This is a genomic window from Colwellia sp. 20A7, from assembly GCF_009832865.1.
Classification (GTDB): Bacteria; Pseudomonadota; Gammaproteobacteria; order Enterobacterales; family Alteromonadaceae; genus Colwellia.
Genome location: NZ_CP047130.1, coordinates 4,440,707 through 4,498,377 on the forward strand (window position 1 = coordinate 4,440,707; position 57,671 = coordinate 4,498,377).

At 36.4% G+C, this 57,671-nt stretch carries 48 protein-coding genes (2 of these 48 running past the window's edge); 24 read left to right on the plus strand and 24 right to left on the minus strand.

Going from position 1 to position 57,671, the window contains the following annotated elements; genetic code table 11:
- The 3 genes from GQS55_RS19150 to GQS55_RS19160 form a co-directional block, all read left to right on the plus strand.
- Positions 1-535: the 3' portion of a DNA-3-methyladenine glycosylase I gene (locus tag GQS55_RS19150; RefSeq protein WP_236559701.1), read on the plus strand. It extends 239 nt beyond the left edge of the window; only the last 535 of its 774 coding nucleotides appear in the window; its start codon lies off the left edge, out of view; it ends in the stop codon at positions 533-535.
- Positions 535-1,335 carry a class I SAM-dependent methyltransferase gene (locus tag GQS55_RS19155; protein ID WP_159822215.1) on the plus strand — a complete coding sequence of 267 codons (801 nt, stop codon included), beginning with the start codon at positions 535-537 and terminating at the stop codon, positions 1,333-1,335. Before GQS55_RS19150 ends, GQS55_RS19155 begins: the two co-directional genes overlap by 1 nt.
- Before the next feature lie 601 nt (positions 1,336-1,936).
- Positions 1,937-2,200 (plus strand): hypothetical protein, encoded by a 264-nt coding sequence (locus tag GQS55_RS19160; RefSeq protein WP_159822217.1) that lies wholly within the window; start codon positions 1,937-1,939, stop codon positions 2,198-2,200.
- Positions 2,201-2,663: 463 nt separating this feature from the next.
- On the opposite strand, the gene GQS55_RS19165 is transcribed toward GQS55_RS19160, so the two are convergent.
- Positions 2,664-4,982: a winged helix-turn-helix domain-containing protein gene (locus tag GQS55_RS19165; protein ID WP_159822219.1), complete on the minus strand. Its 2,319-nt coding sequence runs from the start codon at positions 4,980-4,982 to the stop codon at positions 2,664-2,666.
- A 389-nt stretch (positions 4,983-5,371) separates the two neighbouring features.
- On the opposite strand from GQS55_RS19165, the gene GQS55_RS19170 reads away from it, so the two are divergent.
- Both GQS55_RS19170 and add read left to right on the plus strand, forming a co-directional pair.
- The gene (locus tag GQS55_RS19170) at positions 5,372-8,257 is read left to right on the plus strand and encodes an insulinase family protein (RefSeq protein ID WP_159822221.1); all 2,886 of its coding nucleotides are present in this window, start codon (positions 5,372-5,374) and stop codon (positions 8,255-8,257) included.
- Between the two features lie 576 nt (positions 8,258-8,833).
- Positions 8,834-9,856, plus strand: a complete 1,023-nt coding sequence (add, locus tag GQS55_RS19175) for an adenosine deaminase (protein ID WP_159822223.1) — start codon at positions 8,834-8,836, stop codon at positions 9,854-9,856.
- Between the two features lie 137 nt (positions 9,857-9,993).
- On the opposite strand, the gene GQS55_RS19180 is transcribed toward add, so the two are convergent.
- The 3 genes from GQS55_RS19180 to GQS55_RS19190 form a co-directional block, all read right to left on the minus strand.
- Complete coding sequence (locus tag GQS55_RS19180; RefSeq protein ID WP_159822225.1) at positions 9,994-10,890, minus strand: hypothetical protein; 897 nt, start codon at positions 10,888-10,890, stop codon at positions 9,994-9,996.
- 121 nt (positions 10,891-11,011) lie between these two features.
- Positions 11,012-11,887 (minus strand): tetratricopeptide repeat protein, encoded by an 876-nt coding sequence (locus GQS55_RS19185; RefSeq protein ID WP_159822228.1) that lies wholly within the window; start codon positions 11,885-11,887, stop codon positions 11,012-11,014.
- A 227-nt stretch (positions 11,888-12,114) separates the two neighbouring features.
- Positions 12,115-13,014, minus strand: coding sequence for a LysR family transcriptional regulator (locus tag GQS55_RS19190; RefSeq protein ID WP_159822230.1), 900 nt, complete (start codon positions 13,012-13,014; stop codon positions 12,115-12,117).
- Between the two features lie 125 nt (positions 13,015-13,139).
- On the opposite strand from GQS55_RS19190, the gene GQS55_RS19195 reads away from it, so the two are divergent.
- Positions 13,140-13,625: a VOC family protein gene (locus GQS55_RS19195; RefSeq protein ID WP_159822232.1), complete on the plus strand. Its 486-nt coding sequence runs from the start codon at positions 13,140-13,142 to the stop codon at positions 13,623-13,625.
- A 720-nt stretch (positions 13,626-14,345) separates the two neighbouring features.
- Positions 14,346-17,414 (plus strand): ammonium transporter, encoded by a 3,069-nt coding sequence (gene amt / locus GQS55_RS19200; RefSeq protein ID WP_159822234.1) that lies wholly within the window; start codon positions 14,346-14,348, stop codon positions 17,412-17,414.
- An 84-nt stretch (positions 17,415-17,498) separates the two neighbouring features.
- Here the strand turns inward: amt and GQS55_RS19205 are convergent, their stop codons facing one another.
- From GQS55_RS19205 to GQS55_RS19215, 3 genes are all read right to left on the minus strand, one after another.
- Positions 17,499-18,065 (minus strand): UbiX family flavin prenyltransferase, encoded by a 567-nt coding sequence (locus GQS55_RS19205; RefSeq protein WP_159822236.1) that lies wholly within the window; start codon positions 18,063-18,065, stop codon positions 17,499-17,501.
- Positions 18,066-18,247: 182 nt separating this feature from the next.
- Positions 18,248-18,769 (minus strand): non-heme ferritin, encoded by a 522-nt coding sequence (gene ftnA / locus GQS55_RS19210; RefSeq protein ID WP_159822238.1) that lies wholly within the window; start codon positions 18,767-18,769, stop codon positions 18,248-18,250.
- 121 nt (positions 18,770-18,890) lie between these two features.
- Positions 18,891-20,288 carry a M28 family metallopeptidase gene (locus GQS55_RS19215; RefSeq protein ID WP_159822240.1) on the minus strand — a complete coding sequence of 466 codons (1,398 nt, stop codon included), beginning with the start codon at positions 20,286-20,288 and terminating at the stop codon, positions 18,891-18,893.
- Between the two features lie 215 nt (positions 20,289-20,503).
- Here GQS55_RS19215 and GQS55_RS19220 point away from each other — a divergent pair, with 215 nt between their 5' ends.
- A complete protein-coding gene (locus GQS55_RS19220) occupies positions 20,504-21,703 on the plus strand; it encodes an NAD(P)/FAD-dependent oxidoreductase (RefSeq protein ID WP_159823035.1) in 1,200 nt (399 codons plus the stop codon).
- A 697-nt stretch (positions 21,704-22,400) separates the two neighbouring features.
- Here GQS55_RS19220 and GQS55_RS19225 read toward each other — a convergent pair.
- Positions 22,401-23,375 carry a hypothetical protein gene (locus GQS55_RS19225; RefSeq protein WP_159822242.1) on the minus strand — a complete coding sequence of 325 codons (975 nt, stop codon included), beginning with the start codon at positions 23,373-23,375 and terminating at the stop codon, positions 22,401-22,403.
- 330 nt (positions 23,376-23,705) lie between these two features.
- On the opposite strand from GQS55_RS19225, the gene GQS55_RS19230 reads away from it, so the two are divergent.
- Positions 23,706-24,329 (plus strand): tyrosine-type recombinase/integrase, encoded by a 624-nt coding sequence (locus GQS55_RS19230; RefSeq protein WP_159822244.1) that lies wholly within the window; start codon positions 23,706-23,708, stop codon positions 24,327-24,329.
- Positions 24,330-24,573: 244 nt separating this feature from the next.
- On the opposite strand, the gene GQS55_RS19235 is transcribed toward GQS55_RS19230, so the two are convergent.
- The gene (locus GQS55_RS19235; protein ID WP_159822246.1) at positions 24,574-25,176 is read right to left on the minus strand and encodes a TetR/AcrR family transcriptional regulator; all 603 of its coding nucleotides are present in this window, start codon (positions 25,174-25,176) and stop codon (positions 24,574-24,576) included.
- Positions 25,177-25,351: 175 nt separating this feature from the next.
- Here GQS55_RS19235 and GQS55_RS19240 point away from each other — a divergent pair, with 175 nt between their 5' ends.
- Positions 25,352-25,732 (plus strand): hypothetical protein, encoded by a 381-nt coding sequence (locus GQS55_RS19240; protein ID WP_159822248.1) that lies wholly within the window; start codon positions 25,352-25,354, stop codon positions 25,730-25,732.
- A 91-nt stretch (positions 25,733-25,823) separates the two neighbouring features.
- The gene (locus GQS55_RS19245; RefSeq protein ID WP_159822250.1) at positions 25,824-26,735 is read left to right on the plus strand and encodes a haloalkane dehalogenase; all 912 of its coding nucleotides are present in this window, start codon (positions 25,824-25,826) and stop codon (positions 26,733-26,735) included.
- 434 nt (positions 26,736-27,169) lie between these two features.
- On the opposite strand, the gene GQS55_RS19250 is transcribed toward GQS55_RS19245, so the two are convergent.
- Positions 27,170-27,793: a tyrosine-type recombinase/integrase gene (locus tag GQS55_RS19250; protein WP_159822252.1), complete on the minus strand. Its 624-nt coding sequence runs from the start codon at positions 27,791-27,793 to the stop codon at positions 27,170-27,172.
- A 473-nt stretch (positions 27,794-28,266) separates the two neighbouring features.
- Here GQS55_RS19250 and GQS55_RS19255 point away from each other — a divergent pair, with 473 nt between their 5' ends.
- From GQS55_RS19255 to GQS55_RS19265, 3 genes are all read left to right on the plus strand, one after another.
- Positions 28,267-29,097: an endonuclease/exonuclease/phosphatase family protein gene (locus GQS55_RS19255; protein ID WP_159822254.1), complete on the plus strand. Its 831-nt coding sequence runs from the start codon at positions 28,267-28,269 to the stop codon at positions 29,095-29,097.
- Between the two features lie 298 nt (positions 29,098-29,395).
- Positions 29,396-29,830: a hypothetical protein gene (locus GQS55_RS19260; RefSeq protein WP_159822256.1), complete on the plus strand. Its 435-nt coding sequence runs from the start codon at positions 29,396-29,398 to the stop codon at positions 29,828-29,830.
- 12 nt (positions 29,831-29,842) lie between these two features.
- Complete coding sequence (locus tag GQS55_RS19265; RefSeq protein WP_159822258.1) at positions 29,843-30,508, plus strand: DUF2971 domain-containing protein; 666 nt, start codon at positions 29,843-29,845, stop codon at positions 30,506-30,508.
- A gap of 188 nt (positions 30,509-30,696) precedes the next feature.
- On the opposite strand, the gene GQS55_RS19270 is transcribed toward GQS55_RS19265, so the two are convergent.
- The 3 genes from GQS55_RS19270 to GQS55_RS19280 form a co-directional block, all read right to left on the minus strand.
- Positions 30,697-31,527 (minus strand): hypothetical protein, encoded by an 831-nt coding sequence (locus tag GQS55_RS19270; protein ID WP_159822260.1) that lies wholly within the window; start codon positions 31,525-31,527, stop codon positions 30,697-30,699.
- On the minus strand, positions 31,527-32,921 hold the full coding sequence (locus GQS55_RS19275) for a hypothetical protein (protein ID WP_159822262.1): 1,395 nt from the start codon (positions 32,919-32,921) through the stop codon (positions 31,527-31,529). Before GQS55_RS19275 ends, GQS55_RS19270 begins: the two co-directional genes overlap by 1 nt.
- 157 nt (positions 32,922-33,078) lie before the next feature.
- Positions 33,079-34,578 carry an OmpA family protein gene (locus GQS55_RS19280; RefSeq protein WP_159822264.1) on the minus strand — a complete coding sequence of 500 codons (1,500 nt, stop codon included), beginning with the start codon at positions 34,576-34,578 and terminating at the stop codon, positions 33,079-33,081.
- A 915-nt stretch (positions 34,579-35,493) separates the two neighbouring features.
- On the opposite strand from GQS55_RS19280, the gene GQS55_RS19285 reads away from it, so the two are divergent.
- From GQS55_RS19285 to GQS55_RS19295, 3 genes are all read left to right on the plus strand, one after another.
- Positions 35,494-35,859 carry an MliC family protein gene (locus GQS55_RS19285; RefSeq protein ID WP_159822266.1) on the plus strand — a complete coding sequence of 122 codons (366 nt, stop codon included), beginning with the start codon at positions 35,494-35,496 and terminating at the stop codon, positions 35,857-35,859.
- Positions 35,860-36,270: 411 nt separating this feature from the next.
- Positions 36,271-39,600 (plus strand): MHYT domain-containing protein, encoded by a 3,330-nt coding sequence (locus tag GQS55_RS19290; RefSeq protein ID WP_159822268.1) that lies wholly within the window; start codon positions 36,271-36,273, stop codon positions 39,598-39,600.
- A gap of 20 nt (positions 39,601-39,620) precedes the next feature.
- Positions 39,621-40,604: a response regulator gene (locus tag GQS55_RS19295; RefSeq protein WP_159822270.1), complete on the plus strand. Its 984-nt coding sequence runs from the start codon at positions 39,621-39,623 to the stop codon at positions 40,602-40,604.
- Between the two features lie 3 nt (positions 40,605-40,607).
- On the opposite strand, the gene GQS55_RS19300 is transcribed toward GQS55_RS19295, so the two are convergent.
- Positions 40,608-41,174 (minus strand): TetR/AcrR family transcriptional regulator, encoded by a 567-nt coding sequence (locus tag GQS55_RS19300; RefSeq protein ID WP_236559702.1) that lies wholly within the window; start codon positions 41,172-41,174, stop codon positions 40,608-40,610.
- Positions 41,175-41,382: 208 nt separating this feature from the next.
- Here GQS55_RS19300 and GQS55_RS19305 point away from each other — a divergent pair, with 208 nt between their 5' ends.
- Positions 41,383-41,853, plus strand: coding sequence for a nuclear transport factor 2 family protein (locus GQS55_RS19305; protein ID WP_159822272.1), 471 nt, complete (start codon positions 41,383-41,385; stop codon positions 41,851-41,853).
- A 68-nt stretch (positions 41,854-41,921) separates the two neighbouring features.
- Here GQS55_RS19305 and GQS55_RS19310 read toward each other — a convergent pair whose 3' ends face one another.
- The 6 genes from GQS55_RS19310 to GQS55_RS19335 form a co-directional block, all read right to left on the minus strand.
- Positions 41,922-42,152 (minus strand): glutaredoxin family protein, encoded by a 231-nt coding sequence (locus GQS55_RS19310; RefSeq protein WP_159822274.1) that lies wholly within the window; start codon positions 42,150-42,152, stop codon positions 41,922-41,924.
- Between the two features lie 129 nt (positions 42,153-42,281).
- Complete coding sequence (locus GQS55_RS19315) at positions 42,282-42,830, minus strand: hypothetical protein (protein WP_159822276.1); 549 nt, start codon at positions 42,828-42,830, stop codon at positions 42,282-42,284.
- A gap of 109 nt (positions 42,831-42,939) precedes the next feature.
- A complete protein-coding gene (locus GQS55_RS19320; protein ID WP_159822278.1) occupies positions 42,940-44,526 on the minus strand; it encodes a YHYH protein in 1,587 nt (528 codons plus the stop codon).
- Positions 44,527-44,812: 286 nt separating this feature from the next.
- Positions 44,813-45,154, minus strand: coding sequence for an RNA-binding S4 domain-containing protein (locus GQS55_RS19325; protein ID WP_159822280.1), 342 nt, complete (start codon positions 45,152-45,154; stop codon positions 44,813-44,815).
- Between the two features lie 232 nt (positions 45,155-45,386).
- Positions 45,387-46,079 carry a cupin domain-containing protein gene (locus GQS55_RS19330; RefSeq protein WP_159822282.1) on the minus strand — a complete coding sequence of 231 codons (693 nt, stop codon included), beginning with the start codon at positions 46,077-46,079 and terminating at the stop codon, positions 45,387-45,389.
- Positions 46,080-46,187: 108 nt separating this feature from the next.
- Positions 46,188-46,556: a VOC family protein gene (locus GQS55_RS19335; RefSeq protein WP_159822284.1), complete on the minus strand. Its 369-nt coding sequence runs from the start codon at positions 46,554-46,556 to the stop codon at positions 46,188-46,190.
- A gap of 647 nt (positions 46,557-47,203) precedes the next feature.
- Between GQS55_RS19335 and GQS55_RS19340 the strand changes: the two genes are divergently transcribed.
- From GQS55_RS19340 to yghU, 5 genes are all read left to right on the plus strand, one after another.
- The gene (locus GQS55_RS19340) at positions 47,204-47,722 is read left to right on the plus strand and encodes a TetR/AcrR family transcriptional regulator (protein ID WP_159822286.1); all 519 of its coding nucleotides are present in this window, start codon (positions 47,204-47,206) and stop codon (positions 47,720-47,722) included.
- 322 nt (positions 47,723-48,044) lie between these two features.
- Positions 48,045-48,839: a helix-turn-helix domain-containing protein gene (locus GQS55_RS19345; protein WP_236559703.1), complete on the plus strand. Its 795-nt coding sequence runs from the start codon at positions 48,045-48,047 to the stop codon at positions 48,837-48,839.
- 102 nt (positions 48,840-48,941) lie between these two features.
- On the plus strand, positions 48,942-50,201 hold the full coding sequence (gene tyrS, locus GQS55_RS19350; protein WP_159822288.1) for a tyrosine--tRNA ligase: 1,260 nt from the start codon (positions 48,942-48,944) through the stop codon (positions 50,199-50,201).
- Positions 50,202-50,584: 383 nt separating this feature from the next.
- Positions 50,585-51,136: a carboxymuconolactone decarboxylase family protein gene (locus GQS55_RS19355; RefSeq protein WP_159822290.1), complete on the plus strand. Its 552-nt coding sequence runs from the start codon at positions 50,585-50,587 to the stop codon at positions 51,134-51,136.
- Between the two features lie 36 nt (positions 51,137-51,172).
- Positions 51,173-52,030: a glutathione-dependent disulfide-bond oxidoreductase gene (gene yghU, locus GQS55_RS19360; protein ID WP_159822292.1), complete on the plus strand. Its 858-nt coding sequence runs from the start codon at positions 51,173-51,175 to the stop codon at positions 52,028-52,030.
- 652 nt (positions 52,031-52,682) lie between these two features.
- On the opposite strand, the gene rpoH is transcribed toward yghU, so the two are convergent.
- From rpoH to ftsY, 4 genes are all read right to left on the minus strand, one after another.
- Positions 52,683-53,537, minus strand: a complete 855-nt coding sequence (rpoH, locus tag GQS55_RS19365; RefSeq protein WP_159822294.1) for an RNA polymerase sigma factor RpoH — start codon at positions 53,535-53,537, stop codon at positions 52,683-52,685.
- A gap of 265 nt (positions 53,538-53,802) precedes the next feature.
- A complete protein-coding gene (gene ftsX, locus GQS55_RS19370; RefSeq protein ID WP_159822296.1) occupies positions 53,803-54,780 on the minus strand; it encodes a permease-like cell division protein FtsX in 978 nt (325 codons plus the stop codon).
- The gene (ftsE, locus tag GQS55_RS19375) at positions 54,773-55,471 is read right to left on the minus strand and encodes a cell division ATP-binding protein FtsE (protein ID WP_159822298.1); all 699 of its coding nucleotides are present in this window, start codon (positions 55,469-55,471) and stop codon (positions 54,773-54,775) included. Before ftsE ends, ftsX begins: the two co-directional genes overlap by 8 nt.
- A gap of 48 nt (positions 55,472-55,519) precedes the next feature.
- Complete coding sequence (gene ftsY, locus GQS55_RS19380) at positions 55,520-56,953, minus strand: signal recognition particle-docking protein FtsY (RefSeq protein ID WP_159823041.1); 1,434 nt, start codon at positions 56,951-56,953, stop codon at positions 55,520-55,522.
- Between the two features lie 128 nt (positions 56,954-57,081).
- Here ftsY and rsmD point away from each other — a divergent pair, with 128 nt between their 5' ends.
- A protein-coding gene (gene rsmD / locus GQS55_RS19385) for a 16S rRNA (guanine(966)-N(2))-methyltransferase RsmD (RefSeq protein WP_236559704.1) crosses the window boundary here: on the plus strand, positions 57,082-57,671 show its 5' portion. Its footprint extends 13 nt past the window's final position; 590 of the gene's 603 nt are visible here — the first part of the coding sequence; it begins with the start codon at positions 57,082-57,084; its stop codon lies beyond the right edge, outside the window.

Below are 57,671 nucleotides of genomic sequence, written 5' to 3' on the forward strand. Positions count from 1 at the left end.
AGTCGAAAATAAATGGCCTGATTTTGAAGACAGCTTTTTCAATTTTAACATTGAAAAAATACTGATGATGCCAGAGGAAATGCTGGAAAATAAAGCTGCAGATCCTAAAATTATCCGCAATTACAATAAAGTAAAAACCATTCAAGCCAATGCACAAATGATCTTTGAGCACCAAACCGAGCATAAAACCAGTTTTGCTCAGTTTATTGCCGACTGGCCTACAAGCGATATTATTGGCTTATGGACTTACTTGAAGAAAAACGGACAACGATTAGGCGGTAACACTGGCCCTTATGCTCTGCGTTTGCTTGGCAAAGATACCTTTATTCTGAGTTCAGATGTTGAAGGTTATCTACGCGCTCAAAAAGTGATTGATGGTGGCTTGCAAAGCAAAAAAAGCTTAACCGCAATACAAACCTATTTTAATCAACTCCAACAAGAATCTGGTTACAGCCTAACGCAATTAAGCCGTTTAATCGCATTTGCCAGTGGTGATAACTATGTTCATGTCGAGCTTCATGTTGAGCAAGTATAATGACTGAATATTTGTATAAACACATTGCCGTTGCTTATTGTGATGCGATTAACAGTGACCAATGTAAACGTATTGCCAAAAAATGGCAGTTAGATTATATCGGTGATGCCGCTGCCGCGAATAAGCAGCCACAATTACAATTTTTATTACAGCTTAATCAACAAGCCTTAGAGCTTTTAAAATTAGACGAGCCTAAACTTGGTGGCGTTAAAGTAGACTTTGTTGAAGGTGCGGTGGCACATCGCAGGAAATTTGGCGGCGGCAGAGGTCAAGATATTGCCAAAGCAATTGGCTTAAAACACGGTTTTACGCCACATGTGTTAGACGCTACCGCGGGGCTAGGTCGAGATGCTTTTGTACTAGCGGGTTTAGGTTGCCAAGTCACCTTAATGGAGCGTATGCCGATAGTGGCAGCTTTACTCGATGATGGCATAGAGCGCGCAAAGCTCAACAGCGAAGTCAGTGAAATAGCTAACCGCATGACGCTTGTGCATGCTTCATCGATTAAAAACATGAATTTGGCACAGCAAGTCGATGTAGTTTATCTTGATCCTATGTACCCACACCGTGAAAAATCAGCGGCAGTAAAAAAAGAAATGCGCGTATTTCAATCATTAGTAGGTGAAGACCTCGATGCAGATGCACTACTTGAACCTGCCTTAGCCCTAGCTAAATATCGCGTGGTAGTTAAACGCCCTAGTTATGCGCCACCACTTAACAATATCAAACCAAGTACTTCAATCAAAATGAAGAAAAACAGATTCGATGTTTATGTTAAGCGAGCGATACCAAAGGTTTAAGACACTTGAGCACATGTATACCCGTTCCACTTGAAGATGCTCGTTTCAGTAAGTCTGAGTGATTCATAATCAAGGCTCATTTTTTTATTAAGGGTTGTTCCCTGAAAAAGAAATGTAACGCAGAGTATGATTTGCTCAGCCTCACCCAAGGGCTGGTTTAGAAACGCTTTATGCTGCGTTATTGATTTTGATAAGAGAATAACCATTGTCTTCGTACAGCGCCTTGACCTGATTTCCTAGCTTAGCTCTGAAACGGCATATTCAAGTGGTTTGGGTATATCTATCAGATATAGAGGTGTTAACAGCTAAATTATACAGTCTCCTCATATTACTTTTTCTGCGTAATTCAACTGATTAGTTATTTTTCTCTAATAATGTTTTGATAAGGTTTTATTTAAATTCTTTAATATCAGTCGCTTAGATTTTTTTGATCTCATGAATATATTGCTATGGCTTTGATAAGCGACATTCTTCAGTAATCTATTTAATCTTGTACTCGTCAACAGCACTTAACTCTTCTGGGTAATAAAGGCTCGTGAGTAATTGCTATGACTACTTATATTCTATCATTTAATTACTCTAAATAGAGAAGGACGTTATCATGATCAATAGTATTAATTCAGCAATCCATAACAAATTAGCAATGGTTAGCTTTGCCATTTTATTAGCATCATTTTGTCAATCGGCAATTGGTGCTCAAATAACAAATGAACAAAAAAATCAACTGATTATGTCTGCAAAAGTCGATATTGAATCGACTATGCCTAAAATTATTGCGGATGTTGTAGCGGAAAATCAAACGAATATAACAACAAGCCAAAGCCAAACACTAGCAACGTTGCTATTGCCAACTTCAAGTAAATAAATTCAATAATTAGGGCAGCAAGCCTATTTTTAATCGTAAAATAAAGGGATGTTATGTAATATTTACCATAAAAAATGACGGTGCTAGCTAGCTTATGTGCAAGTCTTACTTTTGCTAATACCGCTAGCGCAGAGTCTTCTGTATAGAAAGTTTCAAAAAATAGCGATGTTACTTATGTCAGCGGTACAATTTTATCAGGCCATCCATAATAGTTTGCTGACATTTTAATGAGCCTTACTTAGCGAAGTGTAGATACTGTTATGCAAAGGCCCGTTCACAAAAAATCAGCTTATCAGATACGGCGTATTGTGTGACCAGAGTTCAGCACTCGCATGGAATACTTTAATGAACCCAGATAGTGCTGATAGTTGAATTTAAGCGCTCCTTGAACGCAGGCATCGTTTACACAAAGGTATGCTATACCTGAATGGTGATACGCTCGCAGAGCCGCTACTGGCTATAATTAAGGCAACGGTGTAGCAGACCAAGAAATGCGTTGTACTTGTGTACTTCTTTCATTAGTTAGTGTGGTTAAAAGCTTGTTAGATGCAGCTTTTAGAACTATGCCCATTGAATCTTGAGGCAAGGCTATTTCTTCTACTTTACCTGTTAATATATGCATTCTTGCTAATGATAAAGGATCGCCAAGGCTATAAAAATAATCATCGCGCAAAGCAATTGAACACCAACACTGAGCTAGGGTAATCGTTATTTTCTTGGTAAACGCATTCTGCGTATTTTTGTCTTGCTCATACGTTAAGTTAAATAATGTATTATCATTAATATAAAAAATCTCTCCTCGCTCATTTTTAAGTAATTTTTGACCACCTTCAAATGTTAGCTGTGTATTTTCTCTTGTGAGCAAATTAAATTGCCATATTTGACTTACTTTATCTTTTATTGTGGAATAAAGAATAGTTTTATCGTTATTTGACCATACATAACTGCTTACTTTAGCTTGATCTAATTCAGGTATGCTATGTAATACACCTATTTTTAAATCAATAAATTCAAGTTGATTATTACGACTAAATAATAAGTACTCTTCATTGTCGGATAATGCTAAAACGTAAATAGCCTGTTGTTCTTTTGTTGAAAAATTACTAATTTGCTTTTCTGTACTGTCATCAGCTTGCCAAATTTGATATTGATTTGTTCTACTAGAGATAAAATAATGTGAGTTTTGCTGTTTTCTAGAGTAAGTAGGGTAATAGTCGTTACTATCAGAACGATGGAGCATAGTTACCTTTTTTTCACCTTTTGAAAATATACTATCAATTTGGGCCACTTGTACTTGTGTGCTAGCAGCCTCAGATGAAAACAGTTGATTGCTATTGAGGAAGCTCATTCGACTTAAATATTTTTCTATTGGTAGCTCTATTGAATTCAAAGCTCGATTGTGAATATTAATAAAACTTAATGTTTTTCCTTGTAATACCCCAATATGTTCGCCGTCAGGCAGCCAGGCGATTGTTACACTCGATAATTCTTCAGCTTGCTCATATAGTACGCGTTGCTCACGTGTCGCAATATCCAGTAAATAAAGCTTTGCGGGACTATTTCGTTCATACCAACGGTAAAGTAATTGTTGACCGTTAGGTGAAATAAACATGTTAGTTACACCATATTGAGCATCACCAGAAGGAACTAATACTGTGCTTTTTTGGGTTTTAATATTATATTGGTATATTTCCTGTCCTAGCTTTTTATCATCTAATTCAATATAAAACATAGTGCTACCATCAACACTTAATTGCGCCATGCTACGCGCCTGTTTATCACATTTTTTAATAAGTTGTGGTTCTGGAATATTATCAATATTACTTAAATCAAACGTTGCGTAGTAGCACTGAGATTTTAAATCAGTAGCTTCAGCTAACAAAATTCGACTTTTAGGTTGCCATGACATAGCACTAATATGTAAATCGTTATAACTGAGTTTTACTTCTTGTTGGTTACTTAAGCTTTTTATATAACTACTGCTTACGCCATTATTTTTATTAGTATACGCAAAAAGGCTTTTATCTGGCGAAACTAATGGGTGTGTTTCTGAGCCAATATTCCATGTTGCTGCGGTAATATTCACATTTTTTGCTATAACGGGCGTTATTTTTTGTAGGGTTTCAATATCACTACTATTCGTCTGCGTTGTTATTGCCAATGGCGTGTTAGGTTCATCGTTAACTAACTTAAAGTCGATATTAAGGTCGATAAAAATATTAATGGTCAGTAACAATACCAGTAATATTAATAACCAACGATAAGAAGAAAATTTAATAGCAGGTTTTAGTGTTTTGGTTTGAGTTGTATTCGCCGTAATAGTACTTTCAGTGTGTATTGCTTTAGGCGATTTTTCTTTTATGTCATTGCTATTATCTAACACTTCATTTTTTGTGATTTGAGTGGTATCCAAATCGGTAGCTAAGTCTGTAGTTACCGCGGTATGAGCGGTGATATTTTCAGCGTCATTAATGACTTTTTTTGGTGTTACTGTGAGAGAGTAGCCTTTACGGTAATGCGTTTTGATTAAAGGGGCTTTATGCTCAGGATGAGTTAACTGCTTTCTAAGTTCTGATATCGCACGATTAATTGCATTATCATCAACAAAACTCTGTTGCCATACATTCACTACTAGCTCTTGGCGAGGAATAATGCGATCAGGCTGACTGATAAAGTAGGTTATTAATTTAAAGCTGAGCGGATCTAACTCTCTTTCAATAACCTTTGAAGATATTATACAGCGAGCAGGTAAAAGTAACCAAGGACCAAGTTTATATTGCACATTTCATTACTAAAAATAACCAGGAATGAAAATTAACATTTCAATAACAATAACGCAATAAAAATAGATTAATTAATAGGTTAACTCGAAATGTTATTGAATTATAAGCTTTTGATAAGGTTTACTTCTATGATGTCAATATTCACTGTTTTTATTGTGCCTGTTTGTTTTTACTGTTTATTTTCAAAGGGTTGCTCTTTATTTTAGTGATGAATATAATCCTAATGCTTTGGTAAGCGACTTAGTCAATCTTTTTGGTAAAATAGCGGTTGTTAACATAATTATAATTAGTCAAATTATTCAAGCTAACAACAAATAAGTAAGTAAATGGTACGCTAAATAGCAATACTATAGTTAGCTTGATTTATTCATATTTAAAGGGAAAAAACATGAAAAAAACATTTACACTCAGTGCTATTGCGCTTGTTATGATGACCGCGTGTTCTCAAACACCTTCTACACAAAATAATGCAGCAACTACAGTGTTAGCGCCATTAACAAGCCTTGCAGTAAGCCCTAATGATCAACGAGATTATCGTACCGTTAAGCTAAGTAATAACATTGAAGTGATATTGGTTTCAGACCCTGCAACTAAAAAATCAGCAGCAGCATTAAATGTTGGTGTAGGCTTCTTACAAGACCCTATGGAACAGCAAGGTTTAGCGCATTACCTTGAGCACTTACTATTTTTGGGTACTGAAAAATACCCTGAAACCAGTGAGTATTCTGAGTTTCTCAAAGAGAATGGCGGAACTTTAAATGCGTCAACATGGTTAACTTATACCAACTATATGTTTAAGGTGAATAATAACGCTTTTGATGAAACTCTTGATAGGTTTTCTGACTTTTTCAAATCACCAAAGTTTTACCCTGAATATACAGACAAAGAGCGTAATGCGGTTAATTCAGAATGGTCTATGCGTGGTGAGTTAGACTTTTTTGCACAGTTTAAATTGTCACGTAGCATGATGGGTGAACATGCAGCTAACCGATTTTTAATTGGTAATTTAGAAACGCTATCTGATAAAGAAAATAGTAACTTACATAAAGAAACTGTCGATTTTTACAATAAATACTATTCATCAAATATTATGAAAGTTTCAATGGTCAGTAACTTACCATTAGATGAAATGGAAGCCTTAGCAACTAAGCACTTTAGTAGTATAATTGATAAAAATATTGAAAAACCAGAAATTAAACAAACACTAGACTTTACTAAAGTAGGTAGTAAAAAAGTTTATTTCAAACCGAATCAAGATATTAAGCAACTAAAATTAGACTTTACCATTGCTAATAATATGAGTCAGTTTACCGTTAAACCTAATCATTTTATTTCATATTTGCTTGGCTCAGATATGCCAGGTACACCAGCACAAATTTTAAAAGCTAAAGGTTGGATAAGTTCATTAGATGCAGGCGCTTCTGCCAATCATTACGGTAATTATGGTGAATTCAGTATCACATTAGATTTAACAGATGATGGTATGGCAAATCGTGATGAAATAGTCGCTATGATTATGCAATACATTGACCTAATAAAAGCGAAAGGTGTTGATGAAAAATACTATAAAGAAATAAAAACAGCTTTAGATAACGAATTCCGCTTTTTAGAGAAAGGTGATGAATTTAACTATGTCGCTAATTTGGTTGATAGCATGCAAGATTACTCAACCAATTATGCGATTAATGCGCCTTATTATTACGGGCAATTTGACGCACAAGCTATTGAAAATGTACTCAGTCAATTAACGCCAGAAACATTACGTATTTGGTATGTGAGTAAAAATGAAAAAGTAACTGAAAAACAACACTTTTATCAAGGTGAATATCGTATTGAAGATATTGGCGCTGATGAAATAGCTAGCTGGAAAAACAACGTAACTACAGTACTTTCTTTACCGTTAGTGAATCGCTTATTACCTGAAAATTTCGATATAAAACCACAAAATTCAAACCAACAAAAACCTGAATTAAAAGTTGAGCATAATGGTGTGAAAGTTTGGCATTACCCAAGTCAGTTATTCGCTGAACAGCCTAAAGGTATTATCAAAGTTGATATTAATAGCGGTGAAGCCATTGCTAATATAAATACGCAAGTAGCATTAGCTATTTGGCAAGACGTTTATAATTTAAAGCAAAGCTTGTTAATGTCTGAAGCGCAAGCTGCAGGTATTAGTACTAAAGCCTCAGCAGGTAAGGGCATGACATTATTTGTTGATGGTTTTACTGACAAACAAAGTACGTTATTAAATAGCTTATTAACAGATTTGACGCCAAATGTTGATGAGCAAAGTTTCTTACAAGCAAAAGATCGTTATATGCGCGATATTGCTAACATTCAAAAGCAGTTTGCTGTTCGTCAAATTGGTGGTGCTTTCACTAAAGTAATTAGGAAAGATCAATTTGAAAATAGCGCATTAATTGAAGCGGCTAATGTTATGACGTTAACTGATTTTAATAAAGTAATTGCTCAAGTAACTAAAAACAACCAACCAAGAATTTTTGCTTTTGGTAATTACAGTCAAAAAGATTTAAAACAAGTAGCAGTACTTGTTAGTAAGGCTTTAGGCACGGATAAAAAAACCACAAGTTATGCTAAAAACGTGTATTTGAAACCAAAATCAGGGCAAGTATTAAGCTACCAACAAGATATTGCTGCAGCAGATATTGCTTTACTTGATGTGTATTTTCATGCAAAAGCAGGGTACCGATCACTTGCGACAGCAAAAGTGTTAGCTAATCACTTTACTTTTGAAGCTTCTAATCAGTTACGTACTGAAGAGCAACTTGGTTATGCGGTAGGAGCTACTGATATGGCGATGGATAACTACGCAGGTATTGGGCTTTATATACAATCACCAGTACTAGATTTAGTCCAAGCTCAAGCGCGCTTTGATAAATTTAATGTTGAATACAAAGTATTGTTAGATGCCTTAACGCAAGAGAGCTTTGATAAAATTAAAGACGGCGTATTAGTGAGTCTTACACAAGCGCCTAAAAATTTATATCAAGAAATTTCACCTATGTTTTCGGATTGGGAAAAAGAAAACTGGAACTATGACTCAAAAGCTAAATTAATTGAGCAAGTAAAAAGCGTTAGTTTAACTGATATTAAAAATTTCTATAAAGCTACATTGGCTAACCCTAATGCTGCACGCGTGAATGTGCAGTTACGTGGCACTAAATATCAAGATAAGCCTTTCGCAACGTTAGCTAATCAAATAGTTATTCAAGATGCTGCAACGGTTGCTAAAAAGGTTGATTATCAAAAATAAAGTTTATGATTATTATTGATGTAAGTACTTACCATTGTTGTAAATAATATTTATCATAGTACCAAAATGCCAATCAATGAACTTGACGGGCATTTTTTATGTGGAAATTTTAGGTTTAACCAATAATACCAATTACACTAACTAAGGAGCATTTTCAAATGGCCTTAAACCAGTCTCACAAGCGAGCAGAGAATCCCTGTTAATATTACTCTAAACATGATCATGGTTTAACAAAAGCTAACGTCAGCTTTTGGCTAGAAACCAAAGTATAAATTTAATCACTTGAAGCTCCCCCTTAATCATTTAATTTTATTACATGATTAACTTGTCGTGCGTTTTAATTGAATTTATTTGTCACTGTATGGTTACATCAGTCTATGGTTATAGCGGCAAATATTTCTGTTAAACATTAGTCCTAAATATCGCACTAACACAGTGCGTGTACTCTTTTTTAGTGCATTTATTCTCACACTAATCACCAATATAAACTAGCTATACTAGTAACTAAAGCGCTGCGCTGTTGGTATCATGTTTGCTTATTCATTACTAATTAAATGAATAGAGAGTAATGATTACATGCAACGTTTTATTGAAAACATGCCAAAAGCAGAATTACATGTGCATATTGAGGGTACGCTCGAACCAGAATTGAGCTTTGCTTTAGCGAAGAAGAACAAAGTTGAATTAAGTTATGAAACACCTGAAGCATTAATTTCTGCTTATGATTTTAATGACCTACCTTCTTTTTTAGCAATTTATTACGCAGGCATGAATGTATTAGTAGAAGAAGATGACTTCTATCAATTAACATATCAATATTTAAGTAAAGCGAGAAGCCAAGAAATCTTATATGTTGAGATATTCTTCGATCCACAAGCACATACCGTGAGAGGGATAAGCTTTGAGACAATTATTACCGGTATCCACAAAGCGCAAGTTGATGCTGAGAAAAAATTAGGCATTAAAAGTCAGTTAATTATGTGCTTTTTACGCGATATGAGTGCTGAATCCGCTATGCAACATTTAGTATTAGCAAAACCTCATCTGGATTGGTTAGTTGGCGTCGGTTTAGATTCTGATGAAAGAAATAACCCACCAAGTAAATTTTATGAAGTATTTTCTGAAGCAAAAAAATGGGGATTAAAGCTCACTATGCACTGCGATGTTAACCAAAAAAACACATTAGTACATATTAAGCAATGTATTAATGAAGTACAGGTTGACCGCATTGATCATGGTATTAATTCTTTAGAAAGCAATGAATTATGTGATCTCATTAAAGAGAAAGGCTTAGGATTAACCGTGTGTCCAGTATCGAACCAATTTGTTGTGCAATCACTCACTTCAGATGAAATACATCAAATGTTGGCCAAAGATATGTTAGTCACCATTAATTCAGATGATCCAGCCTATTTTAGAGCTTATTTAAATGAGAACCTGATTGAACTTCAAAAAGAAGGAAAATTCTCTCAAGATCAAATAATTACACTCGTAAGTAACGCATTTAAAGTAGCTTGGATAGATGACGATACCAAAGAGAATTATTTACAACAATTACAACGCTATGTAAGTGAATACAATTTACAGCATTTAAATTAAATATAAAGTAGCAAGCGATGAAGACAAAAACTACATAAATTTTTCTTGTCCCTGAACCCATGTGTCCTTGGTTTCAGTGACATAGGAAAACTTTTTTACACCTGAGTACGTATAAAAGTCATCTCCTCTAGTAGCAATTAATGACTCAAACCATTAACATCGACATTAACATAACCAGTGATTACACTGCCGTCTTTTCTAGAGATTGAAAAATCTCCTTCAAAACTATGTTCGTTTGCTGATATTAAATCTATCCAACCAGGATCATCAAACACATATTCTTGAGCGTTATCAAATGTATTAATATTTTCTTGTGCATAAGTCCACATAATAACGCCTAGGAATCCTGCTTCAGTATCTGATGTTCCAAAGTTATATAAACCTGGCGAGGGATTGCCGACAAAAGAAAAAAAGATATCAATGCCTCCCTGTTTACCGTCTTCTGTGACGTCTCTTCCTGAGAACGTGAAGATGTATGTCTTACTCTCATTACGTCCTGATATTGTTTGTTTAATTTGTTGATTACAGATTTCTGCTGTGGCGGAATACTCAAACGGAGCACTTAAATAAATAGTCCCGTCACTATGAGTAGTATCTTTTGAATCGACATAAGTTAGGGTTTTACGTACTAATTTTGTAGTATTTATTCCCTGCCAAATAGTATCGGCTTCAAATTCTTGCACCAAAATACCATTTTTAAAAAGGTATGAGTCAGAAGAATCTACTTCACCTAATGGGAAGTATTCATCATCTGTTTTAGTACCACTATAATCATCACCTGTTTCTGCTGTTCCATCCCAAATTTGCAGACATGTAACGTTTTTTATTCCATTTTCTGTATCATCAATATAAGTTTGAATTTTTTTTGTCGTAGTTTTTAAAATTTGTTGATCACTTTTACTTATATAAGTAATAGTATTTTCTAACAACCAAGTACCTGTCATGTTAGGTATCTCTTTCTTTTCTCTATCAACATCTAGACCACATGCACTTAAATAAAGTGAAATGACAACAATCCCTAGTTTATTAAACATATAAATTCCCTAATTAAAAATAAGTCTAGTGCCCCGTTAACAAAAAATACAATAGTGGGCTGAATAAGCGATAAAGACAAAAACCAACTATTGTATGACTTTTAAAATGACTATTTAGACTTTATTGACTAAGTTTAAAGTCTAGTTTTCTTACCTTGATATTAACACCAGAAGCCCTTAATTCTTGATAAAAATCAAGAATGTTACATGACTCAATCTGCTTGCAAATTATTCCATATTTTAAAATTGCAGGTTTATAACTTTGTAACGATGCTTGCTTGAGCCAATAAAGGGCTTGATTAAAGTCCTTGCTAACATGTTGTCCATTGATATACATTTCTGCAAGGTTAACCTGCCCTTTCGCATACCCCAACTTAGATGAATCCTGAAAAAACTCAAAAGCAGTTTTTAAATTAGTTTCGCTAAACTGTTCTATTAAGAAGGCTTCACCTTTACTATTTTCTTCTTTACCATAAATTAAATAATTATTTTTTTCTTTTGGCTTATCTGGGCTGACGAAGTTACCAAACAACCTATTTCTTATCGGTCTTTTGGCTAAATAAATAGCTTGATTACTATACATAGTTTTAATTGTACTAAGCGGGATATCATATCTTTTAGACTCAAAATAATCTTTATATCTTAATTGCCCATATTGAATACTATTAACTGCTGCATTCTGATATTGATAGAAAAAACGACCATAAACCAAGGTGATTATATCACCAGTAATATCGACTACCTTGGCGATTCTATATTTTTCATTAGGTCGCAATTTGTCACTTAACAACCTAAAGTCTAAGAAGTAAATATCATTGATTTTCGGCTTAGAAATAATGGCTAAAGTTTGCTCTTCTTCAATGTTGTCGCTTTTATACTCTAAAAAAGCTAACGATAAAGCCACAAATAAGAATAGGGAAGAAATCACTTTAGCTGCATTAGTTACTTGAGGGAACCTAAAGGTTCTTTGTACTGTAATAGCTTTATTAACATACATAAAGTTTATCCCTATACTTCGCTATTAATTTAAGTGCCAGAGCTTGAATAAAATATAATAACGACTAACAAGGAAAAAAGACAATTTTCCTGTATTTATCGGTTATTTGCTACAACACCAAGTATAACTAGCCGTTTATTATGCTGCCTCTTCGTAATATTAATGTCATGGTTTTTAATTAAGCTATATTAATATCTTATTGTTTAGCTAGTTAAAAATCTAAATATTCAGCAAGACAAGTTATCAAAGTGCCCTTGTAGTGTGGATATCACGGTTTCAAAACGGGCGGGTAACACTCTATTTCTCTTTTTTACCCTGTATAGGGTTTCTATTACGGGCTTTTGAGGCTGAAACACCTTTAAACACTGGGGATCTTGGAACATATCAACGGCGCTTTTAGGTAGTACGGTAAAGCCTAGCCCTTTAGCTACAGGCTCTAATATTTGGCTAATTTGATTAACATAACCGGCCACAGGGAGCTGCTCAATACTCAAGTGACTAAAATCTGATTCGTGACTTTGTTCAAAATACAAAGATAAATAATGTTTGGCATCGGGGTGATTAATAAGGCCAAGCTTGGTCAACAAGTCACCACTGTCATCTTCAATTTCAACTTTAGCAGGCAACACTAAACACAGCTGTTCACGACCTATTTCTTGTATATCGAATAAACTACTATTTGGCACATCGGTGACAATACCTAGATCAGTTATTCCATTTTGTATTTCATGTAATATTTGATGGTTAGGAGCAGCTTTTAACTGAACAATAAGCTGTGAATGTGCTACTTGTATCTCCAATAATTTGGGATAAAGTATCAAAGCCAGCGCACCTGAGCAAGCTAATCGACAATGGCCAACAAAGGGATTATCAAAACCGAGTTGCTCTAGTAATTCGTGTTCATTTTTTACTAGCTGTTCAGCGTATTGATAAACCAATAACCCTTGCTCGGTCAGATCGAAGCTTTTTTTATCTCGCTGAATAAGTGCCTGACCACAAGCCTTTTCAAGCTTATTTATGTGTTGGCTAACACCGGGCTGCGTCATAAATAGCTTCTCAGCAGTTTTAGTAAAGTGCCCCGTATCAACAAGCGTCACAAAGGTCTTCAACCAAGTTGGGTTTAGCATCTTTAACACCATTATTTAAAATTATCATTTTGATTATAATTGATAATTTTAAATAATAAACCTCCTATCATAAAATAACGCCATCAAATTAAGTAACGCATAAACAACAACGTTTGGAGTAAATGATGAAAATGAATCACGTAGGCATTATGGTTGGCGACATGGATAAAGCTGTTGAGTTCTACACAAAGGCACTTGAGCTGAAAATTGTAATGCATAATACTAAAGTGCTTGAAGAGCGTGAAACAGCTATCGGTAAAATGTGTATTGCTGTTTTTGGTGAGGGATTCAAAGGCTTTAACATTGCTCATCTAGTAACAACTGATGGCATTGGCGTAGAGCTATTTGAAATGAAAGAGCGACAGGAGCGTCATGAAGTTGATTTTTCTCGACTGGGAATTTTTCACTTTTGTCTGCAAAGTGATGATTTTCAAAGTGTGATTGAGCGTACAGTAAAATTTGGTGGTAAAGTGAGAATGGACATTATGCGATATCACCCAGAAGATGATAGCAAACAGGCTAAAATGGTTTACCTAGAAGACCCCTTTGGTAATTTATTTGAGCTTTACTCACACTCATATGAAGAAACTTACGCTACTGATTATGAATAATAAATAGACTACAGGGTTCGTGGTAAAAAACAGAACCCTTTAGCGTTTAGCAGCGACAGCTAAACAATTTTATCTATTAACTGGTGCTTGAGCTACATCTCTTGTTTAAATTCGTGCATCAACTCAAAACATTTACTTATAAAATTATTTCATATCAAATAACTACACGATAATTTCCTACGCTCCATAAAAACAATTTAGTGCACCAAAATTAGACATTACGCTCAATTTCAGAGCATAAACGCTCTGTTAAACTTTTAAAATTTACATAATGTTACTTATTAATAAAAGCTTTACATTGAGCGGCAATTGTCTGCTACCGCTCAAATCAAGAGCATAAAACAAAATTAAGTGATTGCTTTTATAGCATATATTTTCTAATTTTCATCAAATACTATAAATCTGGCGCTGTTATTGCTTATATCTATGCAGAGCACACATAAAATATAAGGTTATATGTTGTGTGCAGATCAACTAACTACAGCAAAGTTTCTACTACGACTAGCGATTGGACCTCACAGGGAGAAAGCGAAAGTGGACTGTAATCAGATTTTCACGCTCTGGTCTGCCTTATTCACAATACAAAACGCTCTAATTAACCATAACTGAACAGTAAAAATAAAATACTTTAATTCAACGTAAAGTATTGCCAAATCCCGAATTATTTAGTCATAGCGCTGTGCCCTATGATAAAAAGTTACTGACTACAAAGGGAATATAATGATTGATAATCTATGGCTAATAATATCTGCCTTATTTGTTTTTGCCATGCAAGCAGGTTTTCTCTGCTTGGAGAGTGGTCGCACCCGCAGTAAAAATAATATCAATGTTGCGGCAAAAAATATTATTGATTTTATTTTATCCGCCTCTGTATTTTGGTTGATTGGTTTTGGTTTCATGTTTGGTGAGTCATTCATGGGAATTATTGGCTTAAGTGGCTTTGTTTTTAATAGCGACCATACTGCTTTTGAGTTTTCATTTTTTCTTTTTCAACTTATGTTTTGCGGGACTGCTGCAACCTTAACCTCTGGTGCAGTAGCAGAGCGTATGACATTTATTGGTTACGCCTACATTACCGTAATTTTGAGTACTATCATTTACCCTATTATTGGTCATTGGGCTTGGGCTAGCGCATTTAATGATAAAAATACCGGCTGGTTAGAGGCGTTAGGCTTTATTGATTTTGCCGGCTCTACAGTAGTTCATTCTGTTGGTGGTTGGGTGGCATTAGCCGCAATCTTAGTTATTGGCCCGCGTACAGGTCGTTTTACTAAAGGTCACTTATTCCCTTCTGGCAATAATATTCCCATGGCTGCTTTTGGTGTTTTTCTTATTTGGTTTGGTTGGTTTGGCTTTAATGGCGGTAGCACATTAACGTTTGACGAGAGTGTGCCAAAAATTTTATTAAATACTATGCTTGCCGCGGTATGGGGAGGGCTTACGGTAACAGCTATTAGTTATTACCGTGATAGATATCTTAATATTAGTGTTACCTTAAACGGTATTATTGCTGGATTAGTTTCAGTGACCGCAGCATGTCATCTTGTTGAGCCTGCTGAAGCCGCATTAATTGCCGTGATTGGTAGCATTATTATGTACCAGGGTAATTTATGGTTTGAAAAATTAGAAATAGATGATGCTTTAGGTGTGGTTCCTGCACATCTTTTCGCTGGTATTTGGGGGACTTTAGCTGTCGCTTTTTTCGGTGAAACTGAATTAAGTCTTGGTGAGCAATTAGTTGCACAGGTTATTGGTATTGTTGTTATTGGTTTTTATAGCTTTACGCTAAGTTATGCCTTAATTCGAATAATCAATTTTTATTCTCCTTTAAGAGTTTCGCTAGCAGATGAAAACAAAGGGTTAAATATTACCGAGCATAGAGCCAGTACAGAATTAATCGACCTATTGACTGATATGGAACACCAACAAAGTAAAGGGGATTTCACCACCCCAGTTAAAGAAGAGCCCTTCACCGAAGTAGGACAAATAGCTAGCAAGTACAATCAAGTAATTCAGCGCGTAACCAGTGAAATGACAAGTCGCGATGAAGCTATAGGGCAATTTGAGATGAGCGAAAAGCGTAAAAGCTCCATTTTAGATTCTTCTATGGACTGTATTATCATTATTGATTGGCGAGGCCTGATCATCGAATTTAACCCTTCAGCTGAGCGCACACTAGGCGCATTAAAAAAACACGTTAAAGGCGAGCGTTTTGCCGATCTTTTTGTTTTAGATAAAGATAAACCACGGGTTGTTGATAGTATTGAACATGCGTTTACCACACCCGAAGGTTTAATACTGAATCGGCGAACCACAATGGAAATTAAACGCGCGACTAATGAAGTCTTCCCAGCAGAAATAACCATAACAAGCGCCAAATTAGGTAATAAATATAAAACAGAATATACCCTGCACATTCGTGACATAGCTAAAGACTTAAAGCTTAAATCACGGTTACAATTTTTAGCTTATAAAGACCCGCTAACGGGCTTATCTAATCGCGCTCATATGATGAAAGAGCTTTCTATTGCCATTAAAGTTTCACAAAAAAACAACCTAGATGTCGGTTTATATTTTTTAGATTTAGACAAATTTAAAAAAATTAATGACACGTTAGGCCATAAGGCTGGTGATAAATTATTATGTGAGGTCGCCCGTCGTTTAAATGATGTATCTAGAGAGGACGACATAATTTCTCGTTGGGGTGGCGATGAATTTATCTTTATAGTAACAGGCAAACTTGATAACAGTATAATTACGCACAAAGCTAACCAAATATTAGAGAAAATGAGAGCCCCCATTGAAATCAATAATAAAGGCTATGAAATTCAAACCAGTATTGGCGTTGCTATATCGCCCAAAGGCTTGATTAACGCAGATGACTTAATTCAAAATGCTGATATTGCAATGTATAAAGCTAAAGATGACGGCCGAGATACTTATAAAGTTTATGATAAGCGAATGGGTAAAGAAGCTGCTAAAACACTTAACTATGAACATGAAATTAAACAAGGTATTGAAAAAGATCAATTTACCTTAGTTTATCAACCTAAAGTTAGTGGCAATGCCGATAATATCATTGGCTTAGAAGCGCTAATTCGATGGGAACATCCTGAAAAAGGTGAAATTTTTCCTTCTGACTTTATTTCAATTGCCGAAGAAAGTAATTTGATAAATGAGCTCGGTGAGTTTGTTCTTAAAACCGCGATACGTCAGCAACGTAAGTGGTTGTCAGCTGGACTTAATATTGTTCCTTTGTCGGTTAATATATCAGAGAGACATATACTTTCAGAAAATTTTTTACACTATCTAGAACAACAGTTAAAGAAAGAAAATATTCAGGGAAAATGGTTAGATATTGAAATTACTGAGCATGTCCTGATACATGATATTGAACAATGTGTCCGTGTACTTTCAGATATCAAAAAGCTTGGTGTTACCATATCAATTGATGATTTTGGTACTGGGTATTCGTCATTAAATTACCTTAAACGATTACCGATAGACACCCTGAAAATTGATCGTTCTTTCGTAAAAGAATGTAGTGATATTGATGAAGATCGTGAAATTTGCTCTGCCATTATCCACTTAGCTTCAGTGATGGGATTAGCGGTTGTTGCAGAAGGTGTAGAAACGAAATCACAAGCATCAACATTAATAGATTTAGGCTGTCATGTGTTTCAAGGCTACTACTTTTATAAACCTTTGCCGTTAGCGAAAGTAGAAGTGCTATTAGCCAAACATAATGGACCGTCATTAAGCGAGCTAAAGCCCATTAGCCTAAACTAACATAGTCACGCTTATAAATTTCCGTCATTCTGAGCTTGACTCAGAATCCCATGCATTATGCTGTAAACTCAATAATATCCCGTATTAAGACTTTTGCCCAGCCCAACGCTTTGTTGTGCCTGTATCGATATCAAACAAATCAAGCATTCTCGACACACTATGGTTAATAATATCGTCTACCGTTTGTGGTTTATTATAAAACGCGGGCATAGGCGGAGCGATAATCGCCCCCAATTGAGAAGCTTCATACATTAGCTTGCAGTGACCTGTATGCAAAGGCACTTCTCTTGGCATTAACACTAATTTTCGTCGCTCTTTCAGTGTTACATCCGCTGCGCGCACAATTAAGCTATCAGAGTAAGAGTTAACAATTGCTGATAGTGTTTTCATCGAGCATGGTGCGACGATCATACCGTCAACTTTAAATGAACCACTAGAAATATTTGCGGCTTGATTCTTGTTGCTATGCACCACATCAGCTAAATCTTCAACGTATTTAAGCGAATGCTCTGTTTCAATACTAATATTAAGCCGCGCATATGAGCTCATCACTAAATGCGTTTCTACCCCCTCAATTTCTTTAAGCATTTCTAATAAGCGAATGCCGTAAATCACACCACTTGAGCCGCTTATACCAATGACTAAACGCATGAAAAAACCTCTTGAAAACAAAAACAGTGATTAATATACGCAAAAAATACAGAAATAGATTTCAATTAATTGTGTTTTTAATGATGTGATTATAGTAAATAAGAAAATGACGACGTTGAAAGTGGTGAAACCACAATTTTCAACGTCTAAAGAAAAGTACTTTTAAAAGGTATTGCGCTTTATTAAGCCGTTTGCATAATACTTGGCGCTGCGCCTTTAGCAAGTTCAGCTAAGTCTTTATCAATAAAGAATAAAGCTTTACCATCTTCGCCAACCATATCAATTTTATCTAAAATACCTTTAAACAATTTTTCTTCTTCGTGTTGCTCTGAAACATACCACTGTAAAAAGTTAAATGTTGAATAGTCTTGTGAGCTAAAGGCAGTGTGGGCTAATTCATTAATCGCTTTTGTCACTAATTGTTCGTGCTCATAAGTTTCACGAAAAACGTCGCCTAACGAGTCAAAATTAACTTTAGGTGCTTCAATAGTACCAATAATAGGTAAAGCGCCAGTTTCACTTACGTAAGTAAATAAACGTTTCATGTGGCCCATTTCTTCGTCAGCATGCTTTTGCATAAACTCAGCAGCACCTTCAAAGCCTTTATCTTCACACCAAGCGCTCATTTGTAAGTAAAGGTTCGATGAAAAAAACTCTAAATTTATTTGTTCATTTAGCTTATCTACCATTGTAGCTGCCAACATATATCTACTCCGTTACATTTATTAAATTCTTTTCATGCATTTTACACGTTTTACCACAAAAAAAAATCTATGACTGACGTGAACAACATTATTTTACATTTGAGATAGTTAGCTATTCAATCTAGTCGCCAAAGCTACCTGCGGCACCAGGAAAAACAACCGGGCTTTCTGTTCCGTCTGCAGCAACACTCGCCACACCAAAGAAATAGTTATCAATAACAACATTTTTTAACGTAAATTGATTTACATTGCCCACGAAGCGGCTAAATTGCCACTGTGAAGCATCAGTAAAACGCCAGTAAATTTTAAAGCCAACAAGTTGTGGATTTTCTGAAGCTAATGGCAGCGACCAATACAGTGTTGTATCAGGTTTTACCGTACCCGCTATTTTAACATCTGCCGGTGGGGTTGGTGCCATCGCCATTGAGGCTAAAGAAACAGCGTTAAGCGACGTTAATTTTGCCGCATAGTCAAAATTCACGCCGTCAAGCGTATCGCCATAAACAATACCATTTTCAGTACGTAAGTCTTGATGTTGACGGTTATAATTCTCGTTAGTTTCCATAATTCTGATTGCCGGAAAGCCCACTTGATTAAAAGGTCTATGGTGCCCTCCGCGACCAAACCTGTCTAATCGGTAAATCATCATGGTATCTAAATTAGGAATGTATTGATCGGCAATACGATCTATATAACGCGCTAAATTACGACTAGGTGAGTCAACTTCGCCACCCGTAAATCGTCTACTTTTAGCTTCACTAGTCGTTTCTGTTGGGCGAGTTCCTTCAGAAAAAATACGGGCAGTCGTATTGTTTATAACACCATTAACACCTTCAATATTGCCAATCATGTCATTATTTAAAACAGCTTTAATTCGCCAGCCATCTTTCAGCGCTTGCTTAGCCATTATTTGTCCGCCAAATAACCCCTGCTCTTCTCCCGCTAAAGCAGCATAAATAATACTGCCCTGAAACTTATATTTCGACAATACTCGCGCAGCTTCAATCGTTCCAGCTAAGCCTGATGCATTATCATTAGCGCCAGGAGAGTCCGAAGTGAAATTCATCACATCAGACACTCTAGAATCAATATCGCCCGACATAACCACATAACGGTTAGGATCAGACGCCCCTTTTTGAATAGCAATAACACTCACAACCTCAGTAGGATCTGGAATCCGCTTTTCACCGCTAATGGTTTCAGATTGATAGTAAACCGTAAGACACCCACCACATTCGGCAGAGATTTTATCAAACTCAGATTTAATCCATCGACGTGCAGCGCCTATACCTCTGATAGTTGACTCTGTTTCCGACAAAGTATGGCGAGTACCAAAACCTACTAACTTTTTAATGTCTTGTTCAATACGATTCGCGGATACTTCACTGGCTATTTTATGAAGTTGTTCATTATCAACTGGGCCAGTTGATGTTGTTGTAGAAATATCACTTGCCAATGATTGGCTAGCAATAATAACAAGTGGCAACAAACTAACTTTATAAAAGGTTTTTATATTCATCTAACATTCCTATTGAGTTTTTTCAAAAAGGCAAGAAACAAGGCATGCACTAAAATGTAATTAAAATTCAATAACTTTTGCCAAACTTCGTCATTAGCCATTAATTTATCACCAATAAACTGACGACACAAGAACAGCGCAGAGTGCCATTTTGTGCTATTATCGCCCTTCTTCATCGTAATATATCCCCTAAAATAACAAGTTTAAAAATGACTATAACCCATACTGATGTTTTAATTATTGGCGCTGGTGCAGCTGGCTTAATGTGTGCTGCTAGTGCTGGATATCGTGGTCGCAGCGTTACCGTAGTTGATATGGGTAAAAAAGCTGGCCGAAAAATTTTAATCAGCGGTGGTGGCCGTTGTAATTTTACCAATCAAAATACCACACCAAGTAACTATATATGCCAAAACCCTCATTTTGTAAAATCAGCCTTAAGTCGTTATAGCGCTGATGATTTTATTGAGTTAGTTGATCGCCATAGCGTTAACTATCATCATAAAACCTTAGGACAACTTTTTTGCGATGATAGCGCTCAAGACATTGTTAACGTATTGCTTACAGAATGCGAATGGGCAGGCGTTACCCTAAACTTACGCACAGAGGTACTTTCTGTTAGCCAAAATGACGATAAAACCTATTTAGTAAAAACGTCAGATAAAGAATATCAATGCCAATCTTTAGTCGTGGCCTCAGGCGGTTTAACAATGCCAAAGCTTGGTGCCTCACCCATTGGCTACAAAATTGCCGAACAGTTTGGTTTAAATGTATTACCAACCACAGCAGCCTTGGTACCATTTACCTTGCATGACCACGATAAACAACGCTTTGATGGTTTGTCTGGCATCAGTATTGACTGTAACGTTACTAGCGAAGACGGCACTAGTTTTAGAGAAAACATCCTCTTCACGCATCGTGGTTTATCTGGCCCGGCTATTTTACAAATTTCATCATTTTGGCGCGCAGGCCAAGCCATCACTATTGACTTACTGCCCAACCAACAACTAACAGATACCATCAACGATTGGCGTGAACACCAAGCGCAAAAATCTGTTAAGAACTTATTGTCTACTATACTGCCTAAGCGTTTTGTAGAAGTAATAATGAACGATGAAGTCAGTGCCCCACTCATTACTGACAAAGCAATAAAACAACTGAGCCATAAAGAAATAACTATACTCAGCAATTACTTACATCACTGGCAGATAAAGCCAAATGGGACAGAAGGCTACAGAACCGCCGAAGTTACTTTAGGTGGTGTAAATACTGATGAGATATCTTCTAAAACCTTTGAAGCAAAAAATCATGCTGGATTATATTTTATTGGTGAAGTTATTGACGTAACTGGATTTTTGGGTGGATATAACTTCCAATTTTGTTGGGCCAGTGGTGTCGCTTGTGGACAAGTGGTTTAACTGTTTTATTCGATTACAAATAAAGACAATTCGAATTAAATGAAGACAACCTTGTAGCAAATAGAGACAAATACTAGCTTAAGGCCAGTATTTTAGTTTTATCAAACTAGATCGAATACACACCAAACTAGAACGAATACGTAGAGTATTGAATATTCACCTAACTATATGATTTATAGTGATTGTGAGCAAATGCGTTTGTATTCGTTTTAAAATAGTGAAATTTTTTCTTTATTTCTCTAAAAGTAAAAGCTCTAGGCAATTAAAGTTATCACTCTAATATTTTTGAACCTAGACCTGTAGATATTTTCACTTTTGGTGGTTATTTTCACTTTCCGTGAGTTTTGTGACTGGTCATAATGATTGAGGTTTTCAGTCAGTAGATGAGATCTTAATGATCACTTAGATACGAAACCGGACGTTAGCCACCAATATAAATATGCATCGTTTGACTAAAAACATTACCAATGAATCGAATAAGCTGACTGGCAAGAATGCCACCAAAGCTGTCGTTCATCATCTAATTATTAATGATCTCTTTGTGCGCATTGTTGACGCTAGAGCTTACTTTACTAACGGCAACACCAGAGAAAGCGGTCGTTAGTATCAATGATTACCTTATGACTTTTATCGCTATAAGGGGACATTTACTAAATCAGTATTTTGTATCTATAAGGTTTATCGGGTGTTACATACCTTATTTAACTTGGTATCTCAATAAGACTAAGTTATCTAAAACGAGATTACTTGACCAGATAAAAGAAGCTCCAGTGCCTGAAAACTGCTCTTGGAAGTTCATGTAAGCTTTTTTATTATTTACACCTATTTCATCTTCAGTAAATTCCACCGCTTTTGGCCAAGTGATATAGTCTTGGTTGGTTTTCCAGTTTACTGGAACATCCCAATGTAAGGAGTAAGTATCAATATATTCATTAACACCATTGGTATCACAGTTTTCTGTTAACCTTTGCTCTCCGATTTCTTCTGCGCAGTTAAGATCATAAAGTGGCGAAGTGTAAAAAGTTTGAGCTGACCATTCTGCATTTGTTTTAGTACCGTCAGAGAAACTCGCAATGAAACCACCATCACCAGGATGAAAGCTTTTACCTCTGTTATCTTCGCTACCTAAACCTGAGTTTTCTTCCCAATCAACAAGCTTAATTGCAATGTCATAAGGTTTTTTTACTTTGAACTTTACAATGTTGGAATTAAAAGGGGTAAATGGGATTGGATCAACAGCGATTAACTTACCATTGATAAATAACTCAAAGTAATTATCTGCAAAGATATATCCGGTAATAACTTCACCGTCATTATCTACTTCTATTATAGGTACAGTAGAAATATTAACATCAGCTAATGACTTAGGCACAACGTTTGAACATTCATTATAAAGATCACTGGCAAAGTGCTCTTCTTCATATTGAACCTTTGCAGGTACAATAAAACTTTTTTCATTAAGCTTTTTAATACCTATAGGTGATGGACGTGAGCGCCCGTTTTTACAGGTGAATAACGAAGCAACTTTAATTTTGGCCTCACCTTCAATAACATTTGCTGACCCGGTATATAAACTAGTAACACTAGATAAATTAGATACACTAGTATCGGTGCAACTCGCAATAGTTAATAAAAATAGTACTGGCGCTAACTTCTTAATATTATTTGTCATTCATTTTTCCTTTAAATACCATGTCTAAAATAAATTATACTTTATATTTCAAATTAAATTAGATCTTTACATAAAACTTACAGACTTGTTTTTGGAATAAATATGATTATGGCGGTAATCTATATTGATTTATTGTGACTGCTAGATATAGTGATTTCGGCTCACAATTTATGCCCCCTCACTGTCTCCGTAGCTGTCGTCATGGTACTAAAACCTTAGGTCTTCAATGCGGTATTAGTTAGCGTTAAGATATGAAATACCACTGTCGGCTATGAGCTTGAAGCTCACAATAGACCATACTTAGTTCTCCATTAATAACGGAGAATAATCATGTTTTCTTTAACCGTTTATAAACCAACTGAGCCTTGGAACAAAAACAAAATTGTTGGGCAAAAATTACCACTTAAACTACAACAAATTTGGGCAATCCGAATCAGGCTAGAATTAGTAAATAATATAAGAGACCTTGCACTTTTTAACCTTGCTATAGATAGTAAATTAAGAGGCTGCGATTTAGTTGCTCTAAAAATAAGGGATATTGCCCACGGGAAAACTATTCAGTCGAGAGCTATTATTGTTCAAAAAAAGACAGGATTGCCCGTTCAATTTGAACTTACCGAAAATACACGTAAATCAATTCAAACTTTGATTACACATTTTCAACTAAGCCAAAATGACTATTTGTTTAAATCGAGAATTCATACGTCAGCACATTTATCAACACGGCAGTATGGAAGAATAGTTGATGCTTGGGTTTCAATGATTGGTTTAGACCAAACCCAATATGGGACTCACACAATGAGAAGAACCAAACCTGCATTGATTTACAAGAAAACTAAAAACCTGCGAGCGTGTCAATTGTTGCTCGGTCATAAAAAGCTTGAAAGCACGGTCAGATATTTGGGAATAGAAGTGGATGATGCGCTTGAGATTTCAGAAGGGATAGATTGTTAAATATAATGCCAGAGTCATTTATGGTCTCTGGCATCTTCGCCACCATTGCCGACAGTCGCATAGTTGAATAGGTATTATTTCAAAGTGGCTTTGGTGACGTTAGCTATTGTTTGTTCTTTAGGTCAACAGTTAGCCATAAGCTGACGTTAGCTTTACATAGTTACCCTGTCTATTCTGATTTTTTAGGGTTAATTAAATTTATCTTCTGTATTGAATGGTACGAATACCAAATTCTTAATTAGTGTTAACCAAAAATGGAATTCAACGTATGATCCATGGTTGACTTTAACTCATCTTCTGTCTGACCTGCTTTTGCTTGAACTGCCAGTCCATAACTAACTGATAAAAGATAATTAGCCAGTTTTTCAGCCGTTTGCCCTTTTGGCATATTTGTATTAGCAATGCCGGATGCAAGTAAAGCCGTCAAAATTTGCTTGGTTTCAGTGCCTAATTCTCTGATATAAACAACAACGTCTTCCGGAAATGCAACACTCTCTGATTCATTAACGCTTTTTACGAGCAAGCATCCACGAGGAGTATCATTACTACTGAACAGCTCAATAAGCCCATAGAAAAAAGCTTGTAATCGTTCTTTTAATGTTTCATCTGATGGCTCCATTAGGTGTTTGTAGTTAGCTTCAACGTATTGCTTTACATAGTGAATCAGTGAGTCTTTGAATAATTGTTCTTTATTGCCAAACGTTCCGTATAAACTCGACGTATTGATACCAAGCTCTGAAGATAGATTCGCAACAGAAGTACCTGAATACCCATTTGTCCAAAATAACCGCATCGCTTTATCTAATACTACCTCTTTATCAAACGCTCTTTTTCGTCCTACTTTCACTCTTTTACCCTTAATAAAATTAATTAACAGACTCTATTTTGAAGTAATCACTTCACAATGTCAATTCAACCCATTGACATTTTAAAGTGATCACTTCATAATGAATTTAATTCTGAAGCAATCGCTTCACATTGGTGTCATATAGATAACCTATAGGTTAAAAGGTAAATTAAATATGTTTAAAAAATTCGTACAAATTACTGCGCTATTCAACCTTCCAGTCGCACTAGGAATTATTATTTCAGTACTGATAACACCTCAAGCAGACACCTTTATTATCACGGTGGTATTAGGTGCATCTTTTATTCTCATGGGGGCTGCGTTACTTTGGGCTGCTTCAAATATTAAAGCCCGTGCATCCATTATTGTTTGGAACGGATTGGTAAGGTTAGTCGGCTTCATCGCGGTAACTTATGCATCATCTTTAGGGTTGGCACCAGACGCATTTATCTATATTTCATTAATGGATTTAGTTACTGCTTTTGTTTATATCATTGGCAGTATGCGCGTATCCAAACTGCCTTTTAAATCCTTACTTTTAGGAAAAAGCCAGTAACTTAAAAATTGAAAAAATTAACTTAAATAAACTTAAATAAACTTAAATAAACTTAAATAAACTTAAATAAACTACTTTCAGGATAAATATTATGACAATTAAAGCACTAAGAACACCGGAAGAAAGATTCTCTGTATTACCGGCTTTTCCTTACCAACCTAACTATATTGATGATTTAGCGGGTTTTGAATCTTTACGTATGGCTTACATCGACGAGGGTGATTCATCATCTGAGACTACTTTTTTATGTTTGCACGGTGAGCCTTCATGGAGCTATTTATACCGAAAAATGATCCCTGTATTTACAGAGGCAGGTCATCGTGTTGTTTCGCCCGATCTTTTTGGTTTTGGCCGTTCAGATAAACCCGTTGATGAATCAGTTTATACCTTTGATTTTCACCGTGACAGTTTAATGCAATTTATTGAACGCCTTGATCTGAAAAATATTACGCTGGTCTGTCAAGATTGGGGCGGCTTATTAGGCTTAACGATCCCAATGGATATGCAAGACCGATTCAAAAATTTGATTGTCATGAACACGGCAATATCGGTTGGTGAAACCGCTTCTGAAGGGTTTTATCAGTGGCGAGATATGTGCGCAAATGTGCCCGAAATACCTGTAGGTGGTTTATTTGCATGTGACGCAGGGCCAGCAGTGTCTGTGATGGATGTTATTGCTTATGATGCGCCATTTCCAGATAACAGCTATAAAGCAGGTGTAAGACGCTTTCCTGCCATGGTGCCTGTCGAGCCAACGATGGATGGTGTTGAGCACGGAAAACGCGCAAGAGAATTTTGGTCAAAAGAGTGGAACGGTCAAAGCTTTATGGCTATTGGCATGAAAGATCCTGCATTAGGAGAAGGCCCAATGGAGAAATTAAGAACCTTTATTAAAGACTGCCCTGAACCACTAAAAATTCAAGAGGCTGGACACTTTGTTCAAGAATACGGTGTTGAAATTGCAGAGAAAGCACTTATTCACTTTGGGATAGCTAATCAATAAAGCCACATCCCTAACAAATCCATTAGATTAAACATTCAATGGCTTGAAGATTTCGAAGAAATCCGTATGGCCTTTTTTGTTAATATTATATCCAAAATAAACTTTAGAAAAGTATTGTAGCTAGTAACTTTAATGGACAATTAATTTGGCTATTTCTTAATAGGAATTAATCAATATATTCTAAGGCGCTAAGTGCCCCTTTCCGAGATAGAATCATAATGATTTTTAATACCTAAAGTCATGTTAATCTAATGTCCGCTTTCTGTGTTTTTAATCAAATTAGAATTATTGACTTTACATATTTCTGTTGATATTTATCACAGTTTTATTATCTAACGCAGGACTGTTTTGTGTCAGATTACTCATCGCAAGATAAGTCAGGGCTAACGTCCGGTTTCGTATCATTGAAGAAAGCGTCCATGCTTTTAGAGGTATTAAATATCTGTTGCTTCAGAAAGCTCAAGCGCATCATCTACTTCAACGCCAAGGTAACGAACCGTACTTTCTAGTTTCGTATGCCCAAGTAATATTTGCACTGCTCTCAAATTTTTTGTTTTCTTATAGATTAAAGATGCTTTAGTTCGCCTCATGGTATGAGTGCCATATAATGTGACATCTAAACCTATACTTGAGATCCAGTTTTTAACGATCCTTGCATATTGACGAGTAGTTAAATGAAACCCTTTTTTGACTCTACTGCCAAACAAATAATCACCAGGTCTAAGTGATTTTTGTGCTATCCACGCTTTTAGTGAATCTCTAGTTTTAGGGGTTAATTCAAATTGAACTGAACTACCTGTCTTCTGCTGAATAAGCATGGCTCTAGACTGGACATTAGCTCCATGAGCAATATCCAAAACCTTCAATTTAATAAAATCACAGGCGCGTAATTTACAGTCTAACGCCAAATTAAACATCGTTAATTCTCGCAGATTATTTGCTAGCTCTAACCTTATTCTAATTGACCATATTTCTTCGAGTTTTAGGGGAAGTTTTTGACCAACTAGTTTACCTTTATTCCAGGAGGTATTTCTTGAAGTTGATTTACTGTCATACATGATAGTGCTCCTTTTTAAGAGACTATAAGTATGGCTTAAAACAATGAAATTTATTTAAAACAGAAATTATGTGTATGTAAGAGAATAATGCTTCATTTAGCCAATTATTGACCTTATCGGTTGTCTGATTAGAATGATTTACCTGAAACGGATAAATACATTTCAGCGTCATAAATAGAATAAAAGCTTTTAAGAATCTTTCGTTTTACAATATTTGCGCTTCTTCATGTTCGGGAGGGGATTGACTGTAGAATATACCTAACCATGTTTTGACAAGTAAGTAAGGTGGTTTTTGAATATATGGCATAGTTAGTGTGCCTTGCTAAATAAAATTTAAATGTAGTAGAGTTTTTAATTGCGCAGTTTTTAGATGAAAATTAATAATTATTTTATATGATAATCGTGCAAATCAGATATTGATTTTTATCTTGTAAATCTGAAAAAATTTAGCCAAATAATAAGGACGTTGATCAATGAAAAAAATATGTTTGATATTGTGTATTGCTACGGTTTTATTCCCAACAGCTATCAAAGCAAATGAATCAATTAAAATAGCAACCTTTAACATTCAAATATTTGGTGAAACAAAAGCAGCTAAGCCAAATGTTATGAATGAGTTAGCTTCAATAATTAGAAAGTACGATATTGTGGCAGTTCAAGAAATAAAAAACTCTAAAGGTAATGTCCCGCCTTTTTTTAAAGAAACAATCAACTCTGACGGTTCACGCTATGATTATGTTATTAGTGAGCGTGGAGGTAAACAACCCGACGATAAGAGAAGCCAAGAGCAATACGCTTACTTTTATAACACTGATAAAATCTCGCTAGTTCAAGATATGGGACTTTATGATGACTCTGGGACAGATGACTTTCAAAGAGAACCATACGTTGCAAGATTTCAAACTGTTATGGGCGATTTTAGTTTTGTATTAATTACTGTTCATACAAAGCCTGATGAGGCCGTAAATGAAATAAAAGCACTTCATCATGTATTTGTGTGGGCTAAATCAATTACACCCCAAGAAGATGATTATATTGCTCTTGGTGATTTTAATGCAGGGTGTGACTATGCTAATTCAACCGACTTCACTAATACAGCTATAGTAAACTACTATAAATGGATAGTGCCAGAAAATGCCGACACTAATTTTTCTGATAATACTGCTTGTGCTTATGACCGTATCATTATGACCAGAGGCACTGATATTGAATACTTGAATAAGTGGGGGATCGATAGTGTTTCAAGTAAAAAAGTATCTGACCACTTTCCTGTTTGGGCAGAGTTTTCAGCGAAAGACCAATAGGCAAGTATTAGCCAATAGCTGACATTAGCTTTTGTTAATCAATGTAAGTATTTAATACAGCATCAGTCAAGGTTCACCTTTGCTTGTTGAACTGATTCAGGATCATTACTGATATTCACGCAATTACATAGGCTTAACATAAGGCACCTATTGATGAAAAGTATAATAGTACCCAAGTTAAAGTGAAATTAATTGTTTTAGTTCCTAACACAGTGAATATATGGGATATTAATATAAAGTCATGGGAGTGAATTACTGAGAAATCTCAATAATAATAGTTAGATGATAAGGAATATCGATGTACCCAAAAGATAAATATGAGTGGAAAGTCATCCTCTGGGGATTAGGATGTATATTCTTTGGTGCCTTTTTGTCACTGATTGAATCAGATTGGCAATGGCTAGAAAGATCTGGTTCTCTTGTTGTCATTGTGGCTCTACGATTTTTCTGGCGTGATAGAGTCGATAGAGATGAAGCTTTCATTAAAGAGATGGCAGACTACGAGAAAGAATGTAGAGAAACTTTAGATCAGATAACGTCAAAAACCGATTTTTCAAAAACAAAGTTAATCCTATATTACAAAGTAGATGAAGATAAAGCTAAAGAGATAATAGAAATGCAGCGCACAAGGTATACAAATATTGAGGTAAACCTTGCTATATTTGGCACTTTTATTTGGGGCTATGGCAAACCTGTAGCATGTGCAATCTGGGAGATAGGCAGTTGTGCTTAACAAGGAAGTATTTTGAAAACGTATAAATATTTAGGGAAAGTAGCGTCAAAATGTTTTCTGAAAGAGCAAACAATTAGAATATCCCAACCAAAAGCATTTAATGACCCATTTGAACTCCAACTGGAATTTCATGTGACTGATATCAAGTTTAAACAAGGGGAAGTTTCTTGCAAGTTTGTTCCTCATGGACATGAATCTTTATTTGAAAAATATATTTTGACAAAGTCATCAAATGAAACTCAATTGGCAAAGCTAAATAATGATAAAATATTTTCACAAATAAATGAAAGTATAGGGTTTTTATGTCTCACCCAAGCAGATACATTAATCCCTAGTAACTTATTAATGTGGTCCCATTACGCTGAATCACATCAAGGGATAGTCATTGAATTTGAACCTCAGAGTGAGTACATTCTTAAATCAAGGCCAGTACATTATTACCCTCGAAGACCTATTATTGATTCTAAATTATTAAGTGAAAATGAATATGTAGCGATTGATGACCTATATTTTAAGTCTGATGTATGGGCTTATGAAAATGAGATAAGAATAGCTAAAAGCCTTTCTGAGTGTAAGAACTTAGGTGCAAAAGATGCAATGAATAACGATATTTATGTATCTGATATACCGTTAGGTAGTATTAAGTCTAAGGCGCTTCCGCCCCATTCCGGCATATAAAATCAACTTTATACTATATACTCCCTAGCAATCTACTCGGTCGCTAGGGAGTGGAAGTTATTTTAAATTAAAGGTTGGGAAGTCCAAAAAGTAGAATCCCCATATATCTGTATAATCAGGCTTTTACCCTTTTTAAATACTTAATGTAACTAAAAAGGTCACCAATTTTGGACTAAACAGTTATTGAACTATTTAATGTTGTTTAATAACTGTGGTGTACCGAATGCTGAAAGCTCACCACCAGCTTTGACAACAATTTTAGCCCAAAAGTCTTTAAGTGAATTAAGCACAGCTTGTGAAGAATAGGCTTTTCCTCCCATCACATAACCACCACCAATAATAAAAACCTCTACCGAAGACAGCGCATTTTCAGGAATTAACAGTGAGTACTTTGCAAATTCAGTATCTGCATCAATAACACGTACTCTACCATTAGAGTAAAAGCTTGATACATCCGAATTTTCTATCATGTCAGAAATAAGGATAAGGATTTTTCTTCCTTTATATTCATCTGAGAAGAGCGTTTTAGATACTGACATTAACGTGCCAGCTAACTCCGTCTTAGGATAAATCTGTTCGCTGTCGTGGAAAGACTCTTTCAGCTTTTCATGAACAAGACGAATAGCAATGTTCGCTTGCTTTTCCATACAAGAATGGAACTTGTTTAGCTTGATACGATTCATTGCGTTGCTCTGGTCTTCGGTTAAGCCTGTGTCAAAAGTGCCGTCGAAAGTAACGCCTGTATAGCGCCCTTGTGCATTTGCAGAGAAAGGAACGATACGTATGCGATCACCACTTTTTAATAACTGCTCAACTTGCATGTGTACTGATTTTTTAAGATTGGTATCAAGGTTAACGGTTTGATCAAGCATAACCACAACATCACGTTGATATGTGGATGGCTTTTGGTCTTTGATATCAGCATATTCATAGCACGAAATAATATCATCTCGTGCTGTTTGTGCTGCTGAATTCAAGCTTAATGCGGCAATCATTAATGTTGCTAGTGTCTTTTTCATTACAGCTTTCCTTCCTCTTTAAGTTTTTCAAGGATACGAACGCGTTGTTCTTCAGATGTTTCAACTTTCTTTTGCGCTTCAGCAATAAGTTGCCTTTCTACTTCTTCATCGCTTAATTCTTGACCCTTCACCTCTTGAAGTAATTGAAGCTCTATCTCTTCATCAGAAAATGGTGTTTCAGAATTTTGTAAAGGGCTAGATTTGATCTTAATATGCTCTCTGTCTCTGTCCTGCATTGTTTGTGTGCGACGATTGCGACTGGCCATCGACTGTTCAGTTTCTTCTTCGACATAATCCAAAAAGGTGCGTGATGAAGCAGAGTTAATAAGCATATCAACACTGCTATTCATTGTTTCACCACTTAGCGCTCTAGCCATTCTTGACTGAAGGTTGCTAAGTGTTTTCTGTGCTCGCTGAGCAATATTCTTTGCTGCGTTGTCCATCGCATTTTCATATTGTGCTTTGGTTTTATACTTATGTGTACTTACCCAAGCCGTTTTAGAGTGCTTACCAACGAAACCGAATTTATACGACACCCATGTAGCAAAAGCTTGTAGCACTAGAAATAGAATGGCGAGCATACCAAACGTTGCCCAGCTTCCTTCTTTCGTTGCTCGACAGATTTCAGATTCACCTTTTTCTCTAGCGTCTCTAGAAATTTTTTGTGCTTCAGCTGGAGGTAAGGGGGTTGTGCTGTACAGATCATCAAGATTTACTGAAGCACTACCTCCCATCTCATCGCCTGCAATACACATCGTGTCTTGCGTCTGGGCTATTTCTAATGTTTTTACACGCACATATGTAATGATCATACCAATAATAACGATAGCAATAACTGCTGAGGCACTGAATGTGTGTTTCTTCTTAGGTGAGTTTATATCTAGCCTATCTAAACGACGTTTGTAGGTTGGCTTATTCTCATCAGAAAAATTCTCGATCTCGAAATCTTCTTCAATAGCATCGAGGGTCTTAGGTCGAGTTTCTGGGTCATCGACTTTCCAGTTATTACGTATCCTACCTAATATGTCATTTTGGTAAATTTCGTGTCCCATTAAATGTGTTAAGAACGCAAGGATGACAGCAAAAGCAATTGCAACAATCCACGTCATAATGACGCGAGTGTTCTCAGATGCACTAAGGTCAATAAATCCACTCATGGTGTAACTGAAACCCCACGCTTCAAGTAAAAGCACACCAAAAAGGCCTATTAGCATAAAAGCGCCAAGGGGCTTTCTGCCTGACTCACCCACGATAGAAAGGTATCTTTTACACGCTTCGTAGTATTCACCGTCTTTATGGATTTTACAGTATAGCTCACCATAATTCTGACAGACTACATTTTCAGAGTGAAACCATCTGCCATTTACATCTGGGTTTTTAGCTAGCGAACGCACTTTACTCGTAAGAAAATTGTTGTATTTAAAGTTTTTCCACCATAGACGCAGCGCATCCCAGTTGGTGTAAGAAAAGTAGAACAATATTGCTAACGTAATAGCAATAACTACCAATATATCTCTGTAGGTTTTAAGTAATACAATTAAATCCATAGTTTTATCCTTTAACTAACGTCATGTTAAACGCTTTAGCCATAAGTTCATTTTGCTCTTGATAGATAATCGCGCTGGCTTTAGTCAATTGTTCGCCATTTGTAGAGAATACGACATCTGAGCATTTCATTAAATCGTTATCGTTTTTTCCATACATTCGAAGAAGCACAGTACCATCGCCTTTGTAAGTTTCCACACTCACTGTATAAGAGTAGTCTGACGAGATCGCATTGCCCTTGTAATTATTGTAAAAGCTAATTTTTGGCATATGCGTTGGGTTAAGACTTTCTTTCTCAATACCAACCGGCCCCAGTGTCACACCCGTCTTACCAGCCATCCCGAACCAAGCAGTACCATAGAGGTTAGGAATGCTTTCTGACACCTTAGCACTGTGCACCGGACGGCCGTTAAATGTTTTTAACTTAGACTGTACAACAGGGCCTGCATAGGCACAACTACCAACCAGTGATATATCACTACTTGCATGCGCCTGTGAAAAGAAAGACCAACTTGAGTCATTTTGCTTTTCACCTAATGCTGCTATGACATAATGCTTATCAAATGAACTAAGTGGAACTCCTCCCAGATCAAGGCTTGATTTTCTAGATACGCGAGAATTCTTAACCTGCGGGATCATTTCCACTTTAGCTTCTTTTTCAGAATATTTGTCTTTTTTAACTTGGGGCAAGGTATTGGTTACATTCTCAATACGCTTTTTCTTAGCCGCAGCTACCTGAACAACATTTTTAATTGGGGCGCTATGAAGCTTCTGTTTTCCTCTACCTTTATCTTGTTTAGCCATTACGTCAATCAGCTCAAAGCGACGGTTTTTCGCTTTGCCTACTTCAGTATTATTTCTTGCGATAGGTTGAGATTCACCAACACCCTCATAATAAATAGCATTACGATCAGCTCCTGCCTCCACGAGTAGTTGAGCAATGTATTTTGCGCGGCGCTCAGAAAGTGTTTGGTTATATTTAGATGAGCCTGAACTATCTGTATGACCAACGACATATATTTTTGAGCCTTTTGCCATCGTTTCTACATAACCTTTTAAGAAACCACGGAGGTTTTTAAGTTTAGCTGCATCATCCAGCGATGCTTGGTTGGAAGCAAATAAAGGCTGTTCACTATTGAGAGATATTTGCGAAGCAATAACGTTTTCATAAGCATCTTTTGAGAAACTCGCGCCAGCTTCTGCAGTTGACGTAATCCTTTCAAATTCAGGCTTAAAAGCATTTTTTTCTGCAAGTTTTGCAAGCTCTTCTTCCCGTTGATCAAGGTAATTCCCAACTGCACACCCAATTGCACCACCAATAAGACCACCGAGAATGGCTTTTCGGGGGTCACCTGAGTCAATAAGTACTGCTACAGAACCTATAGTAGCGCCACCTAAACAACCTAATGTGGTATTTGATAATGAGCCAGTGCTTGAACATCCCGTGAGTATGAGAGGTGTTGCTAACGCTACAGCAACAGATCGATTAATGTACTTTTTATTCATCCTTCATCCTTTTTAATGTAAAGCGATTATATCAAGTTATTATCTATTTTTTTACATAACGTAAGTACCTGATATAGTTGTGCACTTTCCATATTTCCGTTTGCTATTTAGCATTTTGGTAAATAGTAATATACATCAAAAATAAAGGAAATACCTTGGTATATATATATTCGCTTTATTGGATGCAAATACTCGCGGCTTCGTTAATCCGCTCAGCTGAGATGTCTTAGGCAACCGCTTTGTCGATGAACTGTCGTTCGTTAAACAAGTCTAACGTCCGGTTTCGTATCAAAGTGATCATTAGCGAGGATGGTTTTGGTTTATGAAAAGAGACCGCTTTGTGGCATTAGTTACGTTAAGAGTAGAAATACCAACGGCAGCAATGAGCTTAAATCAGCCACTCAAACATATTGTGATTTTTAGTTAAGCCTGTCCCTGATATGCTTATTATTTTACAAAAGCCAATGTCAGCTTACGGCTAACTCTTGACCTAAATAATGGCCGATAGCTAACGTCAAAAATGCGCACTAAGTAAGCTTAGTTTATTAGTGACAAACCTAATTTTATTCAGTGGTCACAGTCAATGTTATTAGGTGTCATAGTAGGATGAAAATGACTGGCTGTTGTGATGTAATTGGATGGCACAACGAATGTAATTGTCCATCAAATAACTCCCAGTTATTTATTTGTGATATAAAGAAGAATAAAAAGTAGCCTATGTTAACTAAATGGTTAAGAAAATGGTTCTAAATTTATTTTATATTTTTCAGTACTTTAATTGTCTCTGTTTAAGTTCGAAATTTTAGCTAGAACTGACCTCTTTAAAAGCGTTCTCTAGCTTGAATTTGTCTTTATTTGTAATCATAAAAAACAAATTTAGTTTTCAATAATATAAACAAAAAAATGAGAACTACCATGAAACAAACATTTGTCATTACCACTCTCCTTATTTTGTGCTGTGCATGTTCATCAAATACTACTGTTCTACCTGTTGATATAACAACTAAGCCCTATCTTTTTAGTTGTGAGGATAAGGGCTTAATAAAAGCGCTATATTCGAAGGGCGGTATTGAAGCAACGTTAGACATTAGCTTCCCAAAGCTTGGGATTAATAAAAAAACATTACATTTTCACCAAGCTATATCAGCCTCTGGCGCTCGTTATATTAATAAATCAAATAGCAACATCACGTATGAATGGCATACAAAGGCTGATTACGGGCACATCAGCATGCTTTCAGGCGCTAACAAGAATTTCAGTATTTCATGTCAATTACAATAGATTAATCTGGGAAGAAATATTAGTATTAATGCCCCTATTATAAATCTTAGCGTAAAATTCATATAACTCTCAATTATTAATCCACCAATAATCAATACTATAGAAAAACATTGAAAATTTTTCATTTTTTCTTCACTAAAAAACTAAAGAAGTCAAAACACCTGCCGATACCTACCTCTTACAAGTAAACGAGTAAGCGCTTTCACAATTTAACACCAAAAAACTTGCAAAAAGCGTACAAAAAAACCATTATTTGAATAACAGCATCTAAATCATCACATTCCAATGATATAACCATTGTTAATAATAGGTCAGACTGAGTCATTTCTTTTATTAGCGACAATGAATACTTTGTAGTCTAGAAATGTACCTTTAATTATTCCCTAGTTGAGTTGAGTTGAATATATATATATGCCAAACCAAATTGCCGAGCTTTTCCAATATCACGATTACAGTCTATTTGTAATGACGTCGTTTAATCCTTGGCTTGTTATTTTATCTATATCAATTGCTATTATTGCTTCTTTTATGGGGTTTCAAGTAGCAGCACAAGCTGCGAATGCTAATTCACGTCGAAAACATTTTTCATTATTCGTTGGTAGCTTTGCCTTAGGTGCGGGTATTTGGTCAATGCACTTTATTGGTATGCTAGCAGTAGAGCTCTGTACCGCTGTTTCCTATCAATTTAACATTACTGCCTTATCCCTCATTCCAGCTATTGCAGCATCATGGATAGCATTAAACATTATTATTCGTGATGAAGTGAAATTTCAGCAGTTAGCTTTAGGTGGAGTATTAGTAGGAACGGGTATTGGAACCATGCATTATGTTGGTATGGCAGCGATGGAAATGGCTCCATTATTACGTTACAACTTCACCATATTTGCTATCTCAATTTTAGTTGCAGTGGCGCTAGCAACTCTAGCTCTATGGATTAGATTTGGCTTAAAAAGCACTAAAATTCACTGGTTGAATAATTACGTAAAAACTATCATTTCAAGTTTCGTTATGGGCGCTGCAATTTCGAGTATGCATTATACTGGCATGGCTGCGGCTCGCTTTGTATTACCGCCTGGCTTTGAGCTTTCTAAGCAAACTAACGAAGTGTCTATTTATCTTGCGATGATCATCACCGCGATTACTTTAACTATCATTTTTTCGGTTCTCGCTGCCAATTTGATCATGCGATACAAAGACCAAACACTAATTGCTGCTAACAATGAACGTCGCCTTATTGCCACAATGAATACCGCCATTGACAGTATTATTAGTATTGACTGTAAAGGTGTAATTGTTAGTGTTAACAACGCAGCACCTTTATTACTAGGCTGGACGGCAAAAGAAATGTTGGGTCAAAATGCCAAAATGTTAGTACCCGCGCCTTATAACGAAAGTCATGAAAAATTTATTGATCACTATTTAAGAACGCCTAAAGGACAGTCCGTTGGCTCTACTCGAGAAGTGGATATATCAACAAAAAGTGGACAGCTTATACCTATTCGCCTTGGTGTAGGTTATGTAAAGATTAACGAACAGCTTATGTATGTTGCCTTTATTTCCGACTTGCGTGAACGTAAATCGATGGAAAATAAGTTACGCCAAGAAGAAGCTAAATTACGCTCTTTAGTGTCGAACATTCCAGGTGTCGTATATCGCAATAAAGATGAAATAAACTGGCCAAGTATTTTTATTAGTGACGAAGTAGAAAACTTATTCGGATATCCAGCAGAAGATTTCTTGCTACCTGATCCTAAATGTCGTGTCGGTGACTTTATTCACCCTGATGATATGAAAATCCTTGATGAGACTAATTTATATCACCCTGACGGATTCCAAGTTGAAATAAGGATTATTGACCGATATAAAAAAGAAAAATGGGTATTATCTTATGGTCGAACGATAAAAGACGAAGTAACAAGCGATGTTTATTTTGACGGCTTCATCATGGATATTACTGAGCGTAAAATCATGGAATCAGCCATTATTGCATCAAAAGAGAAAGCAGAACAAGCGGCGGCTACTCGTTCTGCTTTCCTAGCTAACATGAGTCACGAAATTCGTACTCCAATGAACGCAATTATTGGTTTTAGTGATATTTTACTAGATGAAGAGCTTGAACAAAGTCATCGTAAGCATCTAAATACCATTAATCAATCAGCTAAATCGCTATTACATATTCTCAATGATGTACTTGATAGTGCTAAATTAGATAAAGGTAAATTCCAATTAGAATACCGAGACTTCTCATTAGTTGAGGAAGTAGATTCTGTTGTTTCAACCTTATGGTTACAAGCACAAAGCAAAGACTTAGCGATTAACCTAAATATCGACAAAACAGCGCAACGTTTCTACAATGGTGTGCCAGATAGAATAAGACAAGTGCTCACTAATATTATTGGTAACTCAATTAAGTTTACTGAACAAGGCAGCATATACATTGATATACACAATACCCAGTCCGATGTATTGCACTTTTCAATCACGGATACAGGTATTGGCATGACACCACCGCAATTAGCAACAATCTTTGATGCTTTTGCTCAAGCAGATGAGTCAATGAGTCGTCGCTTTGGTGGAACAGGTTTAGGAACTACCATCAGTAAGCAACTTGTTGAATTAATGGGCGGTACAATTTCAGCACAAAGTGAAGAAGGTCAAGGGTCAACCTTTGAGTTTAGTATTCCAATTAAAGTGGTTAAAGCTTCCGCTAAAAAACAAGTGCCTCAAGCACACACTGAATTGTCACCACTAAGCATATTAGTAGTGGATGACATTGAGCAAAATATTGAATTATTAAGCTTAGTGCTAAAACGTCACCGTCATAGCGTATCCGTTGCTCGTAATGGCGAACAAGCATTATTGAAAATGGAAAGCGACTGTTTTGATGTAGTTCTAATGGATATACAAATGCCAGTAATGGACGGACTGACAGCATCGATAAAACGACGAGAGTTTGAGCAAGAAAATGATTTACCAAAACTACCAATCATTGCTTTAACAGCTAGTGTATTACCGCAAGATAAAAGATCTGCTGTTGAGGCAGGAATGAACGGTTTTGCTAACAAGCCAATCGATGTAAATCAGCTTATTGGTGAAATAGCACGAACACTCGACTCAGAAAATATAATGCCGGCACCAGCGCCAGCTATTCCTACCGAACAATTAAGAATTGATTTGGATACAGGTATTGCTTTATGGGGTAATAAAACAACTCTGTTTAATGAAGTTATACGTTTTCTTAAACAGTCTAAAGAAGATATTGCTACATTAGTCCCACTGCGTAAAAATAACGACTGGTCTGCATTAAAAACCATAGCTCACAAATATAAAGGAGTCAGTGGTAATTTAGCCCTTAATCGCTTAATGATAATGTTTGGTGAGTTAGAACACGCAAGCCTAAATGAATTAACTGAGGAAGCGGCTACAGCAACAGATGCTATTCAGCTTGAAATTAATTCATTAATTGACTGTTCTAATAAAATGGGGACAGCAAATAATGCAATAACCGATTCAGGTGGTGAAGAAGTTTCCCTGCAAGAACTTTACACAATGCTATTGCAACTTGAGCAACATGTACAACACAATGAGTTTGACGAGAGCTTACTAGAAGCATTAGAGAGCATGTCTTCAACATATTCAAAAGAAATTAAAGACATAATTTCGGCCTGCAATGACTTTGATTTTGAAGTCGCGGCTAATAGAATCAGCGTATTAAACGATACCTTGAAGTCAGCCATTTAAATTACTTTATTGAGAAAAACATGGAATTAGATAAACAGAATGTTTTAGTGGTAGACGACGAACCCACTAATTTAAAAGTATTAAATAACATTCTTAATGATACCTATAAGCTTACCTTCGCCAAAAGTGGTGAGGATGCTTTACGTTTGATCAAAAAAGACAGACCAGATTTAATTTTACTCGACGTTATGATGCCAGGAATGACAGGCTACGAAGTATGTGAAACCCTTAAGAATGATCCATTATATAAATCGATTCCTATTATTTTTGTGACTGCCTTAAACGAAAGAGAAGACGAAGCAAAAGGCCTAAATCTAGGCGCAGTAGACTATATTGCCAAACCAGTTAGCCCGCCGGTAGTAAAAGCACGTGTAAAAACACACTTATCACTAGTTGATGCAGAAGAGCTAAAACGCACCAGACTACAAGTAATACAGCGTTTAGGTCGTGCATCAGAATACAAAGATAACGAAACTGGCATGCATGTAATGCGCATGAGCCATTATTCAAGAATAATAGCCCTCGCTTACGGTTATACAGAAAAAGAAGCTGACAACTTATTCCATGCAGCACCAATGCACGATATTGGTAAAATTGGTATTCCAGATAGCATCATGCTCAAACCAGGTAAGCTTACCGAGGAAGAGTTTGAGATAATGAAAAAGCATCCTGAAATTGGCGCTGAAATTTTAGGTGAATCGGATTCAGATCTAATTGAACTCGCTAAAATAGTGTCAATGACTCATCACGAGAAGTGGGATGGTACTGGTTATCCCAAAAAATTAAAAGGCACAGATATCCCACGATCTGGCCGTATTATTGCGTTAGCCGATGTATTTGACGCGTTAACTAGCGTTCGTCCGTACAAAGATGCTTGGTCAGTGGAAAAAGCTGTAGAATTTATTCAAGAGCAAAAGGGCAAACATTTTGACCCTGAAATGGTCGATTTATTTATACAACAATTAGATAAAGTTATTGAAATAAAGCAGCGTTGGAAAGATTAAATGTTAGAAAACTAGCGCTAACGCCTTCGCTTTTAAAGCAGATTGTTTGTCTCCCATAACATGCGCGCAATTAATACAACCCTCTTTGAGTAACAACAGTAACTCTACCAGCGAAGTGAGCTGATTCTTATCGGATATTAATGGTTCAAGTTGCTGTTCGAAAAAATGCTTGATATGCGTTTTATGCTGCAAACATAATTTTTTGATTTCATTATGATGATCGCTATATTCTGCTGCAGAATTTACAAAAAAACAGCCACTGAACGACCCTAGCTCCACTGATTTATCATTAATCCACTCATCTAACGCATCAAATACTTGTTCAATAAAAACCGTAGTTGAGCTGTTATCGTTACACTTTTGAATGAACCATGTCATAAAGCTTTGATCTCGTTCAATAACACAAGCCTGAATTAACGCTTCTTTACTGGCAAAATGATTATATAAGGTTTTTTTAGCAATACCTGATTCTACCAAAATTTCATTAATTCCTACCGCATGAATACCTTTTTCATAAAATAACTTTAACGCAGTATTTACTAGTTGTTGACGCTTATCTATTTGTTTCATTTTAGGATCTTACGGTGCATGGAGTATTTAACTAAGCCATGATGTGTATTAATTATTTAATTGAGGATTAATTAACGAACTTAGTGATAAATAAAATATTGCACAAGTATACAGACTTGTCTACTATAGCTCAACCAGGTAGACAAGTCTGTATACTTTAAAGCATTGTTTATTGGGTTATCAAATTAAATCAATCGTTGGAGTTAGTATGGAAAATACACGCCCACCTTTACCACCATTTACAGCGAAAAGTGCCGTAGAAAAAGTAAGAGCCGCAGAAAATGGTTGGAACAATAAAGACCCACAAAAAGTGTCATTGGCTTATACCAAAGATAGTCAATGGAGAAATCGTTCAAGCTTTGTGAATGGCCGAGATGAAATTGTCGAGTTTTTAACAGAAAAATGGCAAAAAGAAATAGACTATAAATTAATTAAAGAGCTTTGGGCTTTTACCGAAAACCGCATTGCTGTTCGTTACGCTTATGAGTATAAAAATTCTGAAGGCCAATGGTTTCGAGCATATGGCAATGAAAACTGGGAGTTTGATGAATTTGGCTTAATGAAAAATCGTTATGCTTGTATTAACGATTTAGCTATTGAAGCAAAAGATCGTTTATTTACCTGGCAAGGTAACATTCGTCCCGATGATTTCCCCAGTTTGACTGAGCTAGGACTATAGCTAATTATCTTAAAGAGTAATCAATAACTATATTCGTATTGATTACTCAATTATCTAATACTGATTGTTTAACCTGCACCATAAATTTTCTTAAAATTTGCTAAATTCCAACCAATCATGACTTCATTGCCAATTTTTAGTGCTGGAACAGAGCGAGCACCAATAGCATCAAGCTCTTTTCTACCGCGCTGCATTTTCGCATTGGTTAATCTGTATTTAATGTCATTATCATCTAAATATTTTTGAGCTTCACGACAATAGGGGCATTTATCTGAAATATATAAAACAACGCGTTTCATCACTAACCTTTACAGAGCTATTAAAGAGTCGCTATTTTACTGAAGTCTCACAAAAAAACAAAGATGAATTAACTGAGCTATCAATTACTGCCTCGATGAAAAGTACTCCTCTGTTTTATCTTAGCAAAATTAGTCGTCACCTTTTACCGGAAAGCTTTCAAATTTATGTTTGACTTTCTCAGGTGCATTACTATCAATATAAAGTGTCGAGACAATTTTTTTATCCTGAGCTGTCCAATGCATATGACCATGATTGTTCAATGTTACCGATACTGTATTTATCCCTTCTTTAAAGTGTTCAGCAGGTAAATGCACATCTAATCCATATACACGCTGAATTTTAATACCGTTTATATATAAATGCGCATGTCCTTCAACAAAACCTGTTTCTTTATCGATAGATACAGACATAAGATCTGCCATACTAGAAACGCCATTTGGTGGGGGCGTTAAATGATAGTTTTGTATTTTAAGGTGTAAGTTATAACCCGACATTGTGTCTTTATTTAAGACTAAACTTAAAGCCGGTTCTTTTACATTCGTTGGTACAGCAATAGGTAAATGGGAATGATCCATTTGCATCGGTTTAGTTTGTTCATTGCTTACCGACTGTGCTTTGGTTTCACCTATGCTAACAGCCAATACCATTACTAAAATAACAAAATAACTTTTCTTCATAACGTGGATAATTTCACCTAAAATTTAAACATACTATATCAATACAACTACAAAACAAGATTAACGCAGAGGCATTACCCCTGCGTTAATTTTTAACCTCAGGAAGGAATTATCCGTTTGGAGGACCGCCACCTGGAGGGCCACCACCTGCAGCAGAAGTACCACACTGGCTTATAGAATTTGTTGCAAGTTCACCTTTAAAGTCTGGTCCAATCGTATAAGGATAAGCTGGCATTAATGTGCCATCTGCATCTTGTGTTAACGTAATATGGTAGTGGTAACCTTTACCATCGTTAGTATCATGGCCATTATGTTTATCTAACTGAGCACCTGTTACTGTTTCGTTAGCAAAGTAGTAATCTTCGTAAAAATAACCATCATCTGCCGCTAAAACGTTACCAGATAAAGTATTAACATCTTCACCAATAGCTGGACCATTTGCTACAGTTTCAACACCTTGAGAAATATCAGCCGGGTCAACTAAAATACAGCTTCTTTCGCCTTCAGTACTACAACCACCTTCACTTGCATCTAAACCGTAGTCACGAATTTTCCAGCCACTTATCGCTAAAGTATTCTCACTTTCATATGGTCCATAAAGTGGGTAACCGTCGGCAGCAAAACCGTAAATAGGAGAATGAGCATCGCTGCTATCACCTACTAAGGTAGCTAAACAGCTAGTATAAAAATGATGATGATAATCACCTTGTGCCGCATGACCACCACAAATATCAACATCGTACTGTTCAGCAACAGGTGCTAGGCTATACCAAACGTTATTGCCTTCGCTCATGCCATCGCCCCAGTTATAAATACTGGTACCATTAACCATCAAGCCAATTTTACCTAAACCGGTTTCACACGCTTCTTCAGTTTCGTCTATTACTGTTGGCTCTGCAGGAAAGTAAGCTTGAGTTGTTTGTTCAGTAGGACAACCTGGACCTGGAGGCCAGTAACCATCACCGCCTGTATCTAAACAGTTTTCAGTGCTACTGTTGTAACCAATGTCTTCACCAAAGGTAACCACTTGCCCAGCTACGGCTGAAGTGCTGCCAGAGCTAAAATCTGTAGCTGCTTTCGGACGTTGATTAAGTTGTTCAACAATAGATTCGGTAATAGTTACGTCGTATTTAGGAATACCTGTTGTTTCAACATACGCATATTCAACATCAAGGCTATCTTCAACTACAGTAACCATTTCAGCAACTTGTACGTTTACTAAGACGCTACCTGAGGTTGAAGCGATTTTTTCAGAGCTGGTTTCATTGTTAATTATCCAACTTGATAAACTTGATACAGTAGTTGTGGTTTGCGGAGTAACAATAATATCAACACTATCAGATACAACCGCATTAGTGCCGTCATCTACTGTTAATTCAAATGTAAGTACTTCTTGGCTTTCAAGCTCAGGAGCTGTAAAAGTAATGGTAGTACTATCAACTTGATTTATCGTAACAGTGGTGCCAGACGTTTGACTCCAGGTTGTAACGACTTCGTCATCATCTGAGATAGACGCAGTAATAGTCACTTCTTGGGCTGATACAACTGTTTGCTCGGCTCCAGCATCTACTACAGGTATTTCATTAATAACTTCCACTGGTACTGTTGAATCAACTGAATCACTTGAATCACTACCACCACAGGCTGTTAATCCCAAAACAGAAATTAATGCCAACATCAACATTGATTTTTTCATACAAATTTTATCTATAAAGGTAACTTATAGAAAGTGTATCTATAAAATGTGCAAACAATGTGGAAATAAGAAAATAAATTATGATCGGTCATTAAATTTAACTATTTAGAACAAATAACTTATTCTCAGTATGCTGGGTGTAGCGCCAAAGTAGTCAGCAAAGTAATCGATATAGGCTAACAGTAATTAGTGCCATCTTTAACATTGGACTTAGGGGAACTTCTATCACTTACCTAATTCTCTATAAGATAATAGGCTTTACGAGTGTAATATCTTAGCGTGCTAACTAAGAGGTAGGGTTATTTTCAGATGAAAGAGCCCGAGCTTTACTTTTAGCTCTTTTTTTTCTTTGCTCTTTTTTACTCGCTAGCACTACAGTATTTATAAATTCGGCTGATTTTTGGCTTGGATTATAAGCAATTTCAATAGTATTACCGTTATATTCAATAATATCACCGTGGCGAATTTTTTTACGTTTTTGAACGACAACTTTTTTATTTACTGAAACATTGCCTTCACTGATCATGGTTTTAGCTTCGCCGCTACTGCCAACCATATTGGCTATTTTAAGTAATTGAAAAAGTTCTATCGGTTCAACACAAATGTCGAAAGTTGAGTGTTCAGACATGAAATACGCCTAATGATTTTAAATAATAAGATTGCTGATATTCTAACATGTATTAAATAAAACTCATATTAAGGAAACTTTATTATGTTGAGCTAAAATATACGGTAAACACATTATGTAAGAATACGGAAAAACAATAATTTTGCCATTTAAAAATAAATATTATCGGCAGTTTTTAACTTATTGCTGTCATTAAAGTTTACTTAAACTTAAGATTAAAACCTCAGTTATATTAAGCGTTTTGTACACGTATAATTTGATTTTCAACATCAATTAAGTGACCGGTTTTGAGCCACACTTTTGCGCCTTCCTTTCCCGCTTTAGCATTAATTTCACTATTTACAGGAACACGTAACCAGCTATGCTTTGTTAAAGTGTCTGTTTGCTCATCTAATGATCCTGACAATACAAGTAATTCAGCGCCTTTTGCTACATCAAGTGTTATTTCAGCACCCGGTTCAAAATGTAATAAACTCACTTCTTCAATAGGGTCTTTATACAAAGGGGTAATATGTATCCCCTTAAAACCTTCAAGTGAAACACTGCCCATAAAATTTGTTTGTAAGCGTACATGCGTTCTATCATCAGGCTGAAACTGCCATAACTTTACTAACATAACGCAACCCATTTCCGAACTTGGTTGATGTTTTGATTGCGGTGGGTTTCTTATATAAGAGCCAGCAGGAAAACTACCGTGTTCATCTTGAAATACACCATCAAGCACAATAAATTCTTCACCACCCGTGTGAACATGAGGTGAAAATTCACTACCGGGCGCATACCTTACTATAGTTGTCGCGCGAGCAACTTCAGCGCCTACTCTATCAAGTGGCCTTCTATGTACACCCGGCATAGGTGATTCAATCCATTCCAGAGAGTCGCTATGCACAACAACACGTTGACTAAAATCTGCAGCAATTTTCATTTTTGATTCCTCAATTTAATTAACCTAACCTAAGCTCAGCTCAACTTAGTTAATAAAAACAAAAGGTCGATAAACATCGACCTTTTCTGTGTATTTCACTATTGACGATTAAGTCATATGGAAGAAACAAAGTTTATTTCCATCTAAGTCATAAACATATGAACCATAGAAGAAATCAAAACGCTGTCCAGGTTCACCAGCATCAGTAGCGCCTAATTCAATTGCTTTATTATAAAGCGCTTTTGCACCCTCAATAGAGCCACCAGGAATAGCAACTTGCTGTCCATTACCACAACTTTGTTCATTGTTATCATGAGGAATACATACAGCTAACATTGCCCCGCCAGCGTCTGTTCCATAAAATTTAATTCTATCCATTTCCATAACTCTTTTACCGCCAACTAGCTCAAGTAAAGCATCGTAAAAAGAAACAGCTTTGTCTAGGTCTTTTGAACCAATAGTAGTATATCCAATCATTGTTAGTACCTTCATTTTATAAGTTAAGTGATTAAATATATTTGTAGGTTTTTAATTGAATAACCTTATAAATACATTTTATTTCGAACGAGTGGATATTATCTACCTACCAGTAGGTAGTCAACGATTTATTTTAATTAGTTTTTAAAAAACACTTAAAAATCCCAGTAAGACAAAACATAACAACATGATTTAAAGGTTAATTTTATTATTTTATAAAAATTAAATAATTATTTAATTTTTCAAGCAGAGGTTAAGATAGGCTAATAATTAGCAATAAAAATTGACATTCTCTTAAACTAAGCTCACGATGCAACCAAACTACCACCCAGTAGATAGGTGGTTTTTTTAGATGAATTAAAGAGAATGTTATGAAATATAATAAAGATATTATTAGTACGCGTTTTACAATACATACCGCTTTTACGATGGTCAGCACGAAATAAAAATACGACACCAAGACAAAGTATAGAAACAAAAAACTTATGCTTTTTTTAATGTTTGCTATCCATAGTGCCACCAAGCCTGACTAGCTTGATTACGTTAATAAAATTAATGTAATCAACTGCAATTTCTTCAACGTAAAATGCCTTGTAATGGACTATCTACTGTTAGATAATTGCCCGTCCAGTCATAGGAAGATGATCATGAGTAAAAAAGAAGAACTCTTAAAAGTCGCTGAAAATAAAGTACGTCAAGGCGGTTACAACAATTTTAGCTTTAGAGAAATTGCCAATGAAGTAGGCATTAAGAGTGCCAGTGTGCATTATCACTTTCCTACAAAAGCTGACTTAGGCGCTGAGCTAGCACATCAATATACAAACGCTTTTTTAGCGGCATTAGGTGATGTTGACGACATTAAAGCAAGAGGCGAAAACCCAATTGATGTTTACACACAAATTTTCAAAGGTGCTTTATTAACTGATGACAAAATGTGTTTATGTGGATTATTAGGAGCTCAAAACGAAAGCTTGCCAGAAAAAGTGCAAGTTGAAGTAAAACGCTTCTTTGATAAAAACTTAACCTGGCTTAATGCTGCACATACCGCTAATGGCGAAGCTAACCCCGCTCATGCTGCAATAACCACAGTAAGTTTACTTGAGGGTGCAATGATGATCAGCAAAGCCCTAAACGACCATAGCTACTTTACACTTGCGACTCAATAATTGGCATACTGAATCACACAAAACCCCACGGATCCAACGTTTATTGACCCCCTTCATCGTCATCCTGAACTTGATTCAGGATCTTAATCGTTATGCTGTTACCGTTGGGGGTTCCGTATTAAGTGACTTGCTATATTCCAACACGTTATACTTAAACGTATTAATATACTCATTAAATAGATTCAAAATCCTCAAAGAAGGTATTGGTAAACCAGGACCTCTATGACATGATTCTAATGACTCAGCTCCGATGTTATTACTGCACATAACGCTAATACTAAAAATTTGTTTACCTACCCTTTGCTGCATACCAAGAGATTAAATGATGACGTTAGATTCAACAAATAAAGAATATAACCTGTTAGCACAATGTATAACATCGCTTAATAGTGTTAATTTTTCACAACAACTAGTTGAATTTATTGATTCTTTTATCGACTATGATTGTCTGCTTATTCTTGGTTATCGACAGGGAAAACACCCCATCTACTTGTATGACTCTATTGATTCTAAACGAGAGTTACTTTTTCAGCGTTATTTAATAAATTCATTTGTTTACGACCCGTTTTATATTGCCTTAACCCAAAATAATATTGAAGGCGTATATAGCTTACAAGACGTTATCTCAGATATTGGGGAATATAAAAACTATCAACAAGAGTTTTACTACGAAACCAATTGGCAAGATGAATTAGGCTTAACGGTGCGTATTGATGAAGCACGATGGGTTGTTATTTACTTTGGCTACACGCAGACAGAAAAAAAATTTACCGAACAGCAAAAGCAACAATTAAAAAATCGTTACCCGCTAATACAAGCGTTATGTCATCAGCATTGGTCACATGACACCTTTGTTTTAGGCAGCTCTAAACACAGTAATATCAGCCAAGCGATCAAGGAAGGAGTCGCGACTTTTGGTAAAGATCTACTAACGTTAAGAGAGCAAGAAATAACAGCGCTATTAGTACAAGGGTATGACTCTAAAGATGTTTCCGCGCATTTGTCGATAACCATTGGTACCGTGAAAAACCATCGTAAACGCATATATTCACAGCTCAACGTTGCTTCGTTAAGTGAATTATTTCAGTTGTTTTTAAATCATATCGCTCGCAATTAATTCTCTTCTCTATCCCTTTAGGGACATTGTTGAGGTGTATTAACTTCTTTAACCTAGCTTTACTCATTACTTAAATAAAACAGTTAAAGCTAGAGTAAAAATATGACCACTCAACTATTGAACGATATATCCCAACGCGGTTTAATTTCTCAGATCAGCCAGCAAGAAGAGCTTGGTAACCTATTACAAACACCGCAAGTGGTTTATTGTGGCTTTGATCCAACAGCAGGAAGTTTGCATATTGGACACTTAGTGCCGTTGCTGATGCTAAAACGATTTCAAGATGCTGGCCATCAATGTATTGCCTTAATTGGTGGCGCAACAGGCTTAATAGGCGATCCAAGCTTTAAAGCCACAGAAAGGTCATTAAACACCAAGCAAACGGTTCAACAATGGGTTGATGCATTGTCTGCACAAATACAAGGAGTAATGACGGCACATTTAGCACAACCGCTAACCATTCAAAACAATGCCGACTGGATTGGCTCAGTGAACATACTCGATTTCTTTCGCGATGTAGGTAAGCATTTCTCCGTTAACGCCATGATAAATAAAGAGTCGGTCAAACAACGATTACTGCGTCCAGAGCAAGGACTTTCGTTTACGGAATTTAGCTACTCATTACTACAGTCTTTTGATTTTGCGGAGCTAAATAAACGTTTTGGCTGCTCTTTACAAATAGGCGGTAACGACCAATGGGGCAATATTGTGAGTGGTATTGATTTAACTCGTCGCCTTAATAAAGCTAAAGTGTACGGATTAACGCTGCCACTCATTACTAAATCAGATGGCACCAAGTTTGGTAAAACCGAAGGTGGCGCAATCTGGCTTGATCCAAGCAAAACTTCACCTTATGCCTTTTACCAGTTTTGGTTAAACACCGACGATGCCGATGTATACCACTTCCTACGTTACTACACCTTCTTGTCTAATGAAGAGATTGATGAAATTCAACGTACCGATCAATTAAGTAAAGGCAAACCTAAAGCACAGCAAGTATTGGCCGAACAACTCACGCATTTTGTACATGGTGAAGTGGGGTTAAACAGCGCAATGCGTATCAGTTTGTCACTATTTAACGGCAATGTGCAGCAATTAAGCTTATCAGAGCTAACACAACTTGAACTAGACGGGTTAGACGTTATCACTGTCGATCACAATAGTGATATATGTGACTTGTTAGTTACCGCTAAGCTTGCTAATTCAAAGCGTATTGCTAGAGAGTTGATAAGCAATAATGCCATTAAAGTGAACGGCGAACGAATCGACCATGTAGAGGCATCGTTAGACTTTCCACTCTTTGACCGTTTTTGGATTATCCAACGCGGCAAAAAGCAATTTAAGCTGATCAAAAAACAGTAATTTAGTGATTGTTAAAAAGACAAGACTACTACTGCAACTATAAACATATGATTTGAGTGCTAAAACACTCAGATCAGATCTTAGCAACTGCATATTACTTAGCACCTTAAACTATTTTCACCTGTCTACTGATAAAGCACTAATTAAACAACGTTAACCACCGCCGAGTAAAAACAACAAAAATCCTTTATATCAGAAACTTAAACTGTATCGAAATTTTTTCATACTTTAGTTGAGAACGAATAAGTGTTAACTGTTGCTAATACAAATACAAAAAGTTTTTAAACTAAGTTGACTTTAACATACCGATAGGTACAATACACTCAATCGACCGATACCGATCGGTACAAATTAATATAGATCAATACAAATAGGAAAATATTATGACAACATTAACTACGCACACAATTGAATCAGCACCAGCAGCAAGCAAGCCATTATTAGAAGGCTCTGTAAAGGCATTCGGCATGTTACCAAACTTGCATGGCGTTTTAGCAAGCTCTCCTCAAGCACTTGAAGGCTACCAAATACTTCACAAATTATTTGGTGAAACATCATTTGATGCAGAAGAGTTAACGGTTGTTTGGCAAGGAATTAATGTAGAGCACGGCTGTCACTACTGTGTACCTGCACATACAGGTATTGCTCATTCAATGAAAGTTGCACCTGAGTTAACAGAAGCGTTACGTAATCAAGAATCAATGCCAACAGCTAAGTTACAAGCATTATTAGATATGACACTTATTATTGTGCGTAATCGTGGTAATGTAACGCAAGAAGAATTAAATAAGTTCTACGAAGCTGGCTATGGTGAACAACAAGTTTTAGAAATCATATTAGGCCTTGCTCAAAAAGTTATTAGTAACTACACAAATCACATTGGCAATACACCTGTTGATGATGCATTTGCACAGTTTGCTTGGACTAAAAAGTAAGACTAAAAAGCATATTTAAGTTTAGGAGTGACGATAATGTTAGAGCAATATATACCACCCGAAATTTGGACTCATGACGCTGAAAGTGGCGGTAAGTGGGCCAGTATTAATCGTCCCGTTTCTGGGGCGACACATGAAAAAACCTTACCTATTGGGGAACATGCGTTACAGCTGTACTCCATGGGTACGCCAAATGGCCAAAAAATAACAATCATGTTAGAAGAGCTATTAGCACTAGGTAAAGATGCACAATATGATGCTCACATGATTAAAATTGGTGAAGGTGATCAATTTTCATCGGGTTTTGTAACCATTAATCCTAACTCTAAAATTCCAGTGTTAGTTGATAGCAGCTACGCAACACCGCTTCCTGTTTTTGAATCAGCTTCAATTTTAGTGTACTTAGCAGAGAAGTTTGATGTTTTGTTACCTAAGGACATTGTTAAGCGCGCACAGGTGATGAATTGGTTATTTTGGTTACACGGCTCGGCACCTTATTTAGGTGGTGGTTTTGGACACTTCTATAGTTATGCACCAGAAAAATTTGAATATGCGATTGATCGTTTTACCATGGAAATTAAGCGACAGTTAGATGTGTTAGATAAACAGCTAGCCAACAATGAATTCATTGCGGGTGATGAGCTGAGTATCGCCGATATTGCAACGTGGCCATGGTATGGCAACCTAGTTTTAGGAGAGCTTTACAGCGCTAAAGAATTTCTGCAAGCAGAAGACTACACACATGTTCAACGTTGGGCAAAAGCAATGTTAGCTCGCCCAGCTTTTCAACGTGGTCGTATCGTCAATAAAACTTGGGGAGAAGCGTGGGAACAGCTTGAAAATCGTCACAACGCTGAAGACATTGATAAGGTGTTAGCGCTACAGCCTAAATAACCTGAGTTTTTAATTTCGCTGAAAATATAGAACAATAAATAAAAGGGCAAACAACAGTAATGTTGTTTGCCCTTTTTTGTATCTGCCGGTTTGTCGCTGTGAAAATACAGCTACAACCTATGCCGATGAACTCTTAACTATAAACTATAAACTATGAGCTGGTATCTAAACCTTTATAGCTAAGCGTGTCTACCTAAGCCTTCTATACCTAAGAAGGTTGCCCAAGTATCTTGTCAAACTCTGGTCTTTAACAAACCCATAGTAACGAAATAATAATCAGAACAAAATAAGGAAACAATAGCGGCTCAAAAGCTATTCAACGTTAATTTTTTGCTTACCTGCTCACTATATACAGTGTCATTAGTTTTGGGCTTAATGGGTTGTTAATACCAATCTCACTAGCTATGTGATCATTTCTACTTGCTAAAATCACCAACGACATCGTTATTTATTTAATAATCAGAACAACTAGTTCTTGAAATGAATGCCCTATCTTTGGCAATTTTTTCTACGTATAAAATTGTTCACTTAATTAATGAAACGGGTATAACACGCGAATGTTAACTATGTTGATAAGAGTACAGACTATGAAAACAAAAAAAACCGGCTAATGCCGGTTTTTATTATGTTAAACAAGTTTTAAAAAGGTTACTTACAGAACCATTGTGTTTTTAAGTTTGTTCAACGCATTTTTCTCTAATTGACGAACACGCTCTGCAGAAATTTGATATTTGTTTGCCAAATCTTGCAATGTTGTTTTGTCTTCTGCTAACCAACGCGTTTTAATAATGTCTTGGCTACGTTCATCTAATGCGACTAGTGCCGTAGATAAACGTGTATTAGCGTGGTCTTCCCAGTTAGCATTTTCTACTTCAACCGCTAAATCTGATTGTTTATCTTCAAGATATAACGCTGGAGAGAAGTTACCTGCACTCGCGCCATCATCGTCGTCTGAAGATAATTCAAATGCTTGGTCATGGCTACTCATGCGATTTTCCATTTCCAACACATCTTTGGTGCTTACACCTAATGTTTCAGCAACTGTATTTACTTCATCGTTACTAAACCAACCTAAACGTTTTTTGTTTTTACGTAGGTTAAAGAATAATTTACGTTGTGCTTTAGTTGTTGCTACTTTTACTATGCGCCAGTTTTTTAAGACAAACTCATGAATTTCTGCTTTGATCCAATGAACAGCAAATGATACTAAACGTACACCTACTTCAGGATTAAAGCGCTTAACCGCTTTCATTAAGCCAACGTTGCCTTCTTGTACTAAATCGGCGTGTGCTAAACCATAGCCTGAATAACCTTTCGCTACATGAATAACAAAGCGTAAATGCGACATAATAAGTTTTTGCGCCGCTTTCAAATCGTTTTCTTCATAAAGGCGAGTTGCGAGATCTTTCTCTTCTTCAGCGGTAAGCATTGGAATGCTATATGCTGATTGCATGTAAGACTCAATACTGCCGCTACGTGGTACTGTTAGTTGCATTGTATTACTCATTATAAATAACCTCTATTTTTTGTACTCAAAAATTTTTATTCTTCGTCTTTTTTTTCACTCTGAATTATAACATAAATCAGGCTGGTTAACTACAAACGCCTTACCAGCAAAGATGAGCGATGACAAACATTAGCTTAATAGATAGGGCAAAACAAGATGATCTTTCAATAATTTTATGAAATATTTGTTAAAAAGTGTGTTTTTCTTATTTTTATTTTAAAAATCAGAAAGATAACGGGTTAACTAATGGTGTGTAAAATTGGGGTTAATCGGCATTAGGTTCAATAGCGCGTATGTGTTTACGTACCGAGATATAGCTACCAGCCAAACCTAAGGTAACCGCTATCGCTATTAACAATAAAGCTTCATTAAACGCTAAGCCCTGTAATTGAAAATTACTTTGATATAAATCGGTTAATTCACTGATAGAGCCAGTTAAATATTGCGCCAGTATTGCGACTGACAAGCAAGATAATAATCCACCAAAAACCCCATACCACATGCCACTATACAGAAAAGGTCTTTGGATAAAGCTGTCTGTTGCGCCAACAAGTTTCATTACAGCAATCGCATCTTTTTGGTTCAAAATTGCTAAACGAATAGTGTTACCTACAATTAATACCACCGACATACATAATAGCAAAGCAACGCCAATCACAATATCTTCTATAAGATGTGCTACAGCTTCTAGGCGTGTTAGCCATTCTAAATCAAGCTTCCCTTGATCAACTTCACGTTCCTGCTTTAGTTTTACTAATAATTCATTAGCAGCACTGGCTTGACTAGAACGTTCAGTAGGCGAGACTAAAATGGTTGCTGGTAAAGGGTTTTCATCTAAATATTCTAACGATTCACCAAAACCAGATAATATTTTAAACTCTTTCAGCGCTTGCTTAGCAGAAATATAGCGAACGTCACTCACGTCAGAATATAACTTAATACGTTTTACTAGGTTCTCTGCACTTTTTTCTGTAGTAGATAGCTTTAAAAATAGTGTGATTTGTGACGCACTGTCCCATTGCTCACTCACTTGCTGAGCATTTTTTACAAACAAATGTAATGTTGCTGGTAAGGCTAAGCTAATACCTAAGACAAACACGGTCATTACTGAGGTAAAAGGTGTTCGCCATAAGTCGCCTAAGCTACCCACAGCTTGTTGTAAGTGACGAATAGGTAAGCTTAATAAGCGTCTTAAAAATGAAGTTCGCTGACTTAAACCACTTGAATGCAAGTTGTTACTCATAAGCCACTCCTTGTGCTTGTAAGCCCTCAACAATACCATCGTTAATCATGGTACCTTCTTTTAATGTTAAGGTGCGGTATCTCATACGAGCGATTAAGCCAAGATCATGTGTGGCGATAAGTACAGTAACGCCTGCGGCATTAAATTCTTCAAAAAGACTGATGATATCAAGCGACAGTTTAGGGTCTAAATTACCGGTTGGTTCATCGGCAAGTAAAATTGGGGGTTTATTAACAATAGCACGAGCAATACCTACTCGTTGCTGCTCTCCACCTGATAGCATATGAGGGAAACACTTTAGTTTTGCACTTAAATGTACTTTATCTAGGGCTGTTTCAACACGTTTTTTAATTTCTCGGTGACTGACGCCTTCAATAATTAATGGCAATGCAACATTATCAAAAATAGTTCGGTCTTTGAGCAAGTTATGACTTTGAAAAATCATACCAATGCCCCGTCGAACATAGGGGATTTGATTATACGTAATGCTAGCAAGTTCGGTGTTATTGACTAATATGCTGCCCGAACTTGGCTTTTCCATCATAGAGATTAGCTTTAAGAGTGTACTTTTACCTGCACCTGAATGACCTGTTAAAAAAGCCATTTCTCCAGCTTCTAGATCGAAGTTCACTTGTTTTAGCGCAAGAAAACCACCAGGGTAAGTTTTGTTAACATTATTAAAGCTAATCATAATTATTGTTTTTTAAGCATATTTTTAAAAAAGTCTCGTTTTAGTTTATTACTCTTTCACAAACAAAGCATCAATAAAATCATTGCCATTAAATGGACGAAGATCATCGATACCTTCACCTACACCTAAATAACGAATAGGAATATCATGTTTATCCGCAATAGCGAAGACAACACCACCTTTCGCAGTTCCGTCTAACTTGGTAACGGTTAAGCCAGTTAAACCAACGGCTTCATCAAATAATTTAGTTTGACTTAATGCATTTTGACCTGTGCCAGCATCAAGCGTTAGCATAACTTCGTGAGGAGCATTTACATCGAGTTTTTTCATTACTCTGACGACTTTTTTTAGCTCTTCCATTAAGTGGGCTTTGTTTTGTAAACGCCCTGCCGTGTCAGCAATAATAATATCAATCTTACGTGCTTTAGCAGCACTTATGGCATCAAAAATTACCGATGCACTGTCTGCACCCGTATGTTGGGCAATAACTGGAATGTTGTTACGATCACCCCATACCTGCAATTGCTCTACCGCTGCGGCTCTAAACGTATCACCTGCGGCTAACATAACCGATTTTCCTTCGGCTTGAAATTGTTTCGCTAGCTTACCAATAGTTGTTGTTTTGCCTACGCCATTAACACCAACCATTAGCATAACAAATGGTCCATCGCTTTCAGGAATAACTAATGGTTGATCAACTTTATCAATAACCTTTTTTAATTCTACTTTCAATAATTCGTAGAGTGCTTCAGCATTTTTTAACTGCTTACGATTAGCGCTTTGCGTTAGTGAGTCAATGATTTTCATGGTAGTTTCAATACCAATATCAGCCAGTAACAAGTGAGTTTCTAGCTCTTCAAACAAATCATCATCAATTTGCTTGCCTCGGAACAAGTCAAATAAACCACCACCTAAATTGTGACGCGTTTTACTTAATCCCTTTTTTAGTCGAGCAAAAAAGCCAAGCTTCTCTTCTTCGATAACGGCTGGAGCTTCTACTGCCTCAGGCGCTTCTAATATTTCAGGTTCACCTTCTGATTCATCAAGCGGCTCAGTTGTTGCTATCACTTCCTCAGCAACAGGCAATTCAACTTCGGTAGAAACTGGTAATTCTGCCGCTACTTCTTCCGGTGTAAAAGACTCAGGTTCTACTTCCTTTGGCTTGACCGGTTCTAGCTCCACAGCTTTGGCTGTAATAGGCTCTGGTACTACTACCTTAGGTGTGAGCAACTCTGGCTCTGGCTCTGGCTCTGGCTCTGGCTCTGGCTCTGGCTCTGGCTCTGGCTCTGGCTCTGGCAGAATATCTTCAACCTTTACTTCTGCCTTAGCAACAACTTCCTCAGTAACATTAACTTCAGCAGCTTCATTAATTATTGGTTTATCAATAGCTTCTGATTCTACAGTCGCTTGTTCTTCAGCCGTACTACTTTCATCAACAGCTTCTTCTTTTGCCTTGCGACCAAAACCTAGCCACCCAAACATACCTTTTTTCTTTTTAGACACTTTATTTGACCTAACAGTAATTGCTGTATCTAAACGAATTCAACTAAAGGTTTCAGTTCGCTTGGATATCATTATGGTGTAAAATTGCCGCTATATTAGCATTAATAATGATAACTGTCAGCGATATGAGTCAAGGTAAAAAACAACAAAAGAAAAAGGCTGCATCTGGCAGCATTCGTATTATTGCAGGTAAGCATAAAGGTCGAAAATTACCGGTATTAGCTGCAGAGGGTTTAAGACCAACGACAGACCGTGTGAAAGAAACACTCTTTAATTGGTTGATGCCCTATATCCACGGGGCTAACTGTTTAGATTGCTTTGCAGGTGCAGGAAGTTTAGGTTTTGAGGCGCTTTCTCGTGGGGCTGCAAACGTTCATTTAATTGAGCTGAACAAAGAGGCGGCTAAACAATTATCGGCGAATAAGCAATTGCTGAAGTCTGACGATATTGTGGTATGTAATACAGACACCTTAGCATTTTTAAAAACCCAAACACCGACGCCATTTGATGTGATTTTTATTGATCCCCCTTTTCGACAAAACCTAATTTCACAAACCAGTGAGTTATTAAATAAGGGTTGGTTAAGCGAACAAGCACTAATTTATGTAGAAATGGAAGCGGAAAGTGATCAAGCGTTGCCTGGTAATTGGCAGCTATTAAAAGAAAAAATTGCCGGACAAGTTGCTTATCGTTTATA

Excerpts from the sequence above, each read along its gene's own strand:
- GQS55_RS19155 (WP_159822215.1), top strand. The coding sequence starts at position 535 with ATGACTGAATATTTGTATAAACACATTGCCGTTGCTTATTGTGATGCG.
- GQS55_RS19160 (WP_159822217.1), top strand. The coding sequence starts at position 1,937 with ATGATCAATAGTATTAATTCAGCAATCCATAACAAATTAGCAATGGTT.
- GQS55_RS19170 (WP_159822221.1), top strand. The coding sequence starts at position 5,372 with ATGAAAAAAACATTTACACTCAGTGCTATTGCGCTTGTTATGATGACC.
- add (WP_159822223.1), top strand. The coding sequence starts at position 8,834 with ATGCAACGTTTTATTGAAAACATGCCAAAAGCAGAATTACATGTGCAT.
- GQS55_RS19180 (WP_159822225.1), bottom strand. The coding sequence starts at position 10,890 with ATGTTTAATAAACTAGGGATTGTTGTCATTTCACTTTATTTAAGTGCA.
- GQS55_RS19185 (WP_159822228.1), bottom strand. The coding sequence starts at position 11,887 with ATGTATGTTAATAAAGCTATTACAGTACAAAGAACCTTTAGGTTCCCT.
- GQS55_RS19190 (WP_159822230.1), bottom strand. The coding sequence starts at position 13,014 with ATGCTAAACCCAACTTGGTTGAAGACCTTTGTGACGCTTGTTGATACG.
- GQS55_RS19195 (WP_159822232.1), top strand. The coding sequence starts at position 13,140 with ATGAAAATGAATCACGTAGGCATTATGGTTGGCGACATGGATAAAGCT.
- amt (WP_159822234.1), top strand. The coding sequence starts at position 14,346 with ATGATTGATAATCTATGGCTAATAATATCTGCCTTATTTGTTTTTGCC.
- GQS55_RS19205 (WP_159822236.1), bottom strand. The coding sequence starts at position 18,065 with ATGCGTTTAGTCATTGGTATAAGCGGCTCAAGTGGTGTGATTTACGGC.
- ftnA (WP_159822238.1), bottom strand. The coding sequence starts at position 18,769 with ATGTTGGCAGCTACAATGGTAGATAAGCTAAATGAACAAATAAATTTA.
- GQS55_RS19215 (WP_159822240.1), bottom strand. The coding sequence starts at position 20,288 with ATGAATATAAAAACCTTTTATAAAGTTAGTTTGTTGCCACTTGTTATT.
- GQS55_RS19225 (WP_159822242.1), bottom strand. The coding sequence starts at position 23,375 with ATGACAAATAATATTAAGAAGTTAGCGCCAGTACTATTTTTATTAACT.
- GQS55_RS19230 (WP_159822244.1), top strand. The coding sequence starts at position 23,706 with ATGTTTTCTTTAACCGTTTATAAACCAACTGAGCCTTGGAACAAAAAC.
- GQS55_RS19240 (WP_159822248.1), top strand. The coding sequence starts at position 25,352 with ATGTTTAAAAAATTCGTACAAATTACTGCGCTATTCAACCTTCCAGTC.
- GQS55_RS19245 (WP_159822250.1), top strand. The coding sequence starts at position 25,824 with ATGACAATTAAAGCACTAAGAACACCGGAAGAAAGATTCTCTGTATTA.
- GQS55_RS19250 (WP_159822252.1), bottom strand. The coding sequence starts at position 27,793 with ATGTATGACAGTAAATCAACTTCAAGAAATACCTCCTGGAATAAAGGT.
- GQS55_RS19255 (WP_159822254.1), top strand. The coding sequence starts at position 28,267 with ATGAAAAAAATATGTTTGATATTGTGTATTGCTACGGTTTTATTCCCA.
- GQS55_RS19260 (WP_159822256.1), top strand. The coding sequence starts at position 29,396 with ATGTACCCAAAAGATAAATATGAGTGGAAAGTCATCCTCTGGGGATTA.
- GQS55_RS19270 (WP_159822260.1), bottom strand. The coding sequence starts at position 31,527 with ATGAAAAAGACACTAGCAACATTAATGATTGCCGCATTAAGCTTGAAT.
- GQS55_RS19280 (WP_159822264.1), bottom strand. The coding sequence starts at position 34,578 with ATGAATAAAAAGTACATTAATCGATCTGTTGCTGTAGCGTTAGCAACA.
- GQS55_RS19285 (WP_159822266.1), top strand. The coding sequence starts at position 35,494 with ATGAAACAAACATTTGTCATTACCACTCTCCTTATTTTGTGCTGTGCA.
- GQS55_RS19290 (WP_159822268.1), top strand. The coding sequence starts at position 36,271 with ATGCCAAACCAAATTGCCGAGCTTTTCCAATATCACGATTACAGTCTA.
- GQS55_RS19295 (WP_159822270.1), top strand. The coding sequence starts at position 39,621 with ATGGAATTAGATAAACAGAATGTTTTAGTGGTAGACGACGAACCCACT.
- GQS55_RS19300 (WP_236559702.1), bottom strand. The coding sequence starts at position 41,174 with ATGAAACAAATAGATAAGCGTCAACAACTAGTAAATACTGCGTTAAAG.
- GQS55_RS19305 (WP_159822272.1), top strand. The coding sequence starts at position 41,383 with ATGGAAAATACACGCCCACCTTTACCACCATTTACAGCGAAAAGTGCC.
- GQS55_RS19310 (WP_159822274.1), bottom strand. The coding sequence starts at position 42,152 with ATGAAACGCGTTGTTTTATATATTTCAGATAAATGCCCCTATTGTCGT.
- GQS55_RS19315 (WP_159822276.1), bottom strand. The coding sequence starts at position 42,830 with ATGAAGAAAAGTTATTTTGTTATTTTAGTAATGGTATTGGCTGTTAGC.
- GQS55_RS19320 (WP_159822278.1), bottom strand. The coding sequence starts at position 44,526 with ATGAAAAAATCAATGTTGATGTTGGCATTAATTTCTGTTTTGGGATTA.
- GQS55_RS19325 (WP_159822280.1), bottom strand. The coding sequence starts at position 45,154 with ATGTCTGAACACTCAACTTTCGACATTTGTGTTGAACCGATAGAACTT.
- GQS55_RS19330 (WP_159822282.1), bottom strand. The coding sequence starts at position 46,079 with ATGAAAATTGCTGCAGATTTTAGTCAACGTGTTGTTGTGCATAGCGAC.
- GQS55_RS19335 (WP_159822284.1), bottom strand. The coding sequence starts at position 46,556 with ATGATTGGATATACTACTATTGGTTCAAAAGACCTAGACAAAGCTGTT.
- GQS55_RS19340 (WP_159822286.1), top strand. The coding sequence starts at position 47,204 with ATGAGTAAAAAAGAAGAACTCTTAAAAGTCGCTGAAAATAAAGTACGT.
- GQS55_RS19345 (WP_236559703.1), top strand. The coding sequence starts at position 48,045 with ATGATGACGTTAGATTCAACAAATAAAGAATATAACCTGTTAGCACAA.
- tyrS (WP_159822288.1), top strand. The coding sequence starts at position 48,942 with ATGACCACTCAACTATTGAACGATATATCCCAACGCGGTTTAATTTCT.
- GQS55_RS19355 (WP_159822290.1), top strand. The coding sequence starts at position 50,585 with ATGACAACATTAACTACGCACACAATTGAATCAGCACCAGCAGCAAGC.
- yghU (WP_159822292.1), top strand. The coding sequence starts at position 51,173 with ATGTTAGAGCAATATATACCACCCGAAATTTGGACTCATGACGCTGAA.
- rpoH (WP_159822294.1), bottom strand. The coding sequence starts at position 53,537 with ATGAGTAATACAATGCAACTAACAGTACCACGTAGCGGCAGTATTGAG.
- ftsX (WP_159822296.1), bottom strand. The coding sequence starts at position 54,780 with ATGAGTAACAACTTGCATTCAAGTGGTTTAAGTCAGCGAACTTCATTT.
- ftsE (WP_159822298.1), bottom strand. The coding sequence starts at position 55,471 with ATGATTAGCTTTAATAATGTTAACAAAACTTACCCTGGTGGTTTTCTT.
- ftsY (WP_159823041.1), bottom strand. The coding sequence starts at position 56,953 with ATGTTTGGGTGGCTAGGTTTTGGTCGCAAGGCAAAAGAAGAAGCTGTT.